The sequence below is a fragment of the Xylanimonas ulmi genome, from assembly GCF_004216535.1.
Lineage (GTDB): Bacteria > Actinomycetota > Actinomycetes > Actinomycetales > Cellulomonadaceae > Xylanimonas > Xylanimonas ulmi.
Map to the genome: position 1 here is coordinate 1,889,034 of NZ_SGWX01000001.1, position 57,251 is coordinate 1,946,284.

Below are 57,251 nucleotides of genomic sequence, written 5' to 3' on the forward strand. Positions count from 1 at the left end.
GCGAACGGGACGTTGAGCATCTTGGCGAGCGTCTGCGCGAGATATGTCTTGCCCGTGCCGGTGGGGCCGATGAGCAGGATGTTCGACTTGGCGATCTCGATGGACTCGTCACCGGCGCCTGCACGCGCCTGGTCGCTCGCCTGGATGCGCTTGTAGTGGTTGTAGACGGCGACGGCCAGCGCCCGCTTGGCGCCGTCCTGGCCGATGATGTACTGCTCGAGGAACTCGAAGATCTCCCGCGGCTTGGGCAGCTCGGTCATCCCGAGCTCGGCCTGCTCGCTGAGCTCCTCCTCGATGATCTCGTTGCACAGGTCGATGCACTCGTCGCAGATATAGACGCCTGGGCCCGCGATCAGCTTCTTGACCTGCTTCTGAGACTTGCCGCAGAACGAGCACTTCAGCAGGTCAGCTCCGTCACCGATCCGTGGCACGGGGCGCCCCCTTCCTCACGCGAGTAGGTCTGCAGCCCATTCCACACCACCGCACCGGCCTTGTCAGCCGACTTCCCCGGTGCGTCGCCAGCGGACTGAGGAGCGCCCGGTGGTTGAGGCTGTCGATTTGGCCCCGTTGGGGGTGGTTTCGACAGGCTCAACCACCGGATGACGCCTCAGCGGGCGACGACCGGGGCCGGCTTGCGCGACTCGAGCACCAGGTCGACGAGCCCGTAGTCCTTGGCCTGGGCGGCCGTGAGGATCTTGTCGCGCTCGATGTCCTCCTTGACCTGCTCGGCCGTGCGGCCCGAGTGGTGCGCCAGCGTCTCCTCGAGCCACTCGCGCATGCGGATGAGCTCGTTGGCGTGAATCTCGATGTCGGAGGCCTGGGCGTAGCCGCCGCCCTCCATCGCCGGCTGGTGGATGAGCACGCGGGCGTTGGGCAGGGCGTAGCGCTTGCCGTGCTGGCCCGCGGCCAGCAGCACCGCGGCGGCCGAGGCCGCCTGGCCGAGGCACACCGTCTGGATCTGCGGCTTGATGTACTGCATCGTGTCGTACAGCGCCGTCATCGCGGTGAACGACCCACCGGGGCTGTTGATGTACATCATGATGTCGCGGTCCGGGTCCTGGGACTCCAGGACCAGCAGCTGGGCCATGACGTCGTCGGCCGAGGCGTCGTCGACCTGCACACCGAGGAAGATGATGCGGTCCTCGAACAACTTGGTGTACGGGTCCTGGCGCTTGAAGCCGTAGGCGGTGCGCTCCTCGAACTGCGGCAGGACGTACCGCGACGACGGCGACAGCGCGATCCCGCCCGGTCGGGCGTAGTCGCCGGCCAGGCGGCCGGCCGTGGTGGCGAACTGCTCAGGGGTCATGTGGCTCATCGTTGTCTCCTCGCCGCCGTCAGCTCGCGCTCGTCTGCATGCCGCCGCCGCCCGCGAGCGCCGCGTTCTCGACCACGTGGTCGATGAACCCGTACTCCAGGGCCTCCTGCGCGGTGAACCAGGAGTCGCGGTCGTTGTCCTTGAGGATCTGCTCGAGCGGCTTGCCCGTCTGCTGCGCCGTCAGGTCGGCGAGCACCTGCTTCATGTGCATGATGAGCTGCGCGTTGATGCGCACGTCAGTCGCGGTGCCACCGATGCCGCCCGAGGGCTGGTGCATCATGACCCGGGCGTGCGGCGTCGCGTAGCGCTTGCCCTTGGCGCCCGAGGAGAGCAGGAACTGCCCCATCGAGGCGGCCATGCCCATCGCCACGGTGGCGACGTCGGGCTGGATGAACTGCATGGTGTCGTAGATCGCCATGCCGGCGGTGATCGACCCGCCAGGGCTGTTGATGTACAGCCAGATGTCCTTGTCGGGGTCCTCAGCGGCCAGCAGCATCATCTGCGCGCAGATCGCGTTGGCGTTCTCGTCGCGAACCTCCGAGCCGAGCCAGATGATGCGCTCCTTGAGGAGCCGGTTGTAGATGGAGTCGTTGAGACCAAGACTCGGTCCGTCGGCGCGAGCCACGGGGTTCATAGGCACTGGTCCGGTGCTGTCCATCCGCAGCCTGTCGTTCACGTCCGTCTCCTTAGCGATCGGTGTCGCTCGACCCTAACGTGCCCCACTGTCGCGTTCGTCCACGCTGCGTCCCGTTTCGCTCACGGCGCATGGCATGACGCCCCTCGCGCCGTGCGCGGCGGGGTACGACGACGGCGCCGCACCCCAGGTCGGGTGCGGCGCCGTCGTCGTGCGCTCAGGTGGTTTCGACAGGCTCAACCACCGGTGGGCTCAGGCCTGCGCGGGCTCCTCAGCCTCGGCGGCCTCGGCCACGGCGTTCTCCAGCGCCTGCGCGGCGGTGTCGGCCTCGTCCGAGCCGATGAACTCGCTCAGGTCGACGACGTTGCCCTCGCCGTCCTTGACCTCGATCTTGCGCAGCGCGACCGCGAGCGCCTTGGAGCGCGCGACCTCGCCGACCATGGCCGGGATCTGCCCGCCCTGGTCGAGCGTCTGGATGAACTGCTGCGGCTCCATGCCGTACTGGCGCGAGGACTGCACGAGGTACTCGACGAGCTCGCCCTGGCCGACCTTGACCTCAAGGCTCTCGGCGAGCGTGTCGAGCAGGATCTGGTTCTTGAGCGCGTCGGTGGCGTCCTTCGTGACCTCGGCGCGGTGCGTGTCGTCCTCCAGGCGGTCCTCGGACTCGAGGTGGCGGTGCACCTCGGCCTCGACGGCGCCCGAGGGCACGGGGATCTCCACGGCGGCGAGCAGCTTCTCAAGCAGCTGGTCGCGCGCGGTGACGGCCTGGTTCGACTTCTTGATCGAGGAGACCTGCTCGCGCAGGTCGGCGGTCAGCTCCTCGAGCGTGTCGAACTCGGAGGCGAGCTGGGCGAAGTCGTCGTCCGCCTCAGGCAGGTCGCGCTGCTTGACCGAGGTGGCGGTGACGGTGACGTCGGCCTCCTCGCCCTCGTGCTCGCCGCCGGCCAGCGTGGCCTTGAACGTCGTGGTCTCGCCCGCCGACAGGCCGGTGAGCGCCTCGTCGAGGCCCTCGAGCATGTTGCCCGAGCCGATCTGGTAGGAGATGCCCGACACCGAGTCGACCTCCTGGTCGCCGATGACGGCCTTGAGGTCGATGACGACGTAGTCGCCGTCCGCGGCGGGGCGCTCGACGCCGACCAGCGTGCCGAAACGCTCGCGCAGCGCGTCCAGGCGCTCGGTCACGTCGGCGTCGGTGACCTCGGTCGACTCGACGGCGATCTCGATCGCGTCGATCGCGGGCAGCTCGATCTCGGGACGGACCTCGACCTCGGCGGTGAAGGCGAGCTGGCCCTCACCGGCCTTGGCGGGGATCTCGGTGACCTCGACGGAGGGCTGGCCGAGCGGGCGCAGCTTCTGCTCGGCGGCGGCCTGGCCGTAGAACCCGCCCAGCGACTCGTTGACCGCGTGCTCGACGACGGCGCCCCAACCGACACGCTGGTCGATGATGCGCGGGGGGACCTTGCCCTTGCGGAAGCCGGGAACGCTCACCTGCTCCGCGATGTGCTTGTAGGCGTGGTCGATGCTCGGCTTGAGCTCGTCGTAGTCCACCTCGACGGTCAGCTTGACCTTGGTGGGCTCCAGGGTCTCGACGGCGCTCTTCACTTCGATGGTCTCCAACTGTGATCGGGGTGCGTACGCGCGCGGCAGGTCCGTCGAGGACGGGTGAGGCGTACGGGCAACCCCAACATCGTAGAGCACCTGTCCTGCGCGCGACGCCTCGCGTCGGCAGCCGCGACGTCCCCGGTCGGCGCCCGCCAACGCGACAGGCGCCGCAAGCCGCGGGTCGCGGCGCGGGCCCGCTCAGGCCGCGAGGCCCGCCACCAGGTTGACCAGCAGGGCGACGATGACCGTCCCGTACAGGTAGGCCAGCAGCGCCTGCGTCAGCGCGGTGCGGCGCATCGCCGTCGTGCGCAGGTCGGTGTCCGAGACGGCGAAGCTCATGCCGACCGTGAACGCGACATAGGTGAAGTCGGAGTACGACGGCGCGGCTCCCCCGCCGTCTGCTGCGTCGGCGTCGGTATCGGCGTCCGCATCGGCGTTGTGGAAGTCGATCCCGCCGCGCGGGGCCGTGTAGTAGAGGCGGGCGTAGCGCAGGGCGAAGATCGTGTGCACGCTCGCCCACGACGCGACGACGGCGGCCAGCACCGCGACGGCCGTGAGCGGATGCTCGCGCAGCCCGCCCTGCACGAGCACGACGGCGAGCCCGGCGAGGCTGGCCATCGCGGCGATGAGCACCAGTCCGCGCTCGATGACGCGCGCCGGCTCCTCGCGCAGCGCGTGCTCCGCGGTGGCGTCGGGACCCATCGGCACCACGACCGTCAGGGTCCACACGACGAACAGCAGGCCGCCGACGGCCCAGCCGCCCAGCAGGGCGGTGACCAGCGAGTCCGTGCGCAACGCGACGCCGGCGACCGCGCCGACCACCGCAGCCACCCCAAGCCGGAGCGCGGGCGCAACGTCAAGCGCCTCGGCGAGCCGCGCGAGCCCTCTGCGCCGGGCGGGACCGGAAGAGTCGTCCACGCCGGTCAGTCTGCCCCGCCCAGCGGCGTTCGAGCAGTTGACGTGGCATGCGCCCGCCGTGACAGCCCCGCTAGACGCCCATGCGACGCCCAACCCGCAGTTCGGCTACTCGGAGCGAAGTTCGAGTGGTTGGCGCGCAGTTCGAGCGCCCGAGGGCTCGAACTCGCACCGAACGCTCGAACTCCGCGCAACCACTCGAACTCGCGGGGCCGCCCGCGGAGGCCAGCGCTGCGCTGCGGCACGGGGCGGCGGGCGGGCGGAATCAGCGGTGGGGAGCGGGTGGCGGGGAGGAGCGGCGCGGAGCGGGTGGCGGGGAGCGGGTGGCGGGGAGCGGGTGGCGGGGAGCGGGTGGCGGGGAGCGGGTGGCGGGGAGCGGGTGGCGGGTGGCGGTGAGCGGGCGGGGAGGCTAGGGCTGGCTGGCGCGCAGGACGGCCTCGACATCGGCGGGGCGCCAGCCGTCAGGCTTGAGTTGCTTGCCGTCCGCGCGGCGCGGTCCCGACGCCTTGGCGAGGTTGGCCCGGTGCACCTCGGCGAAGACGGCGTCGGGCTGGACTCCCAGCGCGAGCAGCGCGCCGTAAGTGACGTAGAGCAGGTCGGCCAACTCGTGCGCGAGGGCCGCGATGTCACCCATGCCCGCCGGCACGCCGTCGGCCGCGAGCGCCCGCAATCGCTCGAACTGCTCGAAGACCTCCGCGGCCTCCTCACGCACCAGCGTCTCGCGCAGCGCGAGCCGATCGGCGCCCGGCGCCTGCGGGGTCGCGGGCGTCGCCTCACCGATCGCTCGGTGGAACTGCGCGACCAGGTCCGCGTTGCTCATTGCGGCAGCGTAGACCGCGCGCGTCCTTACGCGGCGACCAGCGCAGCGGCCCCCGCCGTGGCGATCTCGTCGTCCTCCTCGACCGTTCCGCCCGAGACTCCGACCGCGCCGACGGGCACGCCGTCGAGGGTCACGGGAACCCCGCCAGGGAAGACCATCAGACGGTCCGCCTTCACGATCCCGTGTAGCAGCGACGGGACCTTCTCGAGCATCGGGTACCACGCACTGGTCGGCAGCCCGAACGCGGTGACCGTGTAGGCCTTGTCCTGGGCGAGTTGGATCGACAGCCGGGGCGCTCCGTCCATGCGGGCGAAGGCCAGCAGGGTCCCCGACTGGTCGGTCACCGCGAGGCATACCGCGACGCCCATCTCGGACGCCTTGCGGCGGGCGCCCTCCAGGACCGTCATCGCGCCATCGACTGTCAGGTTGCGCTGTTCGTAGACAATTCCCATGGAACTCGCTCCTTCCCCCACCCGGTGAGAACGCACTCCGCGCCGTGTCGCGATGGGCGACACGGCGCGGAGGAGGTCAATCCGTGTGGCTCACCATTGACACCACGGACTGACGCAATCTATCACGTGAAAACAGTTGTGTACTCCTCGTTGAGCTGTCTCTTGTGATAGAAGATGCCCTTGGGCAGCCGGTCCGCCGTCCACAGGGTCGTGGGCCGGTCGCGATAGGCGACATAGCCGTCCGAGAACACCTCGTTGCGGTTGCCCGACGGGTCGAAGAAATACGTCGTCTGACCGCGAGTGATCCCGTGGCGGGTCGGACCGACGTCGAGGTGGACCTCGTCCATCGACATGATGTCGGACGCCCGGAGGACTTCGGACCAGCCATAGAGCTGGAACGCGAAGTGGTGGATCTTGCCGTCGGTTCCGGGTGGGCCGCCCAGAATGGCGATGTCGTGCCCGCGGTTGCCGACCGACAGCCACGACGCCAGCGAGCACTCGGTGTGGTCGAGGTCCGGAACCAGTCTCTCGACCTGGTAGAAGTCCATCACGTCCATGAAGAACCGCTCGTTGACGTTGACGTCCTCCGCCACCATCAGCGCATGGTCGATGCGCGGGGCTCCGACTCCCGCCAGATGCCTTGGGAAGGCGTCCGGGTTGACGCCGCCGACTTCGATCCCGACATATGTCTGGTCGTAGTAGACCTCCACGACGTGTGTTGACGGCAAGGTCATACGCACGCCGTCCGAGACCTCGGGATTGTCGCCGCGAGACATCCGCTCCGTCTTCACGCCGAAGACGCGCGCCTTGTTCTCGATGACATCGATGTCATCGGGGGACTCGACCTTGAACCCGAACTTCTTGACGCCGACGCCACCCTCCTCCAGGACGACCGAGTGGTGGTCCCACTCGTCCCATCCCTTGAGGTAGACCGTGCGGCCGATCTCAAGCGTCGGTGTGAAACCCATCGTGCCGATGTAGTGCTTCTTCGCCGCCTCCAGATCCGTCACGCGGATATGGATGTAGCCCATGCGCAGAACGCCCACAGCTCACTCCTTCCAGTGCCTACGCGGGATTGCGTTCGATTGCGTGTCGTTCGCTTGCGTGCCTCGCGACGGGACGAGGCCCGCCGCCTTGCGCGGAGGACGTCGTCCGCCCTCCACCTCGTCCCCCAGGACAAGCCGAGTCAGCAGCGGTGCGATGCACCGCAACCGGCTCTCCGGCGGGACGGCGATCGTGACGTCGCCGACCGGGACGGCCCGGCAGGCCAGCGCGACGCCCTCGGCGCGCCGCTGCGCGGGCAGCGCCTGCTCGCACACAGCCACCGGATACTCCACGTCTCCCGTGACGACCTCGACGGTGCAGATGCCGCACCCGCCGCGGTGACAGCCAGCGCGCACCGCATATCCGGCGCGATAGATGGTCGCGAGCAGCGTCTCGTCGTCGCGAGCCGGGATCGGGACGTCGATGCCGCGGACGGTGAGCGCCCGCGTCGGCGTCGACGGGCTCAGTGCGACGCCGCGCTGGCCCGGGTCGATCACGGCCTGAGCGCGCGCGGACTCGCCCTCCACCTCAGGCTCCCGACTCTCGGCTCACCTGCATGACCACGGCCTTGGGCTCGGTGAAGAACTCCCGCGAGAAGTTACCGCCCTCGCGCCCCACGCCCGACGCCCCGACGCCGCCGAACGGGGCGCGCAGATCGCGGATGAAGAAGCAGTTGACCCAGACCGTCCCGGCCTTGAGGCGCCCCGCGACGCGGTGTGCGCGAGACAGGCTCTCGGTGAACACCATGGCGTTGAGCCCGTACGGCGTGTCATTGGCGAGGCGGACGACCTCGTCCTCGGTGTCGAAGACGTTGACGACGACCACGGGCCCGAAGATCTCCTCGCGGTACTGCGGCGCGTCGAGCGGCAGGTCGACCACGATGGTCGGCTTGACGAACCACCCCTCCCCCATACCGCCGGTGAGGATCCGTCCGCCATCCCGCTCCACGGTCTCGACGTAACCCTTGACCTTGGCGTGGTGGACGTCGCTCGACAGCGGACCGAACTCAGTGCCGTCGGCCTGTGGGTCGCCCATGACGAGCGCCTCGGCCTTGCCCGTGAACCTCTCGAGGAACCTCTCAGCGACACCGCGTTGGAGGAACAGCCGCGATCCCGCGAGGCAGACCTGGCCGGCGTTGCGGAAGATCGCCTGCACGGCCCAGTCGGTGGCGTTCTCCAGCTCGGCGTCGTCGAAGACGATGTTCGCCCCCTTGCCGCCGAGCTCCAGGCTGACCGGGATCAGGCGCTTGGCGGCGGCGCCCATGATGGCGTTGCCGGTGCGCGACTCGCCCGTGAAGGTGATCCGGTCCACCCGGTCGTCGTCGGTGAGGAACTCGCCCACCGAGTCCGTGCCGAACCCGTGCACGACGTTGAGCACCCCGGGCGGGATGCCCGCCTCAAGCGCCAACCGTGCCAGGACCACCACCGACGTCGGGGTGAACTCCGAGGGTTTGAGGACCACGGTGTTGCCCCAGGCCAGCGCTGGGGCGATCTTCCAGGTGGCCATCATGAGCGGGAAGTTCCACGGGGCGATCGCGACCACCACGCCCGCTGGCTGGAACAGCGAGTACGCGTGGTGTCCGCCGTCCATGGGGTACTGGTCGCCGCAGGACAGCGCCTGGTGGTCGGCGAAGAACCGGATGTTCCACGCCGACCGCTCGACGTCGGCGAGCGCCTGGGCGGTCGGCTTGCCCATGTCCAAGGTGTCCGCGCGGGCCAGCTCGTCAGCGCGCTCGACCATGAGCTCGGCGAAGCGGCGCAGCACCGCCTGCCGCTCCTGCGGCCCCCGGCGCGGCCACGGTCCGTCGTCGAAGGCCCGACGTGCCGCGGCGATCGCGGCCGACGCCTCCGGGCGGCCGCCGAGCGGGACCTGAGCCCACGCCTGGCGGGTGTAGGGGTTGACGGTGTCGAACCGGCGCCCGTCGGCGGACTCGACCTCCTGACCATCGATGACATGCCCGAAGAACTCAGTCATGACGACGGCTCCTCTCCTCGATCGTGACGTCTCCTGCGCTCAGGTGTGTGGGGGGGATCTCGCGCGCGATGACCCGGACCGACTCGACCGGGCAGCCCAACGCGCGGGTCGCGGCGACGGTGAGCTCGTGCAGCAGCGCACGCAGCTGTGCGGCGGACCGCCCGGTGGTCAAGGTGACCTCGATGATCGGCATCAGGCGCCTCCACGCACGGTGAGGCTGCCGAGGTGGGTGAAGTGGAAGGCGATGTTCGCCCCCGGGGGGACCGGGTAGGCGTCGGTCAGCCCGCCGGTCAGCACGACCTGCCCGGCCATGATCGACTGCCCGCGCCGCGCCAGGGCGTTGGCCGCCAGTGCGAGCGCCTCGGCCGGGTGCCCGAGCACAGCCGCACCCGTGGCGGTGTCGACGATCTCACCGTCGACCTCGACCAGCACGGCCTCGGTGGTCAGGTCCAGACCCGCGGGCCGCAGCGCCGTCGGGCCCGTGACGAAGGCGCCCGACGACGCGTTGTCCGCGACGACGTCGGGCAATGTGAACCGGAAGTCCCGGTACCGGGAGTCGATGACGTCGGCGCCGGCGTAGACCCAGGCGACCGCGTCCATCGCGGTCGCCGCGGTGACCCCCGGCCCCTCGAGGTCGGCGCCCATGACGAAGGCGATCTCCGGCTCGACCCTCGGGTGGATGAACCGCTCGGCCGAGACCGGCTCGCCGGCCGCCATCGCCATGTCGTCGGTCAGCCAGGCGACGATCGGCTCGTCGACGCCCATGCGCCGCTGTTTCGCGCGCGAGGTCAGGCCCAGCTTGACGCCGACCCGGCACTGACCCGCCGCCACGCGTTGGCGCAGGGTCGCGTCCTGGATGGCGTAGGCGGTCGCCAGGTCGAGGTCGGGCCACTCGTCGCTCAGCGGCTCACGGTCGCGGCGCTCGCGCTCACAGGTGAGCAGCTCGCAGGCGGCGGTTCTGATATCCCACGCGCTCATGCCGACGCCTCCGCCGTGCCCCGGCCGGACAGCTCGAGGGCCGCGTCGATCAGAAGGTCCTCCTGACCGCCGACGTACCCTCGCTCGCCGGCGATCCGCAGCAGCGTGGGCGCCGGCACGCCGTACCGCTCGGCCGCGCGCTCGGCGTGCAGCAGGAACGAGGAGTAGACGCCCGCGTAGCCCTGCATGATCGACCCGTGGTCCATCCACGGCAGCCGGGTGATGATGGGCCGCACGACGTCGGCCGCCGCCGCGAGGATGTCGTCGACCGAGATCTGCGTGTCGACACCGAGGCGGTCGAAGACCGCGACGAGGACCTCGGTCGGCGAGTTGCCGGCGCCGGCGCCGAGTCCGCACAACGACCCGTCGATCTGGCGGGCGCCGGCCCGGTGGGCCAGCACCGAGTTGGCCACGCCGAACGACAGGTTCTGGTGGCCGTGATAGCCCACCTGCGCCTGCGAGCCGATCTCGTCCAGGAGCGCAGACACCCGGTCGGAGACCTGCTCCAGGATGAGCGCTCCGGCCGAGTCGACGACCAGCACACACTGGCAACCGGCGTCGACCATGATGCGGGCCTGGTGGGCGAGGGCGTCGGGCTCAACGCGGTGGGACAGCATGAGGAACCCGCAGGTCTCCATGCCGATCTCGCGCGCCGCCCCGAAGTGCTGGACCGAGACGTCGGCCTCGGTGCAATGCGTCGCGATGCGGGCGACCCGGGCGCCCGCCGCGTAGGCGTCCTTGAGGTCGCGCACGGTGCCGAGCCCGGGCAGCAGCAGCGCGGCGATCTTGGCCTGCGTCGCCTCCTGCGCGGCGGCCTCGATGAGACGGATGTCAGGCACCGCCGAGAAGCCGTAGTTGAACGAGGAGCCGCCGAGGCCGTCGCCGTGGGTCACCTCGATGACCTCGACGTTCGCCGCGTCCAGCGCGCGCACGACGTCGCGCACCTGCTGCTCGGTGAACTGGTGGCGCATGGCGTGCGACCCGTCGCGCAGCGTCGTGTCGGTGATCCGCAGGTCGCGGCGGGTGCCCACCTGCGGGTTCGTCCCGGTCGGTCGGGAGGTCTGGGCGCTGTCGGTCATGGTTCACGCACCTGCCGTGGGCTCGGGCGCGACGGTGTGGCCGTCGCGGGCGGGGATGATCCGTCGTCGGGCGATCAGCTCGCCCACCTGGGCGGCAGCCGACGTGATGATGTCGAGGTTGCCGGCGTACTCGGGCAGGTAGTCACCGCGGCCGGTGACCTGGACGAAGACGCTGACGCGGCCGTCGCCGCCCCACACGTCCTGCGGCGGCTCGAACTGGGGCTCACTGCGCAGCGCGTACCCGGGGGCGTACTCGCGCACCGCGTCGACGGCGCGGTGCACCGACTCGGCGATGGCGTCACGCGTCGCGGCGCTCTCGGCGGCGTCGGCCGAGATGGCGCAGAACACCGTGTTGCGCATCCTCATGGGCGGGTCGGCGGGGTTGAGCACGATGATCGCCTTGCCCCGGGCGGCGCCGCCGACCTTGACGATCGCGTCCGACGTCGTCTCGGTGAACTCGTCGATGTTCGCGCGGGTCCCGGGTCCGGCCGAGAGCGAGGCGAGCGAGGCGACGATCTCGCCGTAGGCCACCGGGGTCACGCGGCTCACCGCGGCGACGATGGGGACCGTGGCCTGTCCCCCGCAGGTGACCATGTTGAGGTTGGCCGCGTCGAGGTGCGCGTCCAGGTTCACTGCGGGCACGCAGTACGGGCCGACGGCCGCCGGGGTCAGGTCGACCGCCATGATGCCCCGCTGCGCGTAGCGGGGGGCGTTGGCCAGGTGGGCGCGCGCGCCGGTGGCCTCGAACACGATGTCAGGCGCCTCGTCCTGGGCGAGCAGCCAGTCGACGCCCTCGTGGCTCGCCTGGACGCCGAGCCGCCGGGCGCGCGCCAGGCCGTCGGACGCCGGGTCGACGCCGATCATGTATCGCGGCTCGATGCTCTCCGAGCGGCGGAGGAGTTTGATCAGCAGATCGGTCCCGATGTTTCCCGGGCCGACGATCGCGGCGATCGCTCGGGTGCCCATAGGTTCTTCTCTCCCTTGCCGGTGACGTGCTGGATAGGTGCGGGTGGTCGTGGCGGGCGCGGCTCGCGCGCTCGAGCCGACGACGCTCAGCGGAAGACGGTGGTGACCTGGCCCAGCCCACCGAAGCGGGCGCGTGCGACCGATCCGGCCGCAACCGGGACGGCGGCCGTCACGGAGCCGGGCAGGACGACGTCGCCCGCCCGGAATGCCACCCCGCGCTCGCCCAGGGTGTTGACGAGCCAGACCAGGGCGTTGACCGGGGAGCCCAGGACGGCGCCGCCCGCGCCCGTGGCCACGACGGCGCCGTCGAGCTCCATCACGCAGCCCGACAGCGCGAGGTCGAGCGCGTCGACCCGGACCGGGCGCGAGCCGAGGACGACGCCGGCGCCCGAGGCGTTGTCGGCCACGGTGTCGATGAACCCGATGCGCCAGTCCGTGATGCGCGAGTCGATGACCTCCAGCGCGGGCAGGACGAAGTCGACCGCTCGCAGCGCCTGCGCGACGTTGACGCCGGGCCCGGCTAGGTCCGCGCCGAGCACGAAGGCGATCTCCGGCTCGACCTTGGGCTGCAGGTAGCGCACGTGGTCGAGCGGTTGGCTGTCGGAGTGAACCTGGTCGCCCATCAGGTGTCCGAAGTCTGGCTGCGAGACACCGAGCTGGCGCTGCATGGCGCGGGACGTCAGCCCGACCTTGTAGCCGGCGACGACGCGCCCCGCCGCGCGCCAGCTCTCCACCTGGGCGAGTTGGATCGCGTAGGCGTCCGTCACGCTCAGGCCGGCGTCCGCACTGATCGGATCGATCGGCCGCCGGCTCTCGTAAGCGGCGAGCAGCCGATCGGCGATCGAACGGCAAAGGTCCGTGCTGGCGGGCATCTGTTCTCCACTGCGTCGGGGAGGAAACGTGGGTGGCGGGCCGCGTCGGTCGGGTGGGCGAGTTCCCTCCGACACCTGCGAGCCATTTCGCGTCACGACGAGATGGGTCTCGCCGAGTGGAGCCGAGTCTTGGATCCGGACCTGTGCAACATCAAGATCGCTGTCCCGCTGGACGGGACGTGGCAGGAGATGACGTGCTCGCAGACACCCGAGAGACCTCCGTCGTCGCCCGCGCGGTCGCCGTGCTGTCGGCTTTCACGTTTCGCGACAGCGCGCTCTCGGCCGCTGAGCTCGCGCGGCGGGCGCGCCTGCCCCGGTCCAGCGCGCACCGGATCATCGGGGATCTCGTCGCCGAGGGACTGCTGGAGCGAGCCCCGCGCGGCGGCTACTGCTTGGGCATGCGCCTGTTCGAGCTGGGCCTGCGCGCCCCGCGCCAGCGCGGGCTGCGCGACGTCGCGGCGCCGTTCCTCACCGACCTGCGCGATGCGACCCGTCAGACAGTGCACCTGGCCGTCCTCGACGGCGCCGAGGTCGTCTACCTCGACATCATCCGCACGGCCCCGGGCCCCCGGCTCCTGTCGCGGGTCGGCGGCCGGATGCCCGCCACCGTCACGGGCGTCGGCAAAGCCATTCTGGCGTTCTCACCACCGCAGGCGGTCCAGGCCGCTGTCGCCGCCAGACTGCCCCGGCTGACCCCGCACTCGATCACGGACCTCGCCACCCTGCGTGCCCAACTGCGCCGCATCGCGGAAACCAACACCGCCTACGACGTCCAGGAGCAGGCCATGGGCACCAGTTGCTGCGCCTCAGCGATCTTCGGCTGCGGGGGCGAGGTGCTCGGCGCCGTCTCGGTCGCGGGGCACACGGGGACTCTGCGGCTTGAGCACGTCGCCTCGGCCGTGCGGTCGACGGCGGCGGGGGTGTCGCGGATGTTCGGGGGGCAGGTGCCGGCCCAGAGCTGAGCGGGCGGGGACGGGGTGGAGTCCGCGCGCGTCGCCACGACTGGTGCTGCCTCTGGTCACGACCGGCACGCCGTCGAGCACAACCCTGCGGGAGGCCTCGTCAACACAAGCGCGGCGCCGGACCGCTCAGCCGACCAGGGTGATCACCACTCTGCGGTTCAGGGCTTTGCCCTCATCGGTGCTGTTGTCGGCGCGGGAGTAGGCGAACGCGTACCCGATCGTGGTGCTGGGGAGCGGTCCACACCGTTGTCCACGAACCGTCGCGCCGACGCCTCGGCCCGGCGTCGGGCCAGGTCCAGGTTGTGCTCCTCGGCGCCGACGTCGTCGGTGTGGCCCTCGATCAGGAGGCAAGCGCCGCCCAGTCTGCCGCCCAGGCCAGACGCCACCTCGCCGCGAGACAACACAAGAGTGGCGACACAACACAAGGGCTGGACCGACAGAGAGGGCTGGCATTTCGGGACGCCCGCCAAGGGCTCGGCAGAGATGGCAAATGGCCCGAACCCACAATCCGTAGGTCCGGGCCATTCCGATGTCCTGCGACATCGCGTGGTCGGGGTGACTGGATTCGAACCAGCGACCCTCTGCTCCCAAAGCAGATGCGCTACCAAGCTGCGCCACACCCCGTGGGCCGCTCGCCCGCGGCCGCCGCCCCAGTCTAGGGGGTGCCGCGCGCACGTCGAGCGCACTGGCGTTTGCTAGGGTTACGCCCGCGCCGATGCGCACTGCGGACGTAGCTCAATGGTAGAGCCTCAGTCTTCCAAACTGATTACGCGGGTTCGATTCCCGTCGTCCGCTCCACTCACACCGGTGGCCGGGCCTCCCCCTGCGAGGCCCGGCCACCGGCGGTCTGGGGCCCGATCAGAGCAGCGATCGGTATAGCGCCTCGATCTCCGCCACGGACGCCGAGCGCGGGTTGCCACCTGCGCACACGTCGTCGAACGCCGCCTGCGCGAGCGCGGGCAGGTCCGCCTCGCTCGCGCCGATCTCGCGGATCCGGGTCGGGTTGCCGAGCTGCCGGGTCAGCGCGGCGACCGCGTCGACGGCGGCCTTGCGGGCTGCCTCGATCTGCATGCCCGTGGTGTCGACGCCGAACGCGGCGGCGATGTCGCGGTACTTCTCGCCTGTGGCCGCGGCGTTGAACGCCATGACGGGGGCGAGCAGGATGCCGTTGGCGACGCCGTGCGGCGCGGCGAAGAGCGCGCCAAGTGGGTGGGCCATGGCGTGCACTAGGCCGAGGCCGACGTTCGAGTAGCCCATGCCGGCCACGTACTGGCCCATCGCCATGCGCTCCATCGCGTCGGCGTCGCCGTCGGCCGCCGCGGGCAGCGAGGCGGCGATCACCTGGATGGCCTTGAGGTGGAACAGGTCCGACAGCTCCCACGCGCCTGCGGTGACGTACCCCTCGATGGCGTGCGTCAGGGCGTCCAGGCCCGTGGCGACCTTCAACGCGCGCGGCGCGGTCGCCATCATCTCGGGGTCGACGACGGCGAGCACCGGGATGTCGTGCGGGTCGACGCACACGAACTTGCGCTGCCGCTCGGTGTCGGTGATGACGTAGTTGATGGTCGTCTCGGACGCGGTGCCCGCGGTGGTGGGCACCGCGACGATCGGAACGGACGGGTAGGTGGTCGCCGAGACGCCCTCGAGCGAGCGGACGTCGGAGAACTCCGGGTTGGCGGTGATGATGCCGATGGCCTTGCAGGTGTCCTGCGGGGAGCCTCCGCCGACGGCGATGAGCACGTCGGCCTTCGCGGCCGCGAATGCCGCGACGCCGGCCTGGACGTTGGCGATCGGTGGGTTCGGGGCGACGTCGCTGAAGACCTCGTAGCCGAGTCCGGCGTCGTCGAGCAGGTCGGTCACGCGGGCGGTCACGCCCGAGTCGACGAGCACCTGGTCGGAGACGACCAGGGCCTTGGTGAAGCCGCGGGCGCGCAGCTCGCTCGGGATCTGCGCGATCGCCCCCGGCCCGAAGTACGCCGTCTGGTTCCAGATCATGCGATGTGCCACGGAAGGTCCTGTCTGTGAGCGTGGCGCGCCGCCGGGCGGGCGGCGCGCCACGGCGGGTCAGTGCTCGGCGACGTAGAGCTCGGGGGCGGGCAGCCCGGCCTCGGCTCGGATACGCCGCGAGAGCCCCTCGATCGACCGCAGGGCGTCGAAGACGTCGTCGGCCGTGACAGGGAACGGCATGTTGTGGATGGTCTCGCCCTCGACCGTGGCGGCCTGCGCGACGCGGCGCAGGTCATCGACGTCGGTGACCTTGAGCCCCACCTCGGTGAGGGTGTTGGGCAGCCCGACGCGCGTGGTGAACACGACGAACGCCTCGATCTCCGCCAGCGGCGCGCCCTCGAGCACGAGCTGGGTCACCGAGCCGATGTTGACCTTCTGGCCGTGGGTGAGCCCGTGGGTCTGCGGCGCCGCGGTCAGGCCGTTGTGGATGGCGTGCGCGGCCGCCAGGCCGCCCGACTCGAAGCCGAGCCCCGACAGCAGCGTGTTCGCCTCGACGAGCCGCTCGACGGCGGGGGTGACCAGGTGGTCCTTGACCGCCTCGATCGCGGGGATCGCGTTCTCCCAGATGAGGTCCCAGCTCAGCCGCGCCAGCGCCGTGCCGGTGGCCGTGGGCAGGCCGCCCGCCATCGTCGTCGCGTGCGCGCGCTCGGTCGCGCGCGCCTCGAGCCACGTCGCGAGGGCGTCGCCGACGCCCGCGACGAGGAACTTGACCGGGGCGTTGGCCACCAGTTGCGTGTCGAGCAGCACCAGGTCGGGGTTGTGCGGGAAGAACCGGTACTCCTCGAACTCCCCGTCCTCGGTGTAGATGACCGACAGGGCCGACGTCGGGGCGTCCGTCGAGGCGACCGTGGGCACCGACGCCCAACGCACGCCGGCCAGGTGCCCGGCGGCCTTGACGGCGTCGATGGTGTTGCCGCCGCCGACGCCGAGCACGACGTCGGCGCCGGTCGCGCGGATGACCTCCACGAGCCGGTCGACCTCGGCCGCCGTGGCGAGCCCCACGAAGCCCTCACGGCGCACCGGCAGGCCGGCCTCGGCGAACGACGCGGTCACGGACTCCTGGACGAACCCCCACACGGTGTCGTCGGCGACGACGAGCGGGGACGCGCCGAGCGGCGCGATGAACTCTCCGAGGCGGGCCATGGCGCCGCGCGCCTGCACATATCGCCCGGGGCTGATCACGGTGCGGATAGGAACTGCCGTCATCGTTGAGGACTCCTTCGTCGAGATTGGGTACCAAGGCTTGACGATAGGCGCGGGCACGCCGCACCCTGAAGCAGCCTTCATCAAGCGACCGCCATCCGTAGGTTCGCCTGGCGCAAAGGGATCGAGGCACGGCGTTCACCGCGCCTGCCACGTCACAGTGAGACTGCCTGGCGGCGACGCCCCGGCAGGTCATATGGTGCAGGCGTCGTCGCTTGTCGACGGCGCCACCGCGTCGCGCCACACGGGCCGACGCCGCAGCCGGAGGGAGCAGACAGTGTGCGTCGCCGTCGCCCCCCGAGCGCGCCTCACGGTCGGCGCCACGCCGCCGCGCTGTCACCGCTGTCGATAGGGCGTCCGCCTCACGCCTGACCCGTAGCGCGACGACGCCCCGGGCCGCGGCGACCGCGGGCGCTCACAGCCGCCGACGCGACGACCGCGCCAGCGACGCACCCAACGCACCCACGCACCCACCACGAAGAACCACTCCACACAGAGGATGACCATGGCACGCATCTACGACGACGCGACGACGCTGATCGGCGGCACGCCCCTCGTCCGGCTCAACCGGCTCACCGCAGGCCTCGGCGCCACCGTGCTCGCCAAGCTCGAGTTCTACAACCCCGCCAACTCGGTCAAGGACCGCATCGGCGTGGCGATCGTCGACGCCGCCGAGGCCTCGGGCGCGCTCGCGCCCGGCGGCACCATCGTCGAGGCGACGTCGGGCAACACCGGCATCGCCCTGGCGTGGGTCGGCGCGGTGCGCGGCTACCGCGTCGTGCTCGCGATGCCCGAGACCATGTCGAAGGAGCGCCGCGCGCTGCTGCGCGCCTACGGCGCCGAACTGGTGCTCACGCCGGGCGCCGACGGTATGAAGGGCGCCGTCGCCGAGGCCGAGCGGATCGCCGCCGAGCGACCCGGCGCCGTCCTGGCTCGCCAGTTCGCCAACGAGGCCAACCCCGCGATCCACCGCAAGACCACGGCCGAGGAGATCTGGGCCGACACCGACGGCGGGGTCGACGCCGTCGTGTCGGGCATCGGCACGGGCGGCACCATCACGGGCGTCGGGCAGGTGCTCAAGGAGCGCAAGCCCGAGGTCAAGATCATCGCCGTCGAGCCCAAGGAGTCCGCGATCCTCAACGGCGGCGCCCCCGGCCCGCACAAGATCCAGGGCATCGGCGCGAACTTCGTGCCCGAGATCCTCGACACGTCGGTGTACGACGAGGTCGTGGACGTCGACGCCGACACGGCGATCGAGTTCGCGCGCCGCGCGGCCAAGGAGGAGGGCCTGCTCGTCGGCATCTCCTCGGGCGCGGCGCTCGCGGCCGCCGTCGAGCTCGCCGGACGGCCGGAGTACGCGGGCAAGACGATCGTCGCCGTGGTCCCGGACTTCGGTGAGCGATACCTGTCCACGGTGCTGTACGCGGACCTGCTGGACTGACGTGACCGACCTTCGCGAGGTGCGGGCGCGGACGGTGGCCGGGGACGACAGCGAGCGCCAGCACGCCATGCCCCCCGGCCACCGCCCGGGCCTGCGCCACCTGGTCGAGATCCTCCTTGAGGACCTCGACGCCGCCCACGCGCACGACCCCGCGGCGCGCACGCGCCTTGAGGTCGCGCTCGCCTACCCGGGCGTGCACGCGCTGTGGGCGCACCGGCTCAGCCACCGCCTGTGGCACGCCGGGCTGCGTCTGCCCGCGCGTCTGCTCTCACAGCTCACGCGCCTGCTGACCGGCATCGAGATCCACCCCGGCGCCGTCATCGGCCGGCGGCTGTTCATCGACCACGGCATGGGGGTGGTCATCGGGCAGACGGCCGTGATCGGCGACGACTGCCTGCTGTTCCACGGCTCGACGCTCGGTGGGCGCTCGATGACGCGCGGCAAACGGCACCCGACCCTGGGCGACCGTGTCATGGTCGGGGCGGGCGCCAAGGTGCTGGGGCCGATCACCCTCGGCGACGACGCCCAGGTGGGCGCCAACGCCGTCGTGGTCAAGGACGTGCCGGCGGGCGCGGTCGCAGTCGGCGTGCCCGCGCAGGTGCGCTTCCCGCACACGCCGCCGGGGCAGCGCGAGCGGCATGAGGACCCGGCGCTGCTGATCGAGTACATGATCTGAGCGGGCGAGCCCGGTCCGCCTCCGCGACCCCTGCGGTGGGCGCACCGGGCGCCGCCTGGTAGGATGGGACGCCCGGGCGGACCACACCCGCACGCCCGCCCTGCCCAGCCCAGCCCAGCCCAGCCCAGCCCCGACGAGCCGAGCGAGGCGAGCCGATGACGCCGCACCCCGTCCCGACGACGCCGATCGCGCCCTGGCGGCCGCGCGCCCGCCGCGCGGCGCTCGGGTCCGCCGCCGCTGCGCTGGCGCTGCTGGGCGCCGCCGCGATGATCGCGCTGTCCTGGCGCGAAGACCTTCCCGACCCCGTGGCCGCGCACTGGGGATCCGGGCCGGCGCCTGACGGATTCTCCTCGCTGGACGGCTTCGTCACCGTGCTCGCGCTCGTGGGGGTGGGCTGCGTCGCGCTGCTCTCGGCGATCGCGTGGCTCGCCGGGCACGCCGCGACGACCCGCCGCGTCCTGGCCGCGACCAACGTCTGGATCGGCGGCCTCCTCGCGCTCGCGCTCGTGGGCTCGCTGTGGGGTCAGCGCGGCCTGTCCAACGCCGCGCTCGCCCCCGGTCCGGGTGGCGTCATCGCGCTCGCGACGCTCGGCCCGATCCTGCCCGCCGTGGCGGCCGCGCTGCTCGTCCCGGGCGACCCGCCGCTGCCTGCGACGGCGCCCGTGCCGGCCGAGGCGCCGCGCTCGTCCGCCGTCGGTGAGGCCGCCGTCTGGACCGGCCAGGCGCGCGGCGGTCCCGGCCTCGTGGCCCTGGGCGCTGCCGCGACGGCCGTCACGGTGGGCGCGGCGGTGCTGGCGCAGGTGTGGGCCCTGGTGGGGCTCGCAGCCCTCATCGCACTCATGCTCGCCTCGATGGGATCGTGGGGCGTGCGCGTCGACGCGAGCGGTCTGACGGTGCGCTCGGCCCTGGGCTGGCCGCGCACGCGCATCCCCGCCGCCGAGGTCGAACGGGCCGGGGTGACCCAGGTCAACGCGTTCACCGACTTCGGCGGGTGGGGCTGGCGGGTCGGGCGCGGCGGCAGGATCGGGATCGTGCCGCGCAGCGGACCCGCGTTGGTCGTCGAGCGCACGGGCGGGCGGTCGCTCGTCGTCACCGTCGACGACGCCGAGTCCGGCGCGGCGCTGCTCAACACGATGGCGGACCGAGCGCGCCGATAGCCCGCCGCGCCGCGGACGGCCCCTTCAGCCCCCGGCCAGGTAGGCGCGCGCCTGCTCCTCGGGCGCGACCGTCAGCCACGCGTCCGTCAGCGCGTCGCGCAAGTCGTCCTCGCCCACGGCGTCGAGGCTCACCAGCACGACCGGGTAGCCGTCGAAGTGCGGGATGGAGAACAGACCCGGCCGCCCGGCCGCGAGCACCGCCTCCTTGTCGGCCAGGTCCTCGACCGCGCAGGCAAGGATCGGGCCCTGCGGCACGGGCGCGTCGCCAAAGCGCTTGACGTCGGCCTTGCTCAGCGGCCGCACCCATGCGAAGAACGCGCCCGCCACGCTCCAACCGACACCAGGCCGGTGGCCGGAGCGCTCGCCCTCCACCGCGCCCGGGAGCCGCGCGGCGAGGCGGGAGACGTCGTCGAGCGAGGCCATGGAACGACGATATGACCGGTTGCCCGGGTCGGCTAGGGTGTGACCCGCGTAACGTCCGGCGCCGCGGCGCCGGCGTCGGCGCCACCCGCTCTCGACGAGGAGATGTTGTGCGCATCGGCATCCAGACCGGCTACTGGTCCCGCAGGCCTCCCCAGGGCGTCGGCGCGGCGATCGTCGCGGGCGAGGCGCTCGGGCTCGACTCAGTCTGGACGGCCGAGGCGTACGGCTCGGACGCGTTCACGCCCCTGGCGTGGTGGGGGTCGCGCACGCGGCGCGTCCGCCTCGGCACGGGCATCGCGCAGATGGCGGCCCGCACCCCCACGGCCACCGCGATGCAGGCGATCACGCTCGACCACCTCTCGCGCGGGCGGTTCGTGCTCGGGCTCGGGGCGTCGGGGCCGCAGGTGGTCGAGGGCTGGTACGGCCAGCCCTACCGCAAGCCGCTGGCCCGCACGCGCGAGTTCGTCGACGTCGTGCGCGAGGTGGTCGCCCGCGAGCGACCGGTGACCTACGACGGCGAGTTCTACCGCCTGCCGCTGCCCGCCGACGCGCCGGGCGCGACCGGGCTGGGCAAGGCGCTCAAGCCGACGGTGCACCCGTGGCGGCCGCAGATCCCGATCGTGCTGGCGGCCCAGGGACCGCGCAACGTGGCGCTCGCCGCCGAGATCGCCGACGGGTGGATGGCCGGCTTCTACGCCCCGCGCATGGACGGAGAGTTCCGCGACCTGCTGGCCGAGGGGTTCGCCGCGCGCAGCGGCGCGCGGTCGCCGTCGTCGGGCTTCGAGGTGCTGGCGACGGCGCCCGTGGTGGTGCGCGACGACGTCGAGGCGGCCGCGGACGTGGTGCGCCCGCACGTGGCGCTGTACGCGGGCGGCATGGGCTCCAAGGAGGCGAACTTCCACAAGGCGTCGCTCGACCGGCTCGGGTACGGCGAGGCGCTCGACGAGGTGCAGGCGCTGTACCTCGCCGGGCGCAAGGCCGAGGCCGCCCGCGCGGTGCCGCTGGAGCTCATCGAGGAGATCGCCCTGGTGGGCCCCGCCGAGAAAGTGCGGCGCGACCTGGCGCGGTGGGAGGCGACGGCCGTCACGACCCTGTTGGTCCAGGGCGACCCGTCGTCGATGCTCACGGTGCTGGCCGCCGCCCAGTCGGGCGAGGGCACGCGCGCGGGCGGCCTGCGCTCGACGGCCGGGTCGCTGCTGGCCCGCGTCGCCCCCACGCGCCTGTGAGTCTGCGGGCTCCGACGCCGCGGCCCCGCTACGCCGCTGGGTCGCGGGGCGGGCTGTCGGCCCCGGGGAACCAGATGGCCTCGCGCAGCGCGACCCGGCGCCCGTCACGGGTCAGCGGGGTCGCCTCGGCCCGCAGAGCGTCGAGAGCGGCCGTCGCGTGCCGCGCGGGCGGGGCGCCCGCGGCGTTGACGACCCTCCACCAGGGCACGGTGTGGTCATCCTGCGCGGGGCCGACGACGGCGGCCCCGTCCGGGACCAGGTGGGCGTAGCGGTCGCCCGAGCCGGCCATGACCTGCCCGACCTGGCGCGGCCCGCCGCGGTGCAGGGACTCCGCCACGATCTCCGCGATCAGCCCGTACGTCATCGCCCGGCCCGGTGGGATCTGGCGCACCAGGGCGAGCACGGCGGCCGCGTACTCCTCGGCCCCGTCGAGGCCCGCGCCGCTGATGGCGCCAGTCCTGGGCGCCTGGGCGCTGGGCGCGCCGGCGCCGTCGGGCCGCGCCGAAGTCTCCACGGGACGGACCCTAACCTGACCCCGCGCCGTCCACGCGGCGGCCCCGGCGCCCCAGCTCCCCGACACCCGCCACCACCGCGTGTGCGTTCTGGCGCCGTCGCCTCGCGCGGCGCGCGGCGCCCGGGCACGATCGACGTCGTGACCACTGAGCGACCCCCCTACACCCCCCACCCGCTGCCCGACGGCTACCGGTTCGTGCCCCTCGACGACCGCCGGTGGCGTGACGTCGTCGACCTCGACACCTGGGTGTTCCCCCTCGGCCCGTCGACCGACGAGCACGCCTCGGAGGCCAACCCGCTCACCTGGGAGCGCACGGTCGGGATCGTCGGGCCCGACGGCGGTGAGGCGGGGCTCGCGGCGCAGCACACGTCGTTCCCCTTCTCACGCTTCCCCGTGCCGGGTGGGCGGGTGCCGACCGCGGGCCTGAGCTGGGTCGGCGTGCACCCCCAGCACCGGCGCCGCGGACTCGCCTCGGCGATGATCGGCCACCACTTTGCGACGTGCCTCGACCGCGGTGAGGCCCTGTCGGTGCTCTACGCGTCCGAGTACCCGCTGTACGGCCGCTACGGCTACGGCCGCGGCGCCGACGACGTGCGCCTGCGCATCCCGCGCGGGGCCCGGCTCATCGACGTGCCCGGCGCCGACCGGCACACCGTGCGCCTCGAGCACGCGTCGCAGGAGCGGCACAGCGGCCTCGTCAACGCCGTCCACGCGGCCGCCGGCGCCGACGTCGTGAGCGGGCTCAACCGCCCCGGCTGGGCCGAGCGCGAGACCACGCCCATGCAGGACCTGTGGTGGGACGACCCCGAGCACCTGCGCGGCGGGTTCGAGACGCGCCGCATCGTCATCGTCGAGCTCGACGGCGAGCCGCGCGGGTACGCGACGTTCCGCCGCAAGATCGTGTGGGACGCCGACGGCGTGCAGGGCCCCGTCCAGGTGGGCGAGGCCGTCGCGCTCGACGCCGCCTCGGCGCGCGCGCTGTGGGGTGTGCTGCTCGAACTGGACCTCGCGGGCGAGGTGCTGCCCTACCTGCTGCCCGCCGACGACGCGGTGCTCAGCCTCCTGGCCGACCGGCGCGCCGCACGCCCGCGCCTGGTCGACAACCTGTGGGTGCGCCTGGTCGACGTCCCGGCCGCGCTCGCCGGGCGCCAGTACGCCGCCGACGTCGACGTGGTGCTGGGCGTGCGCGACCGGCGCGTGGCGCGCAACGAGGGGGCGTGGCGGGTGCGCGGGACGGCGTTCGGGCCCGCCACGTGCGAGGCGGCCGACGCGCCCGCCGACCTTGAGCTCGACGTGCGCGAGCTCGCGTCGGTCTATCTCGGCGCGGGGTCGCTGGCCGCGCTCGGGGCGGCGGGTCTGGTCGTCGAGCGGACTCCCGGCGCGCTCGCCCGGGCCAGTGCCGCGTTCGGCTGGCCAGTCGCTCCAGGCGCGTCCTGGTTCTTCTGAGCCAGCGCCCTCGCAGCCACAGCCCTCACAGCCACCGCCCTCGCACCCGTCGTGCGGCGCCTCAGCGCTGGCAGGCGCCGCACCAGTACAGGGTGCGTCCGCCGAGCTCCTTGACCAGCACCGGGGCGCCGCAGGCCCGGCAGGGCAGCGCGTCACGGTGGTAGACGTAGAACGCCTCGTGCGCAGGCACGGCGCCCGGCGCCGCGTCGGTGTTCTGCCGGGTCCGGCGCCGGCCCGGGTCGCCGGGCGCGGCGGTCCCCCGGTCCTCGGGCCGCGTGGTGACGATGGCGCCGGTCGCGGCGCCGTCACGCAGCAGCACGACCAGGTCGTCCCACAGCCGCCCGAGCGTGGCGGGCGCGAGGTCGCGTCCCGGGCGCAGCGGGTCGATCCCGGCCCGGAACAGCGCCTCGGCCCGGTAGATGTTGCCGACGCCCGCGACCACCGACTGGTCCAGGAGTTGCTGCGCGATCGTCACGCGTGAGCAGCCCACGGCGGCCACGAACGCGGCGCGCGCGGCCTGCAGCGAGCCGCGGCCGCCGTCAGGCCGGATCGGGTCGGGGCCGAGCCGCGCCTCGACGGCGGCCTTCTCGGCGGGGGTGACGACCTCACAGGCGGTCGGGCCGGTCAGGTCGGCGACCGCGTGCGCGCCCAGCAGCCGCGCCCGCACGGCGCCGCGTGGCGGCGGCGGCGTCCAGTCGCCGTCGGCCTCCGGCGCGGGCGGCAGCGACGTCTCGGCCTCACCCACACGCTTGCGCGGCGCCCCGATGGCGTGCACGACGGCCGCCGACCCGTCGGACGAGAACGTCCACGCGCCGTACAGGCCCAGGTGCACACGCAGCCACAGGTCGCTCGCGCCGTCGTCGGCCCACGGCGGGGCGACGTCGGACGCCCAGGCCGCGGCGGGCGGCCCGAACCTGAGGAAGAGCTGCTTGCCCCACGCCTCGCTCGCGACGAGGCCGCGCCCCGACACGAGCGCGGCGCCCGCCGCGAACCGCCCCTGCGGGCTCGTCACGGTCAGCGGCTGGCCGCCGAACAGGTCGGCGAAGGTCCGCGCGAGGCGGTGGACGGTGTGTCCCTCGGGCACGGACGATCAGCCGCGCGCGGCCTCGTACGCCGTCATCGCGTCGATGCGGCGCTGATGGCGGGCGTCGCCGCTGAACGGCTCGGCGACGAACGCGTCGACGATCGCCGTCGCCTGCTCGACGGTGTGCATACGGCCCCCCACGGCCACCACGTTGGCGTCGTTGTGCTGGCGGCCCAGGCGCGCGGTCTCCAGCGACCAGGCGAGGATGGCGCGAACACCCGTCACGCGGTTGGCGGCGAGCTGCTCACCGTTGCCCGAACCGCCGATGACGACGCCCAGCGAGCCCGGCTCGGCGATGACCGCCTCGGCCGCCGCGATGCAGAAGGCGGGATAGTCGTCCTGCGCGTCATACACGTGGGCGCCGTGGTCGACGACGTCGTGACCCTGGGCGCGCAGGTGCTCGACGAGGTGGTTCTTGAGCTCGAATCCGGCGTGGTCGGTGCCGATGTGAAGACGCATGGGCACATTCTGGCCCAGATCGCCGCCCCGAACCCCGTCCGGCCGCACTTCGAGCACCGAGGCGCACCTAGGGTGGGCGCATGACGACCGAAGCCCTGAGGTCCGGCATCGACCTCGAAGCCCTGGACCCCGCGACCCGACCGCAGGACGACCTGTACCGGCACGTCAACGGCCGCTGGATCGCGACACACGTCATCCCCGCCGACCGGGCGATCGACGGCGCGTTCCGCGCGCTGCACGACCTGTCCGAGGAGCGCGTGCGAGCGATCATCACCGACCTGGCCGCGTCACCGGACGCGCAGCCGGGCTCCACCGCCGCCAAGATCGGCGCGCTGTACTCGTCCTTCATGGACACTGAGCGCATCGCGGCGCTCGGCCTGACCCCGCTCGACCCGGACCTGGCGCTGCTCTCGGGCGCGACGTCACGGGCGGACCTGGCGCGCGCGCTCGGCGCGTTGCAGCGCGCGGGGGCGGGCGGCGTCGTCGGCCTCTACGTCGACAATGACGCCGTCGACCCCGAGCAGTACCGCGTCTACCTGTACCAGTCGGGGCTCGGCCTGCCCGACGAGGCGTACTACCGCGAGGACCAGTACGCGCCCATCCGCGAGAAGTACACGCCGCATGTGGCGCGCATGCTCACCCTGGGCGGCGTCGGCGCCGCGCTGGGGCTCGCGGACTTTGACGCCGACGACGCCGCCGCGCGCATCGTCGCGCTGGAGGCCAAGCTCGCCACCCACCACTGGGACGTGGTCAAGGACCGCGACGCGACGCTGACCTACAACCCGACGACGATCGCCGAGCTCGTCGAGCGCGCGCCCGGCTTCGAGTGGCGGGCGTGGGCCGCGGCGCTCGGGGCGCCCGACGGCGCGCTCGACGCCCTCGTGGTGCGCGAGCCCTCCTTCGCCGAGGGGCTGGCGCGCCTGTGGCAGTCCGAGCCGCTGGAGGACTGGCGGCTGTGGGCCGCCTACCGGCTGGTCACGGCGCGCGCGCCGTACCTGACCGACGAGCTGGTCGAGGCGAACTTCGACTTCTACGGGCGCACGCTCTCGGGCGCCCAGGAGGTGCGCGAGCGGTGGAAGCGCGGCGTCTCGCTCGTCGAGGGCGCGCTGGGCGAGGCGGTGGGCGAGCAGTACGTGGCGCGGCACTTCCCGCCCTCGCACAAGGAGCGCATGGACGTGCTCGTGGGCAACCTCGTCGCGGCCTACCGTGAGTCCATCCAGGCGCTGACCTGGATGACGGACGAGACCAAGGCCAAGGCGCTGGCCAAGCTCGAGCGGTTCACGCCCAAGATCGGCTACCCCGTCAAGTGGCGCGACTACGGCGCGCTCGAGGTCGACGCCGAGGACCTGGTGGGCAATGTGCGCCGCTCCGACGCGTTCGACATCGACCGTGAGCTCGGCAAGGTCGGCAAGCCGCTCGACCGCGACGAGTGGTTCATGACGCCCCAGACCGTCAATGCCTATTACAACCCCGGGATGAACGAGATCGTCTTCCCCGCGGCGATCCTCCAGCCGCCGTTCTTCGACCCGGACGCCGACGACGCCGTGAACTACGGCGGCATCGGCGGCGTCATCGGGCACGAGATCGGGCACGGGTTCGACGACCAGGGCTCCAAGTACGACGGTGACGGACGCCTGGAGGACTGGTGGACGGCGCGCGACCGCGAGGAGTTCGAGCGGCGCACGGCGGCGCTCATCGCGCAGTACGACGCGTTCGTGCCCGAGCAGCTCGGCCCCGACGGCGCGCACGTCAACGGCAGCCTCACGATCGGCGAGAACATCGGCGACCTGGGCGGGCTGTCGATCGCCATCAAGGCCTACCGGATCGCGCTCGGCGGCTCGCTCGACGACGCGCCGGTCATCGACGGACTCAGCGGCCTGGAGCGCGTGTTCCTCGGCTGGGCCCAGGTGTGGCAGGCCAAGGGCCGCGACGAGGAGGTGGTGCGCCGCATCGCGACGGACCCGCACTCCCCCAACGAGTTCCGCTGCAACGGCGTGGTGCGCAACCTGGACGAGTTCCACGAGGCCTACGGCGTGCGCGAGGGCGACGCGCTGTGGCTGGCGCCTGAGGCGCGCGTGCGCATCTGGTGATCGGCTCCGCGCCGAGATAGTCCGCGACGCAGGCGCCCGGCCATCGGCCGGGCGCCTGCGTCGTCTGCGCGGTCAGTACGTGCCGATGCCCGCGCGGGCCAGGGAGAAGCCCTTGCCCGTCTTGTCGTCGCGGCACTGCATGCCGGTGCGCTCGCTCGTGCAGGTGAACTGCCCCTGCGTGACCGACTGGCCGTAGTCGAGCTTCGACATATCCGCGGGCGCCGGCTGCGGCTGCTGCGCCGTCGGCACGCACGGCGTGAGGATCGCGCCCTGCGCGGTGACCGAGACGCGGTTGCCGACCGTGCCGTCGCAGGTGTCCGACGGCGCGGGCTGCTGCGCGAGCTGGGCGATCGAGCACGTCGCGGCGTCGGCCGAGATCTCGCACGTGATGTTGCCCGTGGGCGAGGCGAAGGTGGCCAGCGCCGGGCCCGCGTCGGCCGCGTCGTCGCTCGCGGCGTCCGACGGCTCCTCGCTGGCCCCCGTCGCGGCGCCGTCGGCGCCGGCGTCCGGTGACGAGCCCTGCAGCAGGCTCCAGGCGAACATGCCCCCCAGGGCCACCAGCACGACCGCGAGCACGATGGACACGACCCATCCGGCCGAGACCCGGCGGCGCGGCGCCGTCGCCTCCCCCGCGCCGGCCGGAGCGGCCTGCGGCTGACCGGCGACCTGGTCGTAGGCGGCTGGGGCGTACTCGGCGCTCTGCGCGAGTTGCGCAGGCTCGTACCCCGGCGGGTAGGACGACGGCGGATAGGACGTGGGCGCCGACTGCGGCGGGGCGTAGGACGCCGGCGCGGCGGTCTGCGGCGTCTGCGCCGCGGTCGGCGGCGTCTGCGCAGGCGACCATGGGGCACGCTCCGGCGCCTGCGCCTGCTGCGCCGCCGTGGCCGTGAACCAGTCGTCGGCCGCTGCGGGCGCCGAGACCTGCTGCAGCGGGATGCCCCGACCCGGCATCGGCCGCGCCGGCTGGGGCGCCGAGGCGGCGAACGGCGACGTCGGGCCGTCGGGGCGCGCCATGCGGCGCACGGCGGAGACGCGCCGCACCGGCGCGGGGGCGGTCGCCGACGGGCTGGCGGTCGAGGCGGGCGCAGGCGTCGCGGGCGACGTGGCGGGCGGCGGCGGCACGGGAGTCGCCGCGGCGGGCGCCGGCGGCACGGGCGTGAACGGCGCGGTCGGGATGTCGTCGTTGCTCGGCGGGCGGCTCGTCGCCTCGGGCGTGGGGGTGGTCACGTCGGGCTCCGGCACAGGCGGAGGAGGAGGTGGAGGCGGCACGGGACCCGGGACGTTCGGGCTGGACATTCGTCGCTCCCTCCGGGCGCAGACCGGGGCGTTCATGGCAGGGCGGTCGAGCGAGGGCGCACGAGACCGCTCCCCGCAGAATGGCACGTTCCCCATGGTGAGTCGAAATCGTTGGCCTGTTCCGGCCCGACCAGGGGTGTCGTCCGGCCGCGCCCCCTGACCTGGCGCCCGCGCAGTGAGAGGATCGGCTGCGGGTCGCGACGTCGGGACCCACCACCGTGCCGTCCGCGGGCACCAGCCCGCGGCGCAAGACCGAGGGAGAACCTGTGCCCGGACAGAACCTGACCCGCGCCGAGGCGATCGAGCGCGCCGGCGTCGTGACCGCCGTCGAGTCGTACGCGATCGCGCTCGACGTCACCACCGGACCGACGCTGTTCACGTCGACCACGACGATCCGCTTCACCGCCACGGAGGGGGCCAGCACCTTCCTCGACCTGGTCGCCCCGACCGTCCGGTCGGTCACGCTCAACGGGCGCGAGCTCGACCCGGCGGCCGTGTTCGCCGACTCGCGCATCACGCTCGACGGCCTCGCGGCCGACAACGAGGTCGTGGTCGTAGCCGACTGCGCCTACACCAACACGGGCGAGGGCCTGCACCGCTTCGTCGACCCGGTCGACGGCGAGGTCTACCTGTACACGCAGTTCGAGGTGCCGGACGCGCGCCGCGTGTTCGCCACGTTCGAGCAGCCGGACCTCAAGGCGACCTTCCAGGTCACCGTGACGGCCCCGGCACGGTGGCAGGTCGTCAGCAACCAGCCCACGCCGGCACCCGTCGCGACGGGCGCCGACGTCGTCGTCGTCGAGGACGGCGCGCCCGAGCCGACGGCGACGTGGACGTTCGGCGCGACGCCGCGCATCTCCACCTACCTGGTCGCGATCGTGGCCGGCCCCTACGCCGTCGTGCGCGGCGCCCTGACCAGCTCCGACGGGCGCGAGATCCCGCTCGGGGTGTTCTGCCGCGCGTCGCTGTCGCAGTACATGGACGCCGACTACGTCATGGACATCACGCGCAAGGGCTTCGCGTTCTACGAGGAGCTGTTCGACTACCCGTACCCGTTCGACAAGTACGACCAGCTGTTCGTGCCCGAGTACAACATGGGCGCGATGGAGAACCCGGGCTGCGTCACGTTCACCGAGGCGTACGTCTTCCGCGGGTCGGTTCCCGACGGACGCAAGGAGCGTCGCGTCGTGACGATCCTGCACGAGCTGGCGCACATGTGGTTCGGCGACCTGGTCACCATGAAGTGGTGGAACGACCTGTGGCTCAACGAGTCGTTCGCCGAGTTCGCCTCGACGCTCGCCACGGCCGAGGCCACCGAGTGGACCGAGGGGTGGACGACGTTCGCGGCGTCCGAGAAGACGTGGGCCTACCGCCAGGACGCGCTGCCCAGCACCCACCCGATCGTCGCCGAGATCCGCGATCTGGAGGACGTGTACGTCAACTTCGACGGCATCACGTACGCCAAGGGCGCCTCGGTGCTCAAGCAGCTCGTCGCCTGGGTCGGCCGCGAGGAGTTCATGCGGGGCCTGGCCGCCTACTTCCGCAAGCACGCGTTCTCCAACACCGAGCTGCGCGACCTGCTCGTCGAGCTCGAGGCCACCAGCGGCCGCGACCTGGAGGCGTGGAGCAAGGCGTGGCTCGAGACGGCCGGCACCAACACGCTGCGGCCCGAGCTGCGGGTCGCGGCGGACGGGACGATCGAGTCGTTCGAGATCGTGCAGACGGCGCCGGCCGACCACCCGACGCTGCGCCCGCACCGCCTGGGCGTCGGCTACTACTCGCTCGACGCCGACGGCGCCGTGGTGCGCACGCACCAGGTCATGGTCGACGTCGACGGCGAGCGCACCGCCGTCCCCGAGCTCGTGGGCACCACGCGCCCGGGCCTGATCCTGCTCAACGACGAGGACCTGGCGTTCGCCAAGGTGCGCCTCGACGCCGACTCGCTCGCGTTCGCCGTCGAGCACCTCGGCGCCATCCGCGACTCGCTCGCGCGCGGCGTCGTGTGGGGATCGGCGTGGGACGCGGTGCGCGACGCCGAGGCTCCGGCGTCGTCGTTCGTCGACCTGGTGCTCGGCAACGTCGCCGCCGAGACCGAGTCGACCACGGTGGCCATGGTGCTGGGCCAGCTCGGCACGGCGGCCACGGTCTACGCCGACCCGCAGCGCCGCGCCGCGCAGGCCACGCGCGTCGCCGACGCGCTGTGGGAGCTCGCCTCGGCGGCGCCCGCGGGCTCCGACCTGCAGCTGCAGCTCGTGCGGGCGTTCGCCGCGCAGGCGACCGGCCCCGAGCACGTCGCCCCGCTGCGGGGCCTGCTCGACGGGACGCTCGTGCTCGCGGGCCGCGAGATCGACACCGATCTGCGCTGGGACCTGCTGCAGGGCCTGGTCGCGCTGGGCGCCGCAGGCGAGGGCGAGGTGGCGGACACGCTGGCCGCGGACGACACCGCGACGGGGCGTCAGGCCGCCGCACGCGTCCGCGCGTCGGCGCCGACGACCGCGGCCAAGGAGGCCGCATTCGCCTCGATCGTCGATGAGTCCGACGTGCCCAACGCGATCATCCGCGCGACGGCGGCGGGCTTCCGCCGCGTGACCGACCCGGCCGTGCTCGAGCCGCTGATCGGCCGCTACGTGGACGCGCTGACGCCGATCTGGGAGTCGCGCACCTACCAGATGTCGGAGGAGCTCGTCGAGGGCCTCTACCCGGCCCCGGTCGCGTCGGCGGCGCTGGCCGAGACCGTGGCCGCGTGGCTCGACACGCACGCGGACGCCGCCCCGGCCCTGCGCCGCATGGTCCGCGAGAGCCTGGCGGACACCCGCCGCGCCCTGGCGGCCCAGGCCCTCGACGCCACCCACTGAGGGACGGCCGGCGGGTCTGGTCGTCGGTCTGAGGTCTGGTCGTCGGTTGACGCCGACGACCAGACCACGGGCCGACGACCAGACCCGCTGCTGACCCGGTCACCGGGTCACTCGGTCATTCGGGGGCGTTGAGGACTGCGAGGAGGCTGCGCAGGCGCTGGCTGTCGAACAGGTCCTCCAGCAGGATCGGGGTTCCCGAGGCGTCCCCCAGCGGGACCTTCCAGTTCGGGTACTCCTGGTCCGTGCCCGGCTGGTTCTGCGAGCGCCGCTCGCCCACCGCGTCCACGAGCTGCACGCCCAGCAGCGCGGCCGGCGTCTGGCGCAGGTAGCGGTGCATGGCCTCGACGATCTCGCGCTCCGACGGGTCGTCGCCCACCAGGCCGCGCTCGGCGAGCGCCCGCACGAACACGTCACGCTCGGCGCGCGCCCGCTGGCGCACGACAGCGACGGGCTCGGTCAGCAGCCCGAGCCGCTCGCGCAGGTCGACGTGCTCACCGGCGAGGTAGCCCGCCGTCGGCGGCATGTCGTGGGTGCCGACCGACGCCATCGCCAGGTGGCGGTACCGCTCGGGCGGCAGCGGCCCGCCGTTCTCCTGCTCGAACCACAGGACCGAGGTGCCGAGGATGCCGCGGTCGGCGAGGTAGTCGCGCACCCACGGCTCGAACACGCCGAGGTCCTCGCCGACGACGATCGCCCCGGCCCGCTGCGCCTCCAGGCACAGGATGCCGACCATCGCCTCGTGGTCGTAGGCCACATACGTCCCGGCCGACGCCTTGGATCCACCCGGGATCCACCACAGGCGGAACAGGCCGAGGATGTGGTCGGCGCGCAGCGCGCCCGCCGAGCGCAGCACGGTGCGCAGCATGTCGCGGTACGGCCGGTAGCCGGCCTTGGCGAGCGCGCGCGGGTTCCACGGCGGTTGCGACCAGTTCTGCCCCTGCTGGTTGTACATGTCCGGCGGGGCGCCCACCTCGACGCCGCGGGCCAGGTAGGCGCCGTTGGCCCAGGCGTCGGCGCCCTCGGGGTGCACGCCGACGGCCAGGTCGTGCATGACGCCGATCCTCATTCCGGCCTCGCGCGCCAGACGCTGAGCGGTGGCCTTCTGCTCGTCGGCGACCCACTGCAGCCACGTGTAGAAGTCGACGCGCTCGGCGAGCCGCTCGCGCAGCGCCTCGACGGCGGGCGAGTCGGGCGTCGACAGCTCCCGCGGCCAGTCCTTGCCGCCCAGGTGCTCGCAGATGGCGCACCAGGTCGCGAAGTCGCGCAGGCCCGCGCCCTGTTCGGCGACGAACTCCTCGTACGCCGCCTGGCGCGCGGCGCGGCGCGGCGCGGTGAACACGACCTCCAGCGCCGCCTTCTTGGCCTCCCACACGACGTCGCGGTCGATGGGGCCGGGGTCGGTGGCCAGGTCGCGCACCGGGTCGGCGGCCCACTCCACGAGCGAGCGGTCCGCGGCCGACAGGTACGCCGTCTCGGCGATGTCCTCAACACGCACGTAGATGGGGTTGAGGAAGCGGCGCGAGGTCGGCAGGTAGGGCGACGGCGTCATGGGCGCCGTCGGCTCGGCCGCGGCGAGCGGGTTGACCGCGACGAAGTCGGCGCCGCCGCGGTGCGCGGCCAGCCAGGCGATGTCCGCGAGGTCGGCGAGGTCGCCCAGACCCCACGACGTGCGCGAGCGCACCGAGTACAGTTGCACCAGCAGGCCCCAGACCTGACCGTGCTCGACGGCGGGCGGCAGCGTCAGGCGCTGCGGGGTGACCACGAGCGTGGTCTTGACCTCGACTCCCTCGGTGCTCGCGTGCAGCGTGTGCCAGCCGAGCGGCAGGTCGGTCGGCACCGCGAACGTCGCGCGGCCCACGCGCCGCCCGTCGACCGTGCGCGGCTCGACGTAGTGCTCGACCTGCGCCAGGTCGCGGCGCTCGCGTCGCCCGCGCGCGGGCGCGCCGGCCTCGGCGCCGTCGACCTCGGCCCAGACCTCGACCGTGGCGCCGTCGGTGACGTGCACGGGGACGCTCGCCTCGACGCCCTGGCGCACGACGACGGTGGGCGGCAGCGTCTGGCGCCACTCGTCGTCGCGCACGAGCGCGAGGCTCATCTGCACCTGGCGCGAGGAGGCCGCCGGAACGCCGAGCGCCTCCAGCACCGCGACCAGGGTCGAGGCGCGCACCTGTTGGGCGCCTCCCTCGAAACCGTAGAACTCGGTGCGCACACCGTGGCTGTGGGCGAGCTCGATGAGCTCGGCGGGGACCTCGTCGGGCGTCGTCTCAAAGCTCACAGGCACGATCTTGCCACCTGACCTGTGCGGCAGCCCGACGGCGCCCAGCCCGTCGGCGCTTGATGCCCCCGGATGCGTCGCCGTGTCGCCGCGTACCCGGCACGGCGCCTTCACACGGCGCGGTTACCGTAAGCGCCGTGACCCACACGCCCACGCTCGCCTCGGCCCGTCTCGCGGCCGACACGCCCTCCCCCACCCCCACCGACGTCGTCGACCTGACGGTCGACAAGGCCGCGCGCTTCTGGGACTGGTTCACCGGCTGGCCGCTGCACGTGCTGCTCATCCTGGTGATCGGCGCGCTGGTGCTCGTGCTGGTGCGCCGCACCATCGCGCACGTCTCCGAGCGCATCGCGAACGGCTACCACCGCGCGTACGCCGCGGTGGCCGATGACGCCGAGACGCCCGCGGCGAGCGGGCGGCGCAAAAGCCGGGGGCCGCGCGTCGTCCTGGTCGAGGACACCCTCGGGCTGGTGACCCCCGAGGTCAAGCAGCGCCGCGCCCAGCGCGCGCGCACCGTGGGCTCGGTGCTCGGCTCGGCGGCGAACATCGTCATCGGCGCCGTGATGGCCCTGATGATCCTGACGGCCGTGGGCGCCGGTGACGTCGTGACGCCGCTGCTCGCCTCGGCCGGCGTCGTCGGCGTCGCGGTCGGCTTCGGCGCCCAGAGCCTGGTGCGCGACTTCCTGTCAGGCATCTTCATCCTCATCGAGGACCAGTTCGGGGTGGGCGACGAGGTCGACCTGGGCGCGGGCGCGGTCGGCGTCGTGGAGAGGGTGGACCTGCGCCTGACGCATGTGCGCAGCTTCGACGGCACCCTGTGGCACGTGCGCAACGGCGAGATCCTGCGCGCGGGCAACCACACGCAGCAGTGGGCGCGCGCGGTGGCGAAGGTCGCGGTGCCCGTCGGCTCCGACGTCGAGACGGTCCGCGCGGCGCTCTCCCGCGCCGTCGACGTCGTGCGCGCCGACCCCGCCATGGCGGCCCACCTCATCGAGACGCCCCAGGTGCGCGGCGTGGACGAGCTGGGCGACGGGTCCTACACGTTCACGCTGCACGGTCGGGTGCGCCCGGGCGCCGACGGCGACGTCGCGCGCGCGCTGCTGGTGCGGGCACAGCTTGAGCTGCTGCACGCGGGGGTCATCGAGGCCGCCGACGCGCCCAACCAGCCCTGAGCACCGCGCGTCCTGGCGCGACGACGAGCGCCCCGCGGCCGGCGGCCGCGGGGCGCCCGTCGAGTGGGTCAGGCGCGCAGCAGGTCCAGCTCGGCGGCGAGGTCGTCGGCCTCAGGCCCCACGATCACCTGGATCACCCGGCCTGAGCGCACGACGCCGAACGCGCCCGACTGCTTGAGCCGCGGCTCGTCGACGAGCTCGGGGTCGCTCACCTGCACGCGCAATCGCGTGATGCACGGCTCAAGCTCCTGGATGTTCGCCGTGCCACCCAGGGCCGCGAGAATCTGGTCCGCCTTGGTCATCTTCCGTCTCCCGTCCCGTGCGCCTTTGCAGGTCGCTGCCAGCCTAGACCTCCCATGCCCATCCTGGAGCACGTCGTCGGCTCGCGCGCGTGTCTGGCACGATGACCCGGTGACACCTGCCACCTTCTATGACGCCGTCGGCGGGCACACGACGTTCGTGCGACTCGTCGACCGCTTTTACGAGGGCGTGGCCGACGACGACGTGCTGCGCCCGATGTACCCCGAGCAGGACCTCGGGCCCGCCAAGGAGCGGCTGACCCTGTTCCTGGAGCAGTACTGGGGCGGCCCGACGACGTACTCGCAGACCCGCGGCCACCCGCGGCTGCGCATGCGCCACGCGCCGTTCAAGGTCAACCCCGAGGCGCGCGACCGGTGGCTGGCCCACATGCGCGAGGCGGTGACCTCGCTCGGCCTCGCGCCCCTGCACGAGTCGCAGCTCTGGGACTACCTGGAGCGCGCGGCCTTCTCCCTGATCAACACCTTCGAGGAGTGAGAGCCCGGTGACCGACAAGCCTGACGCGCCCGACGCGCTCGACCGCCTGCTGGCCGTCCTCGACCTGCGCGAGGTCGACGGCTGGGGGCCCCGCGGCGAGGACGACCTGTGGCGCGGCGACTCCGTGCCCGGCCTAGCGGCCCGCGTCTACGGCGGGCAGGTGCTGGCGCAGGCGATCATCGCGTGCGGCCGCACCGTGGCCGACGACCGCGCCCCGCACTCGATGCACGGGTACTTCCTGCGCGAGGGCGCGCTCGACGTGCCCATCGACTTCGCGGTCGAGCGTCTGCGCGACGGGCGCTCGTTCAGCGCGCGACGCAGCCACGCGATCCAGCACGGTCAGCCGATCCTCTCGCTGACGGTGTCGTTCCAGGAGGACCAGCCCAGCTACGACTACCAGCGCTCGGCGCCCACCGACGTGCCGCCGCCCGAGGCGGTCGACAGCGCGTTCACGCTGCTGGCCGACCAGGACCACCCGGCGGCCCGCTGGTGGTCGACCGACTCGGCGTTCGAGCTCGCCCACGTCGGGCGCGCGCTCTACGTCGCGCCGGACCCGACGCCGTCGGACCGGCAGATGGTGTGGATGCGAGCGCGGCGCCGCATCGACTCCGACGACCGGCTGCTGCACCGCGCGCTGCTGGCGTACGCGTGCGACCAGGTCATGCTGGAGCCGGCGCTGCGGGCCGCGGGCAAGGCGTGGGTCGACGCGGGGCCGAACCTGGCGATCGCGAGCCTCGACCACGCCATGTGGTGGCACCGCGACGCGCGGGCCGACGACTGGCTGCTGTACGTCCAGGAGTCGCCGACGGCGCAGGGCGGCCGCGCGCTCGGGTTCGCGCGCGTCTACACGCGCGAGGGCGTGCTGGTCGCCTCGATCGCCCAGGAGGGCATGGTCCGGATGCGCTGACGGGCGCCGTCAGCGGCGGAAGACGACCGGCGGCTCCTGGTAGTCGGCCCAGGCCGCCCGCTCGGCGTCGGTGATGCGCCGCGGGCGGCCGCTCGCCGCGTCGACCACCACGATCGTGGTCAGCGCGCGCACGTACGGCTCGTGCCCCGAGGCGGGCGCGGAGCGCGGGAATCCGCCCGGGGCGCCGTCGTGCACCTCGTAGCAGACCTGTAGCGAGGCGCCGCCGATGTCCCCGATCCACAGTTCGACGCGCACCGGCTGGCGTGTGAAGCCCAGCGGACGCAGATAGTCGATCTGTTGCCCGGCGACGAAGGTGTGGCTCGACGAGCGCGGACCGGTCTCCAGGATGGCCGTGGGCCAGTCCTCCCCGACCTCGTCGGGCGAGTGCCTCCAGAAGGCCGTGATGCGGGCCTCCTCCAGGATGCGGAACATCTCGACGTTGTTGACGTGCTGGTACGCGTCAAGGTCGGACCAGCGGGTGTTGACGGGCACGTGCAGTCGGGTCACTCGCGCAGGCTATCCTCACGACGCCGCGATCGACGCCGCGGCGCGCGTGCGCGCGAGCGCGACCATCTCGTCGGCCACCGGGACGCGCACGAGGTCGTCGGCGACCCGAGCCACCGACTCGCGCAGCCGCTTGCGCGCCCGGACCGCGCGCCGCCGCGCTCCGAGGCTGGCGCACACCCGTGAGCCCGCCGCGAGCAGCACTCCGACGACGGCGCCGGCGAGCACGAGCACGGTTCCCCACGGCACGTCGAGGCCCGCGCCCTGCCCACCCCACGCGTCCCCACCCACGGTGAGCACCGGCGTCGGCAGTTGCGGGAGCTGGAAGTAGGAGAGGGCGAACGCGGCGGCGAGCCACACCAGCCCGACCACGGCGGCGGCCAGCACCAGCCACTGCAGCACTCCGACGACGCGCCACCACAGCGGGCGGCGCCCGGCCTCCAGGCGGGTGCCGACCACGGCCTGGTCGAGCGCGTCGGGCAGCCGGTCGAGACCGTCCTGCGCGCGGCGGCGGGCGCTGAGCACCCACGGGTCGGGCGCGCCCGCGGTCATCTGGTCGACGTAGGCGCGCACGGCCGACGCCGCCGACGCGCGCACGCCGGGCCGGGTCGCGGGCAGCGAGCTGCGCACCAGGTCAGGCCGGTCCTCGGGCAGCCGCGCCGCGTCGGGCGCCAAGCCGAGGCGGCGCAGCGGGTCGGGCCGTAGCCGCCCGATCCACCGCGTCAGCGGCCAGCCGGTGGCGGCGCGGGCGTCCTTGGTCGCCGAGCGCCGCACGGCCTCGACGACGGTCGGCACACCCGCGGAGTCCTCAAGGGCCGCGACGAGCGCGCCCTTGGCCCGCTCCCCCGCGCGCTGCGACGGCGCCTGGCCGCTCGCGGCGAGGATGCGCTCGGCGACGGCGCGCTCGTCGAGCACGAGGCGCGCGGTGGCCGCCTCACGCCGTTGCGCAGCCTCGGCGAGCAGGCCGCGCAGTGCGTGGACGCCCTCGCCCGTGCGCGCCGAGGCCGTCAGCACGCGCGCGCCGCCCAACCCGTCAGCGGCCACGAGCCGCTCCAGGTCGGCGCGCATGGCCTCGGCGTCGGACACGCTGAGCCGGTCGATCTGGTTGAGCACCACGACGACGACGTCGGCGCGCCCCGCCAGGGGGCGCAGGTAGCGCTCGTGCAGCGCCGCGTCGGCGTACTTCTGCGGGTCGACGACCCACACCAGCAGGTCGGCGCGCTCGACGAGGCGTTCGGCGCGCACCCGGTGCTCGACGACGACCGAGTCGTGGTCGGGCAGGTCGAGCAGCACCAGCCCGGTCGTGACGCCCGCGGGGGTGCGGTGACGGCGGAACAGCCCGGTGACCGAGCGGGTGGGTCCGGTGCGCGCGGGCGGCTCCTCCTCGGGCGCCGGGCCTGCGGGCATCTGGTGGCGGGACGGCACGTCGAGCCAGTCGAGCAGCGGGTCGGCGCCCGCGCCCCAGACCGCCGCCATGGCGTGCGACGTCGTCGGGCGGCGCACGCCGGGGGTGGCGATCTGCTCCCCCGCGACGGCGTTGAACACGCTCGACTTGCCCGAGCCGGTCGCGCCGGCGAGCGCGACGACGGTGTGCTCGGCGGACAGGCCACCGCGCTCGCGGGCCCGTTCGGCGACGCGGCGGGCGTCGTCGAGCAGCGGCGCGTCGAGCCGCCCGGCCGCCTCGCGCACGGCGGCCTCCAGCGCCGCGGTGCGCCCCGCGAGGTCGATGCGGCTCATGACCGCCTCCCGCGCGCGCTCATCGCGCGCCTCGGCGACCGAACAGGCGGCCCCACAGGCCGTGCCGCTCCTCGGAGGACTCGGGCCCAGTCCTCTCGTCGTCGGGCGCGCGCACCGCGGGCACGGGGTGGGAGGCGGGGCGCTCGGGCGGGCGCAGCGTCCCGGCGCCGCGCAGCAGGCGGCCCGTCCACGGGCGGGTCGCCTCGTCCTGGCCCGTGGGGCGCGTCGCGCGCTCGGTGCGCGCCGCGCCCTCGACGCGCCGGGCCGCGTCCCGCAGACCCGCTCCCCCCGCGTCGTCGGTGCCGAGCGCGTCGAGCTGGGCGCTGTAGCGCGCGGCCTGCCCGACCATGATGGTCTGCACGCGCGCGCCGAGGCGCTGCTTGGCCTGCGCCGCGAGCCGTCGCACGGCGTCGTCACCGAACACGGCCTCCAACAGCTTCTGCGCGAGCACCGCGGTGCCGCCCGCGATGCCGATCTCGGCGCCGGTGAGACCGGCGGTCGAGGCGAAGACGATGACCATGAGGCTGACGCCCAGGGCGTTGACGCCCAGCGACATCGCGCGCGCGGCGCCCCGCTTCGCCTGGCCCTGCTCGCGCACGAGCTCCAGCACGTCGCCCTGCCAGGCGCGCACCTGCTCGCCGATCTCGGCGCGCAGCCCGGACGACGTGCGGCTCAGCGCGAGCCCGTCGAGCAGCGCGGCGCCCGCCGCGTCCCCGGCCCACGACTCATAGGTGCGCTCAGCGGCGGACTCGGCGGCGTCGAGCACCACCGACTCCAGCCCGCTGGCGATCGCCTGCTCGACCTGCGGCGCCTGCGCGGGGCGGCCGCGGAAGAACCCGACGACGGCGTCGCGCACCCGTCCGACGCCCTTCTCGACGGCACGGAAGAACTCCCCCGTGCCGACGAAGTCCTGCCAGCGCGCGAGGACCTCGCCGCGCAGGATCGCCCCGTCCGAGGTCGCCGCGTCGACCGCGCGCGCCGCGTCCGCGTGGTGTCGCTCGACGGCGGCGCGCAGCCGGGCGTCGGCGGCCTCCTGCGCGTCGGCGGCGTCCGCGAGGAGCACCGCGCGCCGCACGAGGTCGTCGACGACGCCGTCGCGCGTCGCGGTGATGACGCGCCGGCGGGCCTCGGGGTCGCCGCCCAGCCCCGACAGCCACGTCGAGACCTCGGCGACGGCGGCCTCGGGCAGCAGACCGTCGTCGAGCGCGCCGTCTCCCGCGTCGGACGCCTCGGGGATCACGAACACCGGCGCGGCGCCTAGCCCGTGCTCGCGCGCGAGGCGGCGCAGGTCGTCGACGACCTCCTCGGCGCCCGCGTCGACGCGGTCGAGCACGAGCGCGACCTGCGCGCGGCGCCGGGCCGCGGAGCGCAGCAGCTCCCACGGCACGGCGTCGGCGTAGCGGGCGCCCGTGGTGACGAACAGCCACAGGTCGGCGGCGCCGAGCAGTTCGGTGGCCAGCTCGCGGTTGGCGGTCTCGACCGAGTCGACGTCGGGGGCGTCGAGCAGCGCGAGTCCTTGCGGGACGGCGTCGCTCGCGACCAGGCGCAACGTGCGGGTCGGCGCCGGACGCGGCGCGCGGGCCTCACCGCGCGCGGTGTCCTCGCCGGAGACGACCGCCTCGGGCTCCTGCCCGGCCTCGGTGACCCGCGCCAGCCCCGGCAGCACCCGGTCGGTGGCGAACCAGCGGGCGTCGAGCGGGTGGTGGGCCAGCACGGGGGCGCGGGTGGTGGGACGCAGCACGCCGGGCGCCGTGACGTGCTCGCCGAGGATCGAGTTGACCAGGGTCGACTTGCCCGCGCCGGTGGACCCGCCGACGACGACCAGCAGCGGCGCCCGCTCGGCGCGCAGGCGTGGCAGCAGGTAGTCGTCGAGCTGGTCGACCGCGCTGCCCAGGTCGGCGCGCGCCGCCGCGGCGCCCGGCGTCTCCAAGGGCAGGCGCAACGCGCCCAGGCGGGCCCGAAGCGTGTCGAGCGCGTCGACGAGCGCGGCCGCCTCGCGGTGCGTGGTCAGCGCCTGCGAGGCGGCGTCCGGCTCGACGCCCGACGCCGCCCCGCCTGCGGACGGCTGCGGGACGTCGTCGGGCGCGGTCATGGTGCCAGTCTCACCCGCGCGGTGCGGGCGCGCAGGTCAGGGCGCGTCGGCGAGTCCGATCACCCGACGGGCGCGGCGCTCAGTCGCGCGTGAGCTTGCGGTAGGTCACGCGGTGCGGGCGCGCGGCCTCGACGCCCAGACGCGCGACCTTGTTCTCCTCGTACGAGGCGAAGTTGCCCTCGAACCAGTACCAGTCCGACGGGTTCTCCTCGGTGCCCTCGTAGGCGAGGATGTGCGTGGCGACGCGGTCGAGGAACCACCGGTCGTGCGAGACGACCACGGCGCAGCCGGGGAACTCCAGCAGCGCGTTCTCCAGCGAGCCGAGGGTCTCGACGTCGAGGTCGTTGGTGGGCTCGTCGAGCAGCAGCAGGTTGCCGCCCTGCTTGAGCGTGAGCGCCAGGTTGAGGCGGTTGCGCTCGCCGCCCGAGAGCACGCCGGCCGGCTTCTGCTGGTCTGGGCCCTTGAACCCGAACGAGGCGACGTACGCGCGCGAGGGGATCTCGACGTTGCCGACCTTGATGAAGTCGAGCCCGTCGGACACGACCTCCCACAGCGTCTTGTTGGGGTCGATGCCGCCGCGCGACTGGTCGACGTAGGACACCGAGACCGTCTCGCCGATCTTCAGCTCGCCGTCGTCGAGCGGCTCCAGGCCCACGATGGTCTTGAACAGCGTCGTCTTGCCGACGCCGTTGGGGCCGATGACGCCGACGATGCCGTTGCGTGGCAGCGTGAACGACAGCCCGTCGATCAGGACGCGGTCGCCGAAGCCCTTCTTGAGGTCGGTGGCCTCCAGGACCGTGCTGCCCAGGCGCGGGCCCGCGGGGATCTGGATCTCCTCGAAGTCGAGCTTGCGCGTGCGCTCGGCCTCGGCCGCCATCTCCTCATAGCGGGCCAGACGCGCCTTGCTCTTGGCCTGGCGCCCCTTGGCGTTGGACCGCACCCACTCCAGCTCCTCCTTGAGGCGCTTGGCGAGCTTGGCGTCCTTCTTGCCCTGGACCTGCAGACGCTCCTGCTTCTTCTCCAGGTAGGTCGAGTAGTTGCCCTCGTAGGGGTACAGGCGGCCGCGGTCGACCTCACAGATCCACTCCGCGACGTGGTCGAGGAAGTAGCGGTCGTGGGTGACGGCCAGGACGGCGCCCGGGTAGGAGGCCAGGTGCTGCTCCAGCCACAGCACCGACTCCGCGTCGAGGTGGTTGGTGGGCTCGTCGAGCAGCAGCAGGTCGGGCTTCTCCAGCAGCAGCTTGCACAGCGCGACGCGGCGGCGCTCACCACCCGAGAGCACGTTGACGGGCGCGTCCGGGGGCGGGCAGCGCAGCGCGTCCATGGCCTGCTCGAGCTGGCTGTCCAGCTCCCACGCGTCGGCGTGGTCGATGGCCTCCTGCAGCTCGCCCATCTCGGCCAGCAGCGCGTCGAAGTCGGCGTCGGGCTCGGCCATGAGGCCGCTGATCTCGTTGAACCGGTCGACCTTGCCCTTGATGTCGGCCACGGCCTCCTCGATGTTGCCGAGCACCGTCTTGTCCTCGTTGAGCGGGGGCTCCTGCTGCAGGATGCCGACGGTGTACCCGGGGCTCAGGCGCGCCTCGCCGTTCGACGGCGTGTCCAGTCCGGCCATGATCTTGAGGATGGTCGACTTGCCGGCGCCGTTGGGGCCGACGACGCCGATCTTCGCGCCGGGAAGGAAGTTCAGCGACACGTTGTCGAGGATGACCTTGTCGCCGTGCGCCTTGCGCGCCTTGTACATGGTGTAGATGAACTCAGCCACTGGCTTGTTTCCACCGTTTCGATCGCAGGTCCGTGGTGTGGCGGCCTCGACAGGCTCGACCGCCAGCACAGGGTCTGGGGGCCGCCGGGCGGCCGACGACCCCCCAGCCTACGGCCCTCACGCGCCCGCGGTCTCGCGGGCCCCCGCCTCGACGGTCTCGACGTCGTGTGCGACGTCGTCGGCGAGCGCGTCCGGCTCCTCGGCCTCCAACGCCGCGTCACCGTCCCGCATCGCCCCGACGACGTCCGGCGGCGCGCCGGGGATGGTCTGCGGGAGGGCTGCCGTGTGCACCGTGCGCATGTAGCGCACGCTCCCGCGCGCCAGGTCGACGCCGATCGAGGCGTTCTCCACCACGAGCGCGTAGCGGGGGAACTTGACCTCGTGCGTCGTGCCGTCGGGGCCGCGCTCCTGGCGGCGCCCCTCGAACTCCTCGAACGCCAGGCGGCCGGTGACGACGACGGGCGTGCCCTTGCGCACCGACTCGACCAGGTTGAGCGCCCGGTCCCCGAACGCGCGCACCGTGAACCACAGGGTGGGCCCGTCGCCCCACTCGCCCGAGAGCGGGTCGCGCACCCGGCGCGTGCTCGCCACCCGGATCGAGGTCCAGCGGGTGCCGCTGGGCGCGGTGTACAGCGCCGGGTCCTGGCCGACATGTCCGACCACCGTCACAGTGACGTCGCTCATCAGATCCTCCTGCCCGTGGGCCGGCCCAGCGCCGGCCGTTGAGCCGAGGATCAGGCGTGCGCGCCGCCGCTGGCGCCCGGCGGCGTGGAGGCTGTGGACCCCGCCGCCGCGGCGGCGCCTGGGGACGTGCTCGCCGCGGTGTCCTTGGGCCGCTCGACCGGAGTCTCGCGCGCCCCCTGCGCCAGGTCGCGCACCTGCCGATGCTCGGCCAGCAGTCGCTGCGTCGGCGTTCCCAGTCCGTCGACCAACACGCGTTCGAGCGCCGTGCGCCCCTGGGCGGCCACGCCCTCGGCGCGGCGGCGCGCGAGCCTGCGGCGCGCCACGACGACCCCGACCGTCAGCCCCAGGCCGGCCAGCACGAGCACCCCCGCCGCGCCCCACGCGACCGCGGGCCACGGCGCGGCCAGGTCGAGCACCCCGCCGCTCATGAGGCCCGCGAGCACGCCGACGACGACGCCGGCGCCGCCCAACGCCCAGCCGATCCGCCGCAGCAGCCGCGCCCGGGCAGGGCCACTCACGTCGAGCGGCACCGAGCGCATCGCCTCGAACACCGCGGTGCGCAGCACGTCCGCGCCCTGCGTCGTGTCGGCCAGCGCGCGCTGCCAGCCCGCGGGCAACGGCGCCCCGGCGCGGGTGAGCCAGCGCGCCCGCGACAGGGTCACCGCGTCCCGGTCGGGCGGCGGGAACTCCGGCATGCCGTACCCGTTGCGCACGGCCGCGCCCACCTGCCCGGCCACCGAGTCGAGTCCGGTCGCCTCGACCAGCGCGGGCAGCTCGCGCGCGACCGCCTGGTCGAGCTGCCACGGCACCTCTGCCGGCAGTTGCGCCAGCACCAGCCGCGCGGCCGCGTCGAGCTCGCCCGCGGCGCGGCCCGCGGCGACCGTGCGCCGCTCGCACACCTCCTCGAGCAGCTCCCGCACCTGCGCCACACCCTCGTCGGTGCGCGCCGAGACCGCGATGACCGGCACGCCGACCAGGCCGTCGTCCTCCAGCAGCCGGTCGAGGTCCGTCAGCAGCTCGGACCGGCGCGCCGGCGGCACCGTGTCGATCTGGTTGAGCAGCACGAGCATGGACGCCTCCATGCCCACCGACTCGCGCAGATACCCCGAGTGCAGCGCGTCGTCGGCGTACTTCTGCGGGTCCACGACCCAGATCAGCAGATCGACCAGCGGCAGGATCCGGTCGACGACCTCGCGGTGCTTCGGCTCGACCGAGTCGTGGTCGGGCAGATCCAGCAGCACCAGGCCGTCGAGCTCCTCGTCGCCCTCCAACTCGTCGGCCTGCACGATGCGGCGCTCGCGGTCCACACCGATCCAGTCGAGCAGCGCCTGCGCGCCGTCATCCCACGAGCACGCGGTCACGCGCGCCGTCGTCGGCCGCTTGATGCCCACGTCCGCGAACGTCAGCCGGGAGATCTTGTTGAACAGCGACGACTTGCCCGAGCCGGTGCCCCCGGCGAGCGCCACGACCGTGTGGTCGATGCCCAGGGCGAGGCGCTCGCGCACGCCGTCGACGGCCTGCCCCACGCGCGCCGCGGTGGGCGCGTCGAGGCGCGGCCCGGCCACCGCGAGCGCCTGCGCGAGGTCGTCGGTGCGTTGGCGCAGCGTCGCGTCGTCGGTCACGTCAGCCTCCTGAGCTCGGCGAGCCGCACCCGCAGCCCGGAGGCCGCGTCGTCGGCGAGGTTCGGGGTGTCGAGCGCGGCCAGCACGGCGTCGATCTCGCCGTCGATGACGGCCGCCGCGCGGTCTGCCAGGTCGGCGCGCAGCGTGGCGACGGCGTCGGTGTGCGCGGCGCCGAGCACACGCGCGAGCAGCCGCCCGGCGTCGTCGCTCCCCGCGGCCGAGGCGAGCAGCAGCGACCCGAGGCCCCGCGGGCCGAACGCCTTGACGGCGGCAGCGACCCGGGCGGTGTCGTCGCCCGCGCCGAGCCCGGCCACCACGTCGGCGTCCTGGGCGGACCACGCCGTGACCGACGCGACGATGGTGGACTCGCGCGCGGCGGTCCGTGCGGCGTGGTCGGGCACGACCGCCACGGCGCCGGCGGGCGCGCCGGGCGCGGTGAGCACGGCCCGCAGCCGCTCCTCGACGCGGCCTCCCGCGGCGACCAGCGTGCGCGAGGCCGCCGCCTCGACGTCGGCGCGCAGTGCGTCGAGCGCCTCCTCACGCTTGCGTCCGGCGCGGCCCGTCGAGCGCGCGAGCCCGTTCTTGACCTTGAGGCGATCGACCTTCGCCCGCCCCGACAGCTCACGCCAGCGGGCCTCGACCGACGCGCCCGCGACGACGCCGGCCAGCACGCCGTCACGCGCCAGCCGCTCGGCGGCGGGTCGCTCCCTCTCGACGGCGGCGCGGATCGCCGCCGCCGCCTCGCCCTGCGCCTCGACGGCGTCGGCCAGCGACGTGACCCACGCGGGCAGGGCGCCCAGCGCGCCCTTGAGCGTGCGCACGATCACGGCGCGCGACCGCTCGGGGCCGGCCAGCAGCGTCAGCCAGCGGCGCACCGGCTGGACCGTGCGCGGGTCGAGCAGACCCTCGTGCGGGCCGACGTCGGGCACCACGAAGAGCGGCACGTCGGTCATGCCGTGCTCGCGCAGCCGCAGCATCAGGTCCGCGCGGATGGTCGCGAGCGTCTCGCGGGGAACACGGTTGAGCACCATCGCGACCGACGCGCCACGCTCGGTCGCGCGCGACAGCGCCTGCCAGGGCAGCGCGTCGCCGTAGCGCGAGGCCGTGGTGACGAACAGCCACAGGTCGGCTGCCTCCAGGAGCTGCTGCGCCGTCGAGCGGTTGTCGGCGAGGAACGAGTCGAGGTCGGGCGCGTCGAGCAGCGCGGTGCCGCGCGGGACGCCGTCGTGGAACACCACGCGCGACGCCGAGGTTGCCGGGCCCTCCTGGATCACCTCACGGTCGAGCGGGTTGAAGGCGAGGACCGGCTCGCGGGTCGTGGGCCGCAGCACGCCCGCCTGGGAGACCTCCTCGCCCAGCAACGAGTTGTACAACGTCGACTTGCCCGCGCCCGTCGACCCCGCCACCACGACGATCGCCGGCGACGACAGCTCACGCAGGCGCGGGAGCAGGTGCTCGTCGAGTTGCGCGATGAGGCGTCCGCGGGAGCCCTCGGCCTGCGTCGCGCCGTCGATCGGCAGCGGCAGGCGCACACCCTCGATGTCTCGGCGCAGATCGCGTGCGACGTCGTAGACCGTCAGCCCGAGTTCGTCCGCCACAGCGGGGTCGGGTCGGCCCGCGACGGCACGGGCGGCTCGCGGTCCCGGAGCGTGTGTCACGTGGTCATCCTGGCTGGTCGGCGGCCTCCCGCCAAACGCGCGCGCCGGGGCGGGGGTGAGATTTGTGTCCGCTTGGGCGGCCGTTCGACGGCGCGGCGCGCGCCTGGCTGCGGACGACCGCAGTCTAGGGCAGCCGCCCTGACGCTCAATCCGCGTGACCTACGGCGTGACGTGCATCCCGGGGGCCTGCCCCCAGGCCGTTCTCCCTGGTCGAAGTGCCCCCAGCAGGACTCGAACCTGCAACCTACGGATTAGAAGGCCGTTGCTCTATCCATTGAGCTATGGAGGCGTCGGGCGCCATCGTACCGAGCCTCGTGCGGGCGACGACGTCGCATGCCGTCGGAGCCCTGGCGAAAAAGACCTCGCCCCGGGCCATGGCGCGCTGCCAGACTCGGCCACGCACCGCGGTGACGCACCGCCGGCTCCCGCCGGCGGAGGAGGGGACCTGGCCCGTCCCACGCACTCCACGTCACGAAAGAAGTCACCCACGATGGATCCGCAACTCGCCCTGTACGTCACCAGGGCCGACTACGACAGGCGCCTGCGACAGGCGGCCCAAGCGCGCGAGGTCCGACGCCTGGCGCGCGAGCAGCGCGCGACGCGTCGGCGTCGCACGGCGTCCGAGCGCCAGGAGCAGACCGCGTACCTGGTCGTCCTCGGCAACTGGCGCATCGCATGACCGGTGTGCCGGGACGGTCTCCCGGCGCACCCCCACTGGGCCCCAGCCGGCTCACCCGCTCGTCACAGCAGGTGAGGCGCTGGGGCCCAGTCGCGCGTGGCGCCCGTAGTCTGGTCCCGTGAGTCCTGCGAACACCACGGAACGCATCGTGTGGATCGATTGCGAGATGACCGGTCTCGACGCACGCGCCGACGCCCTGATCGAGGTCGCCGCCGTCGTGACCGACTCCGAGCTCAACGTGCTCGGCGACGGCGTCGACGTGCTCATCGCCCCGCCCGCCCAGGCGCTGGCGGGCATGGGCGACTTTGTGCGCGAGATGCACACGACGTCGGGCCTGCTCGACGAGCTCGCCTCGGGAGGGACGTTGGCCGAGGCCGAGCAGACCGTGCTCGACTATGTGCGCACCTGGGTGCCCGAGCCGGGCAAGGCGCCGCTCGCGGGCAACTCGGTCGGCACCGACAAGATGTTCCTCGACCGTGACATGCCCGAGCTGATCGGTCACCTGCACTACCGGATCATCGACGTCAGCTCGATCAAGGAGCTCGCCCGCCGCTGGTACCCGCGCGTGTACTTCGCCTCCCCCAAGAAGGACGGCGGGCACCGCGCCCTGGCCGACATCCTGGAGTCGATCGACGAGCTGCGGTACTACCGCGCCGCCCTGTTCGTTCCGCAGCCGGGCCCGGACTCGGCGACGGCCCGGGCGATTGCCGCGCGCATCGGCGAGACGTCGGTCACCCGCCGGCCCGCGGTGTCCTGAGCGCCCTTGAACCTCGGGTATGATTTCCGTCGGCCGGTGCTCAGGCGCCGAGTCGCGTGGTGGCTATAGCTCAGTTGGTAGAGCGCCTGGTTGTGGTCCAGGAGGTCGCCGGTTCAAGCCCGGTTAGCCACCCCAGCCCGAAGGCCCCGCAGTCCGTCGCGAGAGCGCGGACTGCGGGGCCTTCGTCGTGCTTGCGCCCCAGCCCCGCGGAGCTCCGCGGGGCTGGGGCGCCGTCTTGCTCAGCGGCCGGCTGTCGCCCTCGCCCGCCGCGCGCGTGCGACGAGCGTGAGCGCCGCTCCTGCGACCAGCAGCGCCCCTGCGGCGATCACCAGTCCGGTCGGGGCGCCACCGGTCGATGCGAGCCGCGCGGCCGAGGCCGACGCGCTGGCCTGCACCGTCACGGGACGGGCCTCATCGACGGCTGCCCCGCGAGCTTCCGTGCCGAGCACGCGCAGCTCGTTCTTGCCCGCTGCCGTGCCCGCCGGGATGCGCACGACGGCGGTCAGTGCCCCGTCCGCGTCCGTCTGACCGGCTGCGAGCCGGACGGATGCGGTGCGCAGGTCGAGGCTCGCGGTGGTGTGCGGCGCGAGCCCGGTCACCGTGACGCGGTGCTCGCCGCCTGCGGTGAGCGTCGCGGGGCTCTTGCCGTCGACCAGCACGGCCACTGGCGCCGATGATGTCGCGGGGGCGGCCGGCGCCGCTGTGGTCGGCGAAGGAGACACGCCGGGCGAGGGCGTCACGTCCGGGGACGGCGACGCCGCGCCGGGCGCCCCGCTCGGCTCAGGCTCAGGCTCCGGCTCCGGCGTCACAGGCGTCGGCTCCGGCGTCGGCGCCACGGGCTCCGGCTCCGGCGCCACAGGCGTCGTGCCGGTAGCGGCGAGCGCCGCGAACGGCACGGTGACTGGGGCGCGCCCCCGGATGCGGACCTCGACGGACCCCGTGAGGTCGCCCGGCGCGGCGTCATGCCTCGCGGAGACGGTGAACAGACTCGCCGCCCGGCTGTCGACGGCGTTTGTGCCCGTCACGACGCCCTCGGACGTGCTGCCGTCGCTCCAGCGCACCGTCGCGGTCACGGTCGCGACGTCGACGCCCGGCGCGGCGATCGTCGCCACCGGTCCGTCGAAGCCCTCGGCCGTCGCCTCGACGCGCAGACCCGCCACGGCGGGCGCCCAGGGAACCTCGGGGTCGGCCCAGAAGTTCGTGCCGGCCACCTGTAGCCGTGCGCCCAGGGACGCCAGACGCGCCGCGAACGCGGTGAACGAGCTGGTCTGCTGCCGCGGCGCCCACCCCTTGTCGGCGAGCCCGGCCAGGCGCGGCCAGATCATGTACTCGATGTCGGGCCGTCCGCGCAGCATGGTCTCGCCCCAGATGGCGCCCTCGATGCCCAGCACGTTGCGCTCGGCGAGCCCGAAGGCGGCGCTCAGGTTCTTGCGAGTCGTCTGGTCGACGACGCTCGTCGGGTCCCAGTCGTAGGAGCGGCGCGTGGTGAAGATGGGGTCGCGGAACCCGAGCCTCTGGCCCGCGGCGAAGCGGTAGTCGAGGTAGGCGCGCTCGGTCGGCGACAGGATGACCTTGCGGTCGCCCTCGAACCAGGCCTTGCTCATATGGTTCTTGCGGTCGGCCCAGTACTGGTGCACGGCGTCGGCGCTGGGCTTGGCTCCGGGCAGGGGCGTCCAGCCGATGATCTTCTTGCCGTGCTTCGCGGCGATCTGCTCGACCCGTCGCACGAAGTCGCCGTACTGCGCGTCCGTGACCCCCTCGGGCTCGTCGGCGCCGATGTGGATGTACTCGCTCGGGGAGATGGCGGCGACCTCGCGCAGGACGTCGTCGATGAACTCGTAGGTGCGCTCGCTGGTGACGCACAGCGAGTTGTGGCTGATGCCGCCGGTGACCCGGATGGGGATGTCGGCGCCCTCGCAGTGCAGCTCGGGGTACGACGACAGCGCCGCGTCGGAGTGCCCGGGCATGTCGATCTCGGGCACGACCTCGACGAACCGGTCCGCGGCGTACCGCACGATCTCGGCGAAGTCCGCCTGGGTGTAGAAGCCGGAGATGCCGCCCCGCATCGACGACGACGCGCCGTGCTCGGTGAGCCGGGGCCACGAGTCGATCCGCAGCCGCCAGCCCTGGTCGTCCGTCAGGTGCAGGTGGAGCCGGTTGAGCTTGACCGCGGCCATCTCGTCGATGATCGCCTTGACGCTGGGCACGTCGACGAAGTTGCGGGCGGGGTCGACCGCAAGGCCACGCGCGGCGAACCGCGGATAGTCCGCGATCGCGGTTGGCGCCACCGCCCAGTCGACGACGTGGGCGGGCGTGTCGGCCTCGACCCAGACCGGGAGCGACTGCAGCAGCGTGCGCGTCGCGTTGAACGCGCCGTGGCCCGTCGAGGCGGCGATCTCCACTCCCGCGGCGGAGGCGGTGAGGCGGTAGGACTCGTCGGCCGCGTACCCGGCGGCGGCGCCGTCGACGGGGTCCCCCGCGCGGATCGCGACGTCGGCGGCGGTCGGCTCACCCGTGGCGACGGGCAGCGCGAACCCGGTCGCCGGGCGCAACTGCGCGGCGAGCGCCTCGGCGACCTCGCGGTGCGCCTGCGCGACGACGCGCGAGTCCGCCGTGAGCCGGAACGGCTCGCCCGGCAGGGCCCGCTGGGTCACCGGCGCCGGCACGAGCGGCGCGGGGGTCGTGGACGTCGTGGGAGTCGACGGGCCTGTCGGCCCGGTCGGCGTGGTGGTTCCGCCCGTCGCGCCCGGCTCAGTCGTGCCCGTCGGCGCCGTCTGCGCGTCGTCGCTCGTCGCGGGCGTGTCCCACACCTCGAAACGGTAGAGCGACAGCCCGTATCTCGTGGCGGTCGCCGAGGCCTGGACGCGCACGAACGCGTACGCCTCGCTCGTGTCCACGAACAGCTCGTGCAGCACATGCCCGTCCGCAGCGGCGCCGACAGGTGTGCTCTTCGTCGCGAGCGAGGTCCACTCGACGCCGTCCTTGGAGGCCTGCAGGTCGTACTCCGTGGGGTACGCCGCCTCCCAGTCGAGGACGACCTTGAGGATGTAGGTGGGCTCGGCCAAGGCGAGCTGCACCCACTCCTTCGTGGGGTCGTACCGCATCACGGGCGGGGTGGTGCGGGTGTACTTCGACCCCCACCGCGTCGCGGGGTCGCCGTCGTTGACGTGCTCGACGGCGAACCGGGCGTCCGGGTACACCGACGCCGCACTTGCGACGGCGGTGCGGGCGACGTCCCGGCTCTCGGGCGCGGCCGCGGCGGGCGGCGCGCCCGCCCCCAGCGCTGTGCCGAGCGCGAGGGTCGACAGGATGAGACCGGCGACGCGTGGGCGCAGCCGGGATCGTGGGTGGTCGTTCACTCAGGGCTCCAGTCATGCGGCGTCCGTCAAGGTGCGCCCCACTGTGGTGGCCCCGCCACGCCCGGCCAAGAAACGAACAGCCGAACGATCAGAACAGCGCTTCGCACGCCGTCGCCGGTCGCCTCACGCCCGTCTCATTCGATGCTCAGACGCGCGCGGCGATCGCGTCCGCGAACCGCGTCAGCGTCGGCACCGGCCCGCTGTACGACATCCACAGGCTCGGCTCGGTCAGCTCCAGCTCGATGACGAGCGGCCCCTCGTCACCCGTGACGAGGTCCACGCGCGCGTACAGCAGCGGCCCGTCGAGCCCCATCTCCGTCGCCGCCACCTCGAGCGCCCGCTGCGCGACCGCGAGCTGCTCGGGCGTCGCCTGGACGGCGGACATCGTCTCCTCCATGTACAGCCCCAGCCCCTTGGTGGGCTGCGACGGCCCCGTGAGCAGCGCGTTCTTGCGTGCGGCGTGCTGGTAGACGCCGTCGACGAACGTGAGGCAGGTCTCGCCCGCGGAGTCCACCGACGTCACGTAGGGCTGGATCATGACCCAGCGCTTGGAGTCGAGCAGCTCCATGGTGTGCTTGATCGCCATCGCCCGGGACTGCGCGCTGACGGGGATGTAGCGGCCCGTGTCCTTGGCGCCGGCCGACACCACCGGCTTGACCACGAAGTCGCCGAACGCCGGCATGCGCGTGTGCACGGCGCGCTTGGAGAAGTGGCGGGCCGGGTCGAGCCAGACGGTCGGGATGACGGGCACGTGCGCCGACTCCAGCGCGCGCAGGTACGACTTGTCGGTGTTCCACCGCAGCACGTGCGCGGGGTTGGCCAGGCGCGGCACGGTCTGCGCCCACGCGAGGAACTCGTCGTGGCGCGGCGCGTAGTCCCACGTCGAGCGGACGACGACGAGGTCGTAGGCGTCCCAGTCCACGGCGGGGTCGTCCCACACGACAGGCTCGGCGAGCACGTCGCGGTCGGCGAGCGCCGGGATGAGCGGCCTGTCGTCGGCGCTCAGGGAGGGCAGGTCGGCACAGGTGGCGAGTGCAACACGCTTGGTGGTCACGGGCCGAGCCTAACGGTCTGCGCGCCCCTCGTTGGCCCCTGAGGCGGGCCGCGAGACGGCGTCCGCGGCGCGCCGAAGCGCCGCCAGGACGCCGTCGGCGTCGAGCGTGCCGACGACGGCGCCCGCGGCGTCGGTGACGGCGACGCGCCCCGGCCCGGCGCCCGCCCCGGCGCGCGTGGACGGCGCTCCCGGCCCGGGCGGGCGACCTGCGCCGACGCCGTCAGCAAGCGCCGCGAACGCCTCGCTCAGCGGGGCGCCGAGCACGACGGACGGCAGGCCCGCGACGCCCTCGGCGCGGTCATCCGCCGCGCCGATCCCGGGACCCGCAGGGCCGAGGCTCGTCACATCGGCCCGCTCGACGCGCGCGAGCGGCAGCATGCGCAACGAGGCGCCGTCGCCCACGAAGTCGCGCACCCGCGCGGTCGCGGGGTGGGCGAGCACGGCGAGCGGCTCGGCGACCTGTTCGAGGCGCCCGCCCCGGGACAGCACGGCGACGCGGTCGCCGAGCCGCACCGCCTCGTCGATGTCGTGCGTCACCAGCACCACCGTCGAGCCGATCTCGGCGAGGATGCCCGCGAGCTCGGCCTGCAGACGGCGGCGCAGCTCGGGGTCGACGGCGCCGAAGGGCTCGTCGAGCAGCAGCACGGGCGGGTCGGTGGCCAGTGCGCGGGCGACCCCGACCCGCTGGCGCTCACCGCCCGACAGCTCGTGCGGGAAGCGCCGCCCGTAGGCGCCGACGGGCAGGCCCACCAGCTCGAGCACGGCGCCGACGCGCTCGCTCGTGCGCCGCCGGTCCCAGCCGAGCAGGCGCGGCACGGTGGCGACGTTCGCGGCGACGGTGCGGTGCGGCAGCAGCCCGACGTCCTGGATGACGTACCCGATGCCGCGGCGCAGCCGCACCGGGTCGAGCGTGGCGGTGTCGACGCCGTCGAGCAGCACGCGTCCGCTCGACGGCTCGACGAGCCGGTTGACCATGCGCAGCGTCGTCGACTTGCCGCAGCCCGACGGTCCGACGAGCGCGAGCATCTCGCCCGGCTCGACCACCAGGCTCAGGGACTCGACCGCGACCGTCTCGGCGCGCGCTCCCCCGCGGGAGCGGCGGGCCGGGTATGCCTTGCGGACGGCGTCGAGCTCGATGCGCGCGGACACGCGCCCCAACCTAAGCGCAGGTAGCGTGCGCGTCATGCCCGGCAACCCGTGGTTCCGCTGGTCGTGGGTCCTCGACAACTCCGACCTGCTCGCCACCCGCGCCTGGCAGCACCTGCTGCTGACCATCGAGGCGGTGGCGATCGCCGCGGCGATCGCGCTCCCGCTCGCTGTCCTGGTGGTCCGACGACGGCGCCTGGCCGCCGCGCTCGTGGGCGTCGCCGCGGTGGTCTACACCGTGCCCTCGCTCGCGCTGTTCGCGATCCTGGCGCCGCTGCTCGGCATCGGCCGCACCCCCGTGCTGTTGGGCCTCGTGCTCTACGCGCTGCTCGTGCTGCTGCGCCAGACGCTCGCGGGCCTGACGGCGCTCGACCCTGCCGTCGTCGAGGCCGCGCGCGGGCTCGGGTACGGGCCCGCGCAGGTGACGATGCGCGTGCGGCTGCCCGCCGCGCTGCCCGCCGTCGTCTCGGGGCTTCGCCTGGCCACCGTCTCGACGGTCGCGCTCGTGACGGTCGGCGTCGTCGTCGGCTACGGGGGCCTCGGGCAGCTGATGTTCGAGGGGTTCCGCAACAACTTCTACCGCGCCGAGATCAGCGCCGCGACGCTCGCGTGCCTGCTGCTCGCCTTCGCGCTCGACGCCGCGCTGTGGGCTGCGGGGCGGGCGCTGACGCCGTGGGCGCGCCGGAGCGCGGCGTGAGCGACGTCCTCGCGCAGGCGCTGCGCTACCTCAACGACCCGCTGGTGTGGACACGCGACGGCGGACTGCTGGACCTGACGCGCGAACACCTGCTCATGACGCTCGCGGCCGTGGGAGCGGCCGCGGCCCTCGCCCTGCCGCTCGGGGCGTGGCTCGGCCACCGCGACGGGCCGGGCGGGCGCGGGTCGGGGATCGTCGTCGCGCTGTCGAACACCTCGCGCGCCCTGCCGACGCTCGCCATCATCCTGCTGCTGGCCACCGCGGGGCTGTTCGGCGACACCGCGACCATCCTCGCGGCGGGCGTGTTCGCGGCGCCCGTGCTGCTCGCGGGCGCCTACGACGGCGTCCGCGGTGCCGACCCGGCCGCGCGCGACGCCGCCCGCGGGCTCGGCCTGTCGCCCGCGCGCGTGCTGTGGCAGGTCGAGGCGCCCCTCGCCGCGCCGCTGGTGGCCGCGGGGGTGCGCACCGCCGTCGTGCAGGTCGTGGCGACCATCCCGCTCGCGGCGCTCGCGGGCGGCGGCGGGCTGGGGCAGGTCATCGCGTTCGGCATGGGCACGCAGCGCTACGGGCAGGTGCTCGCGGGCGGCGTGCTGGTCGCGGGGCTGTGCCTGCTCATCGACGCCGTCCTCGCCGTCGCACAGCGCCTGGCGACACCGCGCCCGCTGCGCGCCCGAGCGACGCGCCGCTGACCTGGCGCCGGTTGCCCGTGTCGGTGGCGCGAGGTCAAATGGCGCAGATCGCTCCACACCCCAGCCACGACCTTGGGAGACGACGATGATCCGCCTGCGCCCGCACCGCCCTGCCGCGCCCGTCCTCGCGCTCGCCGCAGGAGCCATCCTGCTGCTGGGGGCGTGCGGCTCACCCGGGTCCTCCTCCCAGTCCCCCTCCGACGGCGCCTCGGACTCCGGCGGCGCGGCCGCGGCGGCCGCGACCTGCCCCGCGATCCCCGACGACCAGCTCGTGGTGCTGGAGGACGACCAGCACCTGCAGACCGTCGACAACGTCATCCCCGCGGTCAACGCGGCGGCGGCCGACGCGGACCCCGGCCTGGTCGCGCTGCTCGACTCGGTCTCGGCGGCGCTCGACACCGACGCGCTCGTCGCGCTCAACAAGGCGGTGGACGTCGACCGCAAGACGTCGGCCGACGTCGCGGCCGAATGGGTCGAGGCCGAGGGCGTCGCCCCGTCCGAGTCGTCAGCGGGCCAGGGCCGGCCCATCGCGATCGGCGCCGCCGACTTCTCCGAGAGCGCGACGCTCGGCAACATCTACGCCGCGGTGCTCAAGGCCGCGGGCTACGACGCCACGGTCGTGACGATCGGCAACCGCGAGGCGTACCTGCCCGCGCTGGAGGCGGGAACGCAGATCCAGGTGGTGCCCGAGTACGCGGGCACCCTGGCCGAGTTCCTCAACAAGGCGGCCAACGGGGCCGACGCGACGCCCGTGGCCAGCGGCGACCTCGACGCCACCGTCGCCGCGCTCACGTCGCTCGGCGCGGACGCGGGCCTCACGTTCGGCGCGCCGTCGGCCGCCCAGGACCAGAACGCGTTCGCGGTGACCCAGGCGTTCGCGCAGGAGCACGAGCTGACCACGCTCTCCGACCTCGCCGCCGCCTGCCAGGGTCTGGTGCTCGGCGCCGGTCCCGAGTGCGTCGAGCGCCCGTTCTGCCAGCCGGGGCTCGAGGAGGCATACGGGCTCACGTTCAGCGACTTCCGCGCGCTCGACGCGGGTGGCCCGCTGACCAAGGCCGCGCTCCAACAGGGCGAGATCACCCTGGGGCTGGTGTTCAGCTCCGACGGCGCGCTCGCGGCGGGTTGAGCCGGGCTCACAGCCCGTAGGCCTCCAGGAGTCGCAGCCACACCTCGCTGAGCGTCGGGTAGGCGGGGACCGCATGCCACAGCCGGTCGAGCGGCACCTGCCCGACGACGGCGATGGTCGCGGCGTGCAGCAGGTCCCCCGCGTCGGGGCCGACGAACGTGGCGCCGACGACGACGCGCCGCTCGGCGTCGACGACCAGCCGTGCCGTGCCGGCGTACCCGGGTCCGGTCACCGAGGCGCCGGCGAGCTCGCCCAGCTCATAGGTCACCGCCCGCACGGGCAGCCCGCGCCGCTCGGCCTCGCGCTCGGTGAGCCCGACCGAGGCGACCTGGGGCCGGGTGAACACCACCTGCGGGGCGGCGACATCGTCGGCCGTGGCGGCGTAACGCGACCACGGCCGGGCCGCGGCGCCCGCGGGCGGCGGGGCGTCCGCGTGGGTCGGGGCGCCCGCAGCCTGCGGGTCGCCGAACCGCGCGGCGACGACGTCGCCTGCGACCCGCCCCTGGTACTTGCCCTGGTGGGTGGTCGACGCGCGGCCGGTGACGTCGCCGCACGCGTACAGCCACGGCCCGCGCGGCCCGGGCGCCACGCCGAGCGCCGCCATCGAGTCGTCGACCGCGAGCGGGGCGCCCGGCGTCAGGCCGACCGACTCGGCGCCGACGTCGAGCGTGCGCGGCACGCGCCCGGTGGCCACGAGCAGCTCGGCGGCGGTCACGGCCTGCCCGTCGGACGTGGTGAGCGTGACCGGACCGCCCGGCTCGGGTCGCTCGACCGCCGCGAGGCCCACGCCCAGACGCACATCCACACCGAGTTCCCGCAACCCACGCTCGACGGCCTGCCCCGCGAACGGCTCGGCTCCCGACAACAGGCCGCCGCGCGCCAGCAACGTGACGTGCGCGCCGAGGTCGGCGAACGCCGTCGCCATCTCACAGGCGACCACGCCGCCGCCCACGACGGCGAGCGAGCGGGGCACGGACGGCGCGCTGGTCGCCTCACGGCTGCCCCAGGGCGCGGCCAGCGCGAGGCCCGGCACGTCGGGCAGCACG

General features: G+C 73.7%; 52 protein-coding genes and 4 tRNA genes (2 of these 56 cut by a window edge). 18 read left to right on the plus strand and 38 right to left on the minus strand.

What is annotated here, in order from left to right; genetic code table 11:
• From clpX to EV386_RS08775, 15 genes are all read right to left on the minus strand, one after another.
• A protein-coding gene (gene clpX, locus EV386_RS08700) for an ATP-dependent Clp protease ATP-binding subunit ClpX (RefSeq protein ID WP_130414154.1) crosses the window boundary here: on the minus strand, positions 1–431 show its 5' portion. Its footprint begins 850 nt before the window's first position; 431 of the gene's 1,281 nt are visible here — the first part of the coding sequence; the start codon lies at positions 429–431; its stop codon lies off the left edge, out of view.
• Between the two features lie 176 nt (positions 432–607).
• Positions 608–1,315 (minus strand): ATP-dependent Clp protease proteolytic subunit, encoded by a 708-nt coding sequence (locus EV386_RS08705; RefSeq protein WP_130414156.1) that lies wholly within the window; start codon positions 1,313–1,315, stop codon positions 608–610.
• A 19-nt stretch (positions 1,316–1,334) separates the two neighbouring features.
• Positions 1,335–1,949, minus strand: coding sequence for an ATP-dependent Clp protease proteolytic subunit (locus EV386_RS08710; RefSeq protein ID WP_130416847.1), 615 nt, complete (start codon positions 1,947–1,949; stop codon positions 1,335–1,337).
• Positions 1,950–2,201: 252 nt separating this feature from the next.
• Complete coding sequence (gene tig / locus EV386_RS08715; protein WP_130414158.1) at positions 2,202–3,551, minus strand: trigger factor; 1,350 nt, start codon at positions 3,549–3,551, stop codon at positions 2,202–2,204.
• Positions 3,552–3,749: 198 nt separating this feature from the next.
• On the minus strand, positions 3,750–4,469 hold the full coding sequence (locus tag EV386_RS08720; RefSeq protein WP_130414160.1) for a DUF1345 domain-containing protein: 720 nt from the start codon (positions 4,467–4,469) through the stop codon (positions 3,750–3,752).
• Between the two features lie 406 nt (positions 4,470–4,875).
• Positions 4,876–5,286: a dUTP diphosphatase gene (locus tag EV386_RS08730; protein WP_130414164.1), complete on the minus strand. Its 411-nt coding sequence runs from the start codon at positions 5,284–5,286 to the stop codon at positions 4,876–4,878.
• A 26-nt stretch (positions 5,287–5,312) separates the two neighbouring features.
• Positions 5,313–5,738, minus strand: a complete 426-nt coding sequence (locus EV386_RS08735; RefSeq protein ID WP_130414166.1) for a GlcG/HbpS family heme-binding protein — start codon at positions 5,736–5,738, stop codon at positions 5,313–5,315.
• Positions 5,739–5,860: 122 nt separating this feature from the next.
• The gene (locus EV386_RS08740) at positions 5,861–6,784 is read right to left on the minus strand and encodes a catechol 2,3-dioxygenase (RefSeq protein WP_130414168.1); all 924 of its coding nucleotides are present in this window, start codon (positions 6,782–6,784) and stop codon (positions 5,861–5,863) included.
• Between the two features lie 3 nt (positions 6,785–6,787).
• Entirely contained in the window at positions 6,788–7,309 is a 522-nt protein-coding gene (locus EV386_RS08745; protein WP_130414170.1) for a 2Fe-2S iron-sulfur cluster-binding protein, read from the minus strand.
• 1 nt (position 7,310) lies between these two features.
• Complete coding sequence (locus tag EV386_RS08750) at positions 7,311–8,756, minus strand: aldehyde dehydrogenase (RefSeq protein ID WP_130414172.1); 1,446 nt, start codon at positions 8,754–8,756, stop codon at positions 7,311–7,313.
• Entirely contained in the window at positions 8,749–8,949 is a 201-nt protein-coding gene (locus EV386_RS08755; protein WP_130414174.1) for a tautomerase family protein, read from the minus strand. The genes EV386_RS08750 and EV386_RS08755 overlap by 8 nt, the downstream gene beginning before the upstream one ends.
• Positions 8,949–9,734, minus strand: coding sequence for a 2-keto-4-pentenoate hydratase (locus EV386_RS08760; protein WP_130414176.1), 786 nt, complete (start codon positions 9,732–9,734; stop codon positions 8,949–8,951). Before EV386_RS08760 ends, EV386_RS08755 begins: the two co-directional genes overlap by 1 nt.
• A complete protein-coding gene (gene dmpG, locus EV386_RS08765) occupies positions 9,731–10,813 on the minus strand; it encodes a 4-hydroxy-2-oxovalerate aldolase (RefSeq protein ID WP_130414178.1) in 1,083 nt (360 codons plus the stop codon). Before dmpG ends, EV386_RS08760 begins: the two co-directional genes overlap by 4 nt.
• A 3-nt stretch (positions 10,814–10,816) precedes the next feature.
• On the minus strand, positions 10,817–11,779 hold the full coding sequence (locus EV386_RS08770) for an acetaldehyde dehydrogenase (acetylating) (RefSeq protein ID WP_130414180.1): 963 nt from the start codon (positions 11,777–11,779) through the stop codon (positions 10,817–10,819).
• 86 nt (positions 11,780–11,865) lie between these two features.
• Positions 11,866–12,651, minus strand: a complete 786-nt coding sequence (locus EV386_RS08775; RefSeq protein WP_130414182.1) for a 2-keto-4-pentenoate hydratase — start codon at positions 12,649–12,651, stop codon at positions 11,866–11,868.
• Positions 12,652–12,845: 194 nt separating this feature from the next.
• On the opposite strand from EV386_RS08775, the gene EV386_RS08780 reads away from it, so the two are divergent.
• Positions 12,846–13,613 (plus strand): IclR family transcriptional regulator, encoded by a 768-nt coding sequence (locus EV386_RS08780; protein ID WP_130414184.1) that lies wholly within the window; start codon positions 12,846–12,848, stop codon positions 13,611–13,613.
• Between the two features lie 158 nt (positions 13,614–13,771).
• On the opposite strand, the gene EV386_RS18995 is transcribed toward EV386_RS08780, so the two are convergent.
• The gene (locus EV386_RS18995) at positions 13,772–14,017 is read right to left on the minus strand and encodes an OmpA family protein (protein WP_423218965.1); all 246 of its coding nucleotides are present in this window, start codon (positions 14,015–14,017) and stop codon (positions 13,772–13,774) included.
• A gap of 143 nt (positions 14,018–14,160) precedes the next feature.
• Positions 14,161–14,237: transfer RNA gene (locus EV386_RS08790), tRNA-Pro, on the minus strand.
• A gap of 100 nt (positions 14,238–14,337) precedes the next feature.
• On the opposite strand from EV386_RS08790, the gene EV386_RS08795 reads away from it, so the two are divergent.
• A tRNA-Gly gene (locus tag EV386_RS08795) sits at positions 14,338–14,411 on the plus strand.
• Between the two features lie 60 nt (positions 14,412–14,471).
• On the opposite strand, the gene fucO is transcribed toward EV386_RS08795, so the two are convergent.
• A complete protein-coding gene (gene fucO, locus EV386_RS08800) occupies positions 14,472–15,620 on the minus strand; it encodes a lactaldehyde reductase (RefSeq protein ID WP_130414186.1) in 1,149 nt (382 codons plus the stop codon).
• A gap of 57 nt (positions 15,621–15,677) precedes the next feature.
• Positions 15,678–16,826: a glycerol dehydrogenase gene (locus tag EV386_RS08805; protein WP_130414188.1), complete on the minus strand. Its 1,149-nt coding sequence runs from the start codon at positions 16,824–16,826 to the stop codon at positions 15,678–15,680.
• 502 nt (positions 16,827–17,328) lie between these two features.
• Here EV386_RS08805 and cysK point away from each other — a divergent pair.
• From cysK to EV386_RS08820, 3 genes are all read left to right on the plus strand, one after another.
• Positions 17,329–18,264: a cysteine synthase A gene (gene cysK / locus EV386_RS08810; RefSeq protein ID WP_130414190.1), complete on the plus strand. Its 936-nt coding sequence runs from the start codon at positions 17,329–17,331 to the stop codon at positions 18,262–18,264.
• A gap of 67 nt (positions 18,265–18,331) precedes the next feature.
• Positions 18,332–18,940 (plus strand): serine O-acetyltransferase, encoded by a 609-nt coding sequence (epsC, locus tag EV386_RS08815; protein WP_130416849.1) that lies wholly within the window; start codon positions 18,332–18,334, stop codon positions 18,938–18,940.
• Between the two features lie 155 nt (positions 18,941–19,095).
• Positions 19,096–20,097, plus strand: coding sequence for a DUF1648 domain-containing protein (locus tag EV386_RS08820; RefSeq protein WP_130414192.1), 1,002 nt, complete (start codon positions 19,096–19,098; stop codon positions 20,095–20,097).
• A 24-nt stretch (positions 20,098–20,121) separates the two neighbouring features.
• Here EV386_RS08820 and EV386_RS08825 read toward each other — a convergent pair whose 3' ends face one another.
• On the minus strand, positions 20,122–20,520 hold the full coding sequence (locus EV386_RS08825) for an MmcQ/YjbR family DNA-binding protein (RefSeq protein WP_130414194.1): 399 nt from the start codon (positions 20,518–20,520) through the stop codon (positions 20,122–20,124).
• A gap of 107 nt (positions 20,521–20,627) precedes the next feature.
• Here EV386_RS08825 and EV386_RS08830 point away from each other — a divergent pair, with 107 nt between their 5' ends.
• Positions 20,628–21,746, plus strand: a complete 1,119-nt coding sequence (locus EV386_RS08830) for an LLM class F420-dependent oxidoreductase (protein ID WP_130414196.1) — start codon at positions 20,628–20,630, stop codon at positions 21,744–21,746.
• A 28-nt stretch (positions 21,747–21,774) separates the two neighbouring features.
• On the opposite strand, the gene EV386_RS08835 is transcribed toward EV386_RS08830, so the two are convergent.
• Positions 21,775–22,260: an MGMT family protein gene (locus EV386_RS08835; protein ID WP_423218966.1), complete on the minus strand. Its 486-nt coding sequence runs from the start codon at positions 22,258–22,260 to the stop codon at positions 21,775–21,777.
• 138 nt (positions 22,261–22,398) lie between these two features.
• Between EV386_RS08835 and EV386_RS08840 the strand changes: the two genes are divergently transcribed.
• Positions 22,399–23,706, plus strand: coding sequence for a GNAT family N-acetyltransferase (locus EV386_RS08840; protein ID WP_130414198.1), 1,308 nt, complete (start codon positions 22,399–22,401; stop codon positions 23,704–23,706).
• Positions 23,707–23,767: 61 nt separating this feature from the next.
• Here the strand turns inward: EV386_RS08840 and EV386_RS08845 are convergent, their stop codons facing one another.
• On the minus strand, positions 23,768–24,790 hold the full coding sequence (locus tag EV386_RS08845; protein ID WP_130414200.1) for an Fpg/Nei family DNA glycosylase: 1,023 nt from the start codon (positions 24,788–24,790) through the stop codon (positions 23,768–23,770).
• Positions 24,791–24,796: 6 nt separating this feature from the next.
• Positions 24,797–25,249: a ribose-5-phosphate isomerase gene (locus tag EV386_RS08850; protein WP_130414202.1), complete on the minus strand. Its 453-nt coding sequence runs from the start codon at positions 25,247–25,249 to the stop codon at positions 24,797–24,799.
• 80 nt (positions 25,250–25,329) lie between these two features.
• Between EV386_RS08850 and EV386_RS08855 the strand changes: the two genes are divergently transcribed.
• On the plus strand, positions 25,330–27,339 hold the full coding sequence (locus EV386_RS08855; protein ID WP_130414204.1) for a M13 family metallopeptidase: 2,010 nt from the start codon (positions 25,330–25,332) through the stop codon (positions 27,337–27,339).
• A 72-nt stretch (positions 27,340–27,411) separates the two neighbouring features.
• Here EV386_RS08855 and EV386_RS08860 read toward each other — a convergent pair whose 3' ends face one another.
• The gene (locus EV386_RS08860) at positions 27,412–28,566 is read right to left on the minus strand and encodes a DUF6636 domain-containing protein (protein ID WP_130414206.1); all 1,155 of its coding nucleotides are present in this window, start codon (positions 28,564–28,566) and stop codon (positions 27,412–27,414) included.
• 335 nt (positions 28,567–28,901) lie between these two features.
• On the opposite strand from EV386_RS08860, the gene pepN reads away from it, so the two are divergent.
• The gene (gene pepN, locus EV386_RS08865; protein WP_130414208.1) at positions 28,902–31,490 is read left to right on the plus strand and encodes an aminopeptidase N; all 2,589 of its coding nucleotides are present in this window, start codon (positions 28,902–28,904) and stop codon (positions 31,488–31,490) included.
• Positions 31,491–31,605: 115 nt separating this feature from the next.
• Here pepN and malQ read toward each other — a convergent pair whose 3' ends face one another.
• A complete protein-coding gene (gene malQ, locus EV386_RS08870; RefSeq protein ID WP_423218967.1) occupies positions 31,606–33,771 on the minus strand; it encodes a 4-alpha-glucanotransferase in 2,166 nt (721 codons plus the stop codon).
• Between the two features lie 131 nt (positions 33,772–33,902).
• Between malQ and EV386_RS08875 the strand changes: the two genes are divergently transcribed.
• Positions 33,903–34,937, plus strand: coding sequence for a mechanosensitive ion channel family protein (locus EV386_RS08875; protein WP_242607896.1), 1,035 nt, complete (start codon positions 33,903–33,905; stop codon positions 34,935–34,937).
• Between the two features lie 68 nt (positions 34,938–35,005).
• On the opposite strand, the gene EV386_RS08880 is transcribed toward EV386_RS08875, so the two are convergent.
• Positions 35,006–35,281 (minus strand): PTS sugar transporter subunit IIB, encoded by a 276-nt coding sequence (locus EV386_RS08880; protein ID WP_278025478.1) that lies wholly within the window; start codon positions 35,279–35,281, stop codon positions 35,006–35,008.
• Positions 35,282–35,348: 67 nt separating this feature from the next.
• Here EV386_RS08880 and EV386_RS08885 point away from each other — a divergent pair, with 67 nt between their 5' ends.
• Together EV386_RS08885 and EV386_RS08890 are read left to right on the plus strand one after the other, a co-directional pair.
• Positions 35,349–35,732, plus strand: coding sequence for a globin (locus tag EV386_RS08885; RefSeq protein WP_130414214.1), 384 nt, complete (start codon positions 35,349–35,351; stop codon positions 35,730–35,732).
• A gap of 7 nt (positions 35,733–35,739) precedes the next feature.
• Positions 35,740–36,639 (plus strand): acyl-CoA thioesterase, encoded by a 900-nt coding sequence (locus EV386_RS08890; RefSeq protein ID WP_130414216.1) that lies wholly within the window; start codon positions 35,740–35,742, stop codon positions 36,637–36,639.
• Positions 36,640–36,648: 9 nt separating this feature from the next.
• On the opposite strand, the gene EV386_RS08895 is transcribed toward EV386_RS08890, so the two are convergent.
• From EV386_RS08895 to EV386_RS08930, 8 genes are all read right to left on the minus strand, one after another.
• Positions 36,649–37,146 carry an acyl-CoA thioesterase gene (locus tag EV386_RS08895; RefSeq protein ID WP_130414217.1) on the minus strand — a complete coding sequence of 166 codons (498 nt, stop codon included), beginning with the start codon at positions 37,144–37,146 and terminating at the stop codon, positions 36,649–36,651.
• A gap of 15 nt (positions 37,147–37,161) precedes the next feature.
• Positions 37,162–38,880 (minus strand): GTPase, encoded by a 1,719-nt coding sequence (locus EV386_RS08900; RefSeq protein ID WP_130414219.1) that lies wholly within the window; start codon positions 38,878–38,880, stop codon positions 37,162–37,164.
• 19 nt (positions 38,881–38,899) lie between these two features.
• The gene (locus EV386_RS08905; RefSeq protein ID WP_130414221.1) at positions 38,900–40,972 is read right to left on the minus strand and encodes a dynamin family protein; all 2,073 of its coding nucleotides are present in this window, start codon (positions 40,970–40,972) and stop codon (positions 38,900–38,902) included.
• Between the two features lie 79 nt (positions 40,973–41,051).
• Positions 41,052–42,734 carry an energy-dependent translational throttle protein EttA gene (gene ettA, locus EV386_RS08910; RefSeq protein ID WP_130414223.1) on the minus strand — a complete coding sequence of 561 codons (1,683 nt, stop codon included), beginning with the start codon at positions 42,732–42,734 and terminating at the stop codon, positions 41,052–41,054.
• 117 nt (positions 42,735–42,851) lie between these two features.
• Entirely contained in the window at positions 42,852–43,418 is a 567-nt protein-coding gene (locus EV386_RS08915) for a single-stranded DNA-binding protein (protein ID WP_130414225.1), read from the minus strand.
• A 50-nt stretch (positions 43,419–43,468) separates the two neighbouring features.
• Positions 43,469–45,040: a GTPase gene (locus EV386_RS08920; RefSeq protein ID WP_130414227.1), complete on the minus strand. Its 1,572-nt coding sequence runs from the start codon at positions 45,038–45,040 to the stop codon at positions 43,469–43,471.
• Complete coding sequence (locus tag EV386_RS08925) at positions 45,037–46,698, minus strand: GTPase (protein ID WP_130414229.1); 1,662 nt, start codon at positions 46,696–46,698, stop codon at positions 45,037–45,039. The genes EV386_RS08920 and EV386_RS08925 overlap by 4 nt, the downstream gene beginning before the upstream one ends.
• A 216-nt stretch (positions 46,699–46,914) precedes the next feature.
• Positions 46,915–46,987: transfer RNA gene (locus EV386_RS08930), tRNA-Arg, on the minus strand.
• 201 nt (positions 46,988–47,188) lie between these two features.
• Here EV386_RS08930 and EV386_RS08935 point away from each other — a divergent pair.
• The 3 genes from EV386_RS08935 to EV386_RS08945 all read left to right on the plus strand — a co-directional run bounded on the left by EV386_RS08935 (position 47,189) and on the right by EV386_RS08945 (position 48,269).
• A complete protein-coding gene (locus EV386_RS08935) occupies positions 47,189–47,377 on the plus strand; it encodes a hypothetical protein (protein ID WP_130414231.1) in 189 nt (62 codons plus the stop codon).
• 118 nt (positions 47,378–47,495) lie between these two features.
• The gene (orn, locus tag EV386_RS08940; protein WP_207216499.1) at positions 47,496–48,134 is read left to right on the plus strand and encodes an oligoribonuclease; all 639 of its coding nucleotides are present in this window, start codon (positions 47,496–47,498) and stop codon (positions 48,132–48,134) included.
• 59 nt (positions 48,135–48,193) lie between these two features.
• A tRNA-His gene (locus EV386_RS08945) sits at positions 48,194–48,269 on the plus strand.
• 104 nt (positions 48,270–48,373) lie between these two features.
• Here EV386_RS08945 and EV386_RS08950 read toward each other — a convergent pair.
• The 3 genes from EV386_RS08950 to EV386_RS08960 all read right to left on the minus strand — a co-directional run bounded on the left by EV386_RS08950 (position 48,374) and on the right by EV386_RS08960 (position 53,732).
• Entirely contained in the window at positions 48,374–51,493 is a 3,120-nt protein-coding gene (locus EV386_RS08950; protein WP_130414233.1) for a family 20 glycosylhydrolase, read from the minus strand.
• A 145-nt stretch (positions 51,494–51,638) separates the two neighbouring features.
• Positions 51,639–52,547, minus strand: coding sequence for an ATP-grasp domain-containing protein (locus EV386_RS08955; protein WP_130414235.1), 909 nt, complete (start codon positions 52,545–52,547; stop codon positions 51,639–51,641).
• Between the two features lie 9 nt (positions 52,548–52,556).
• Positions 52,557–53,732: an ABC transporter ATP-binding protein gene (locus EV386_RS08960; protein ID WP_130414237.1), complete on the minus strand. Its 1,176-nt coding sequence runs from the start codon at positions 53,730–53,732 to the stop codon at positions 52,557–52,559.
• On the opposite strand from EV386_RS08960, the gene EV386_RS08965 reads away from it, so the two are divergent.
• The 3 genes from EV386_RS08965 to EV386_RS08975 all read left to right on the plus strand — a co-directional run bounded on the left by EV386_RS08965 (position 53,731) and on the right by EV386_RS08975 (position 56,205).
• Positions 53,731–54,390 carry an ABC transporter permease subunit gene (locus EV386_RS08965; RefSeq protein WP_130414239.1) on the plus strand — a complete coding sequence of 220 codons (660 nt, stop codon included), beginning with the start codon at positions 53,731–53,733 and terminating at the stop codon, positions 54,388–54,390. The two genes, EV386_RS08960 and EV386_RS08965, sit on opposite strands and share 2 nt — an antisense overlap.
• Positions 54,387–55,079, plus strand: a complete 693-nt coding sequence (locus EV386_RS08970; protein WP_130414241.1) for an ABC transporter permease subunit — start codon at positions 54,387–54,389, stop codon at positions 55,077–55,079. Before EV386_RS08965 ends, EV386_RS08970 begins: the two co-directional genes overlap by 4 nt.
• Positions 55,080–55,164: 85 nt before the next feature.
• Positions 55,165–56,205, plus strand: a complete 1,041-nt coding sequence (locus EV386_RS08975; RefSeq protein ID WP_130414243.1) for a glycine betaine ABC transporter substrate-binding protein — start codon at positions 55,165–55,167, stop codon at positions 56,203–56,205.
• 7 nt (positions 56,206–56,212) lie between these two features.
• On the opposite strand, the gene EV386_RS08980 is transcribed toward EV386_RS08975, so the two are convergent.
• Positions 56,213–57,251, minus strand: partial view of a dihydrolipoyl dehydrogenase family protein gene (locus tag EV386_RS08980; protein ID WP_130414245.1) — the 3' portion only. 473 nt of this gene lie beyond the right edge of the window; the window shows 1,039 of its 1,512 coding nt (coding positions 474–1,512); its start codon lies off the right edge, out of view; it ends in the stop codon at positions 56,213–56,215.

Excerpts from the sequence above, each read along its gene's own strand:
- EV386_RS08705 (WP_130414156.1), bottom strand. The coding sequence starts at position 1,315 with ATGAGCCACATGACCCCTGAGCAGTTCGCCACCACGGCCGGCCGCCTG.
- EV386_RS08710 (WP_130416847.1), bottom strand. The coding sequence starts at position 1,949 with ATGAACCCCGTGGCTCGCGCCGACGGACCGAGTCTTGGTCTCAACGAC.
- EV386_RS08730 (WP_130414164.1), bottom strand. The coding sequence starts at position 5,286 with ATGAGCAACGCGGACCTGGTCGCGCAGTTCCACCGAGCGATCGGTGAG.
- EV386_RS08735 (WP_130414166.1), bottom strand. The coding sequence starts at position 5,738 with ATGGGAATTGTCTACGAACAGCGCAACCTGACAGTCGATGGCGCGATG.
- EV386_RS08750 (WP_130414172.1), bottom strand. The coding sequence starts at position 8,756 with ATGACTGAGTTCTTCGGGCATGTCATCGATGGTCAGGAGGTCGAGTCC.
- EV386_RS08755 (WP_130414174.1), bottom strand. The coding sequence starts at position 8,949 with ATGCCGATCATCGAGGTCACCTTGACCACCGGGCGGTCCGCCGCACAG.
- EV386_RS08760 (WP_130414176.1), bottom strand. The coding sequence starts at position 9,734 with ATGAGCGCGTGGGATATCAGAACCGCCGCCTGCGAGCTGCTCACCTGT.
- dmpG (WP_130414178.1), bottom strand. The coding sequence starts at position 10,813 with ATGACCGACAGCGCCCAGACCTCCCGACCGACCGGGACGAACCCGCAG.
- EV386_RS08770 (WP_130414180.1), bottom strand. The coding sequence starts at position 11,779 with ATGGGCACCCGAGCGATCGCCGCGATCGTCGGCCCGGGAAACATCGGG.
- EV386_RS08775 (WP_130414182.1), bottom strand. The coding sequence starts at position 12,651 with ATGCCCGCCAGCACGGACCTTTGCCGTTCGATCGCCGATCGGCTGCTC.
- EV386_RS08805 (WP_130414188.1), bottom strand. The coding sequence starts at position 16,826 with ATGACGGCAGTTCCTATCCGCACCGTGATCAGCCCCGGGCGATATGTG.
- cysK (WP_130414190.1), top strand. The coding sequence starts at position 17,329 with ATGGCACGCATCTACGACGACGCGACGACGCTGATCGGCGGCACGCCC.
- epsC (WP_130416849.1), top strand. The coding sequence starts at position 18,332 with ATGCCCCCCGGCCACCGCCCGGGCCTGCGCCACCTGGTCGAGATCCTC.
- EV386_RS08820 (WP_130414192.1), top strand. The coding sequence starts at position 19,096 with ATGACGCCGCACCCCGTCCCGACGACGCCGATCGCGCCCTGGCGGCCG.
- EV386_RS08825 (WP_130414194.1), bottom strand. The coding sequence starts at position 20,520 with ATGGCCTCGCTCGACGACGTCTCCCGCCTCGCCGCGCGGCTCCCGGGC.
- EV386_RS08850 (WP_130414202.1), bottom strand. The coding sequence starts at position 25,249 with ATGCGTCTTCACATCGGCACCGACCACGCCGGATTCGAGCTCAAGAAC.
- EV386_RS08855 (WP_130414204.1), top strand. The coding sequence starts at position 25,330 with ATGACGACCGAAGCCCTGAGGTCCGGCATCGACCTCGAAGCCCTGGAC.
- EV386_RS08900 (WP_130414219.1), bottom strand. The coding sequence starts at position 38,880 with ATGAGCCGCATCGACCTCGCGGGGCGCACCGCGGCGCTGGAGGCCGCC.
- EV386_RS08905 (WP_130414221.1), bottom strand. The coding sequence starts at position 40,972 with ATGACCGCGCCCGACGACGTCCCGCAGCCGTCCGCAGGCGGGGCGGCG.
- EV386_RS08915 (WP_130414225.1), bottom strand. The coding sequence starts at position 43,418 with ATGAGCGACGTCACTGTGACGGTGGTCGGACATGTCGGCCAGGACCCG.
- EV386_RS08935 (WP_130414231.1), top strand. The coding sequence starts at position 47,189 with ATGGATCCGCAACTCGCCCTGTACGTCACCAGGGCCGACTACGACAGG.
- EV386_RS08965 (WP_130414239.1), top strand. The coding sequence starts at position 53,731 with ATGCCCGGCAACCCGTGGTTCCGCTGGTCGTGGGTCCTCGACAACTCC.
- EV386_RS08960 (WP_130414237.1), bottom strand. The coding sequence starts at position 53,732 with ATGACGCGCACGCTACCTGCGCTTAGGTTGGGGCGCGTGTCCGCGCGC.
- EV386_RS08975 (WP_130414243.1), top strand. The coding sequence starts at position 55,165 with ATGATCCGCCTGCGCCCGCACCGCCCTGCCGCGCCCGTCCTCGCGCTC.